This is a genomic window from Moritella yayanosii (assembly GCF_900465055.1).
GTDB classification, from domain to species: domain Bacteria; phylum Pseudomonadota; class Gammaproteobacteria; order Enterobacterales; family Moritellaceae; genus Moritella; species Moritella yayanosii.
The window spans coordinates 288,357-346,027 of record NZ_LS483250.1 but is presented as its reverse complement, the minus strand read 5'-3'; the positions used below and the strand labels follow the sequence as shown (position 1 = coordinate 346,027).

At 40.2% G+C, this 57,671-nt stretch carries 45 protein-coding genes and 2 pseudogenes (2 of these 47 cut by a window edge); 16 read left to right on the top strand and 31 right to left on the bottom strand.

The annotated features are described in order from the left end of the window. Positions 1 to 607: the 5' portion of a metallophosphoesterase gene (locus MORIYA_RS01575; protein ID WP_112712122.1), read on the bottom strand. The gene continues 71 nt to the left of window position 1, outside the view; the window shows 607 of its 678 coding nt (coding positions 1-607); its start codon is at positions 605 to 607; the stop codon falls past the left edge of the window. A 314-nt stretch (positions 608 to 921) separates the two neighbouring features. Here MORIYA_RS01575 and MORIYA_RS01570 point away from each other — a divergent pair, with 314 nt between their 5' ends. After that, complete coding sequence (locus tag MORIYA_RS01570; RefSeq protein ID WP_112712120.1) at positions 922 to 2,709, top strand: GMC family oxidoreductase; 1,788 nt, start codon at positions 922 to 924, stop codon at positions 2,707 to 2,709. Here MORIYA_RS01570 and MORIYA_RS01565 read toward each other — a convergent pair. After that, complete coding sequence (locus MORIYA_RS01565; protein ID WP_112712118.1) at positions 2,690 to 2,980, bottom strand: GIY-YIG nuclease family protein; 291 nt, start codon at positions 2,978 to 2,980, stop codon at positions 2,690 to 2,692. The two genes, MORIYA_RS01570 and MORIYA_RS01565, sit on opposite strands and share 20 nt — an antisense overlap. Positions 2,981 to 3,145: 165 nt before the next feature. On the opposite strand from MORIYA_RS01565, the gene dacB reads away from it, so the two are divergent. Then, a complete protein-coding gene (dacB, locus tag MORIYA_RS01560) occupies positions 3,146 to 4,600 on the top strand; it encodes a D-alanyl-D-alanine carboxypeptidase/D-alanyl-D-alanine endopeptidase (protein WP_232011462.1) in 1,455 nt (484 codons plus the stop codon). 125 nt (positions 4,601 to 4,725) lie between these two features. On the opposite strand, the gene MORIYA_RS01555 is transcribed toward dacB, so the two are convergent. The 4 genes from MORIYA_RS01555 to MORIYA_RS01540 all read right to left on the bottom strand — a co-directional run bounded on the left by MORIYA_RS01555 (position 4,726) and on the right by MORIYA_RS01540 (position 10,050). After that, positions 4,726 to 6,027, bottom strand: coding sequence for an inosine/guanosine kinase (locus MORIYA_RS01555; RefSeq protein WP_112712114.1), 1,302 nt, complete (start codon positions 6,025 to 6,027; stop codon positions 4,726 to 4,728). Between the two features lie 345 nt (positions 6,028 to 6,372). After that, positions 6,373 to 7,515, bottom strand: coding sequence for an acyl-CoA desaturase (locus MORIYA_RS01550; protein ID WP_112712112.1), 1,143 nt, complete (start codon positions 7,513 to 7,515; stop codon positions 6,373 to 6,375). Between the two features lie 223 nt (positions 7,516 to 7,738). After that, positions 7,739 to 8,764 carry an L-threonine 3-dehydrogenase gene (gene tdh, locus MORIYA_RS01545; protein WP_112712110.1) on the bottom strand — a complete coding sequence of 342 codons (1,026 nt, stop codon included), beginning with the start codon at positions 8,762 to 8,764 and terminating at the stop codon, positions 7,739 to 7,741. Positions 8,765 to 8,859: 95 nt separating this feature from the next. Then, a complete protein-coding gene (locus tag MORIYA_RS01540) occupies positions 8,860 to 10,050 on the bottom strand; it encodes a glycine C-acetyltransferase (RefSeq protein WP_112712108.1) in 1,191 nt (396 codons plus the stop codon). Between the two features lie 160 nt (positions 10,051 to 10,210). On the opposite strand from MORIYA_RS01540, the gene MORIYA_RS01535 reads away from it, so the two are divergent. Continuing rightward, on the top strand, positions 10,211 to 11,122 hold the full coding sequence (locus tag MORIYA_RS01535) for a LysR family transcriptional regulator (protein WP_112712106.1): 912 nt from the start codon (positions 10,211 to 10,213) through the stop codon (positions 11,120 to 11,122). A 233-nt stretch (positions 11,123 to 11,355) separates the two neighbouring features. Here the strand turns inward: MORIYA_RS01535 and MORIYA_RS01530 are convergent, their stop codons facing one another. The 13 genes from MORIYA_RS01530 to MORIYA_RS21160 form a co-directional block, all read right to left on the bottom strand. Next, positions 11,356 to 11,982, bottom strand: coding sequence for a hypothetical protein (locus MORIYA_RS01530; RefSeq protein ID WP_112712104.1), 627 nt, complete (start codon positions 11,980 to 11,982; stop codon positions 11,356 to 11,358). A 258-nt stretch (positions 11,983 to 12,240) separates the two neighbouring features. Beyond that, a complete protein-coding gene (locus MORIYA_RS01525) occupies positions 12,241 to 15,501 on the bottom strand; it encodes an AAA domain-containing protein (protein ID WP_112712102.1) in 3,261 nt (1,086 codons plus the stop codon). 66 nt (positions 15,502 to 15,567) lie between these two features. Next, the gene (gene istB / locus MORIYA_RS01520) at positions 15,568 to 16,320 is read right to left on the bottom strand and encodes an IS21-like element helper ATPase IstB (protein WP_112712100.1); all 753 of its coding nucleotides are present in this window, start codon (positions 16,318 to 16,320) and stop codon (positions 15,568 to 15,570) included. A gap of 10 nt (positions 16,321 to 16,330) precedes the next feature. After that, entirely contained in the window at positions 16,331 to 17,878 is a 1,548-nt protein-coding gene (gene istA, locus MORIYA_RS01515) for an IS21 family transposase (RefSeq protein WP_112712098.1), read from the bottom strand. A gap of 204 nt (positions 17,879 to 18,082) precedes the next feature. Continuing rightward, complete coding sequence (locus tag MORIYA_RS01510; RefSeq protein WP_112712095.1) at positions 18,083 to 18,388, bottom strand: hypothetical protein; 306 nt, start codon at positions 18,386 to 18,388, stop codon at positions 18,083 to 18,085. Positions 18,389 to 18,952: 564 nt separating this feature from the next. After that, positions 18,953 to 19,462, bottom strand: a complete 510-nt coding sequence (locus tag MORIYA_RS01505; protein ID WP_112712093.1) for a T6SS immunity protein Tdi1 domain-containing protein — start codon at positions 19,460 to 19,462, stop codon at positions 18,953 to 18,955. Then, a complete protein-coding gene (locus MORIYA_RS01500; protein WP_112712091.1) occupies positions 19,452 to 19,721 on the bottom strand; it encodes a hypothetical protein in 270 nt (89 codons plus the stop codon). The genes MORIYA_RS01505 and MORIYA_RS01500 overlap by 11 nt, the downstream gene beginning before the upstream one ends. 48 nt (positions 19,722 to 19,769) lie before the next feature. Then, on the bottom strand, positions 19,770 to 20,792 hold the full coding sequence (locus MORIYA_RS01495) for a hypothetical protein (protein WP_112712089.1): 1,023 nt from the start codon (positions 20,790 to 20,792) through the stop codon (positions 19,770 to 19,772). Positions 20,793 to 21,499: 707 nt separating this feature from the next. Continuing rightward, complete coding sequence (locus MORIYA_RS01485) at positions 21,500 to 21,865, bottom strand: hypothetical protein (RefSeq protein WP_112712085.1); 366 nt, start codon at positions 21,863 to 21,865, stop codon at positions 21,500 to 21,502. Positions 21,866 to 22,074: 209 nt separating this feature from the next. Next, positions 22,075 to 22,326 (bottom strand): DUF7683 domain-containing protein, encoded by a 252-nt coding sequence (locus MORIYA_RS01480; protein ID WP_112712083.1) that lies wholly within the window; start codon positions 22,324 to 22,326, stop codon positions 22,075 to 22,077. Between the two features lie 5 nt (positions 22,327 to 22,331). Beyond that, a complete protein-coding gene (locus MORIYA_RS01475; RefSeq protein ID WP_112712081.1) occupies positions 22,332 to 30,449 on the bottom strand; it encodes a two-partner secretion domain-containing protein in 8,118 nt (2,705 codons plus the stop codon). A gap of 23 nt (positions 30,450 to 30,472) precedes the next feature. Further along, the gene (locus MORIYA_RS01470) at positions 30,473 to 32,143 is read right to left on the bottom strand and encodes a ShlB/FhaC/HecB family hemolysin secretion/activation protein (protein ID WP_232011461.1); all 1,671 of its coding nucleotides are present in this window, start codon (positions 32,141 to 32,143) and stop codon (positions 30,473 to 30,475) included. Between the two features lie 284 nt (positions 32,144 to 32,427). Then, positions 32,428 to 32,592 (bottom strand): hypothetical protein, encoded by a 165-nt coding sequence (locus MORIYA_RS21160; RefSeq protein WP_232011460.1) that lies wholly within the window; start codon positions 32,590 to 32,592, stop codon positions 32,428 to 32,430. 66 nt (positions 32,593 to 32,658) lie between these two features. Between MORIYA_RS21160 and MORIYA_RS01465 the strand changes: the two are divergent. The 5 genes and pseudogenes from MORIYA_RS01465 (at position 32,659) to ylqF (ending at position 36,546) form a co-directional block, all read left to right on the top strand. After that, positions 32,659 to 32,928, top strand: a pseudogene (locus MORIYA_RS01465) (hypothetical protein). A gap of 96 nt (positions 32,929 to 33,024) precedes the next feature. Next, positions 33,025 to 33,324, top strand: a complete 300-nt coding sequence (gene tnpA, locus MORIYA_RS01460; protein WP_112712077.1) for an IS66 family insertion sequence element accessory protein TnpA — start codon at positions 33,025 to 33,027, stop codon at positions 33,322 to 33,324. Next, the gene (gene tnpB / locus MORIYA_RS01455) at positions 33,324 to 33,671 is read left to right on the top strand and encodes an IS66 family insertion sequence element accessory protein TnpB (RefSeq protein WP_112712075.1); all 348 of its coding nucleotides are present in this window, start codon (positions 33,324 to 33,326) and stop codon (positions 33,669 to 33,671) included. Before tnpA ends, tnpB begins: the two co-directional genes overlap by 1 nt. Positions 33,672 to 33,781: 110 nt before the next feature. Beyond that, positions 33,782 to 35,231 (top strand): annotated as a pseudogene (tnpC, locus tag MORIYA_RS01450) (IS66 family transposase). 388 nt (positions 35,232 to 35,619) lie between these two features. Continuing rightward, positions 35,620 to 36,546 (top strand): ribosome biogenesis GTPase YlqF, encoded by a 927-nt coding sequence (ylqF, locus tag MORIYA_RS01445; RefSeq protein WP_112712073.1) that lies wholly within the window; start codon positions 35,620 to 35,622, stop codon positions 36,544 to 36,546. Between the two features lie 158 nt (positions 36,547 to 36,704). On the opposite strand, the gene MORIYA_RS01440 is transcribed toward ylqF, so the two are convergent. Beyond that, positions 36,705 to 37,199: a DUF3085 domain-containing protein gene (locus MORIYA_RS01440; protein ID WP_112712071.1), complete on the bottom strand. Its 495-nt coding sequence runs from the start codon at positions 37,197 to 37,199 to the stop codon at positions 36,705 to 36,707. Between the two features lie 131 nt (positions 37,200 to 37,330). After that, the gene (gene aroG, locus MORIYA_RS01435) at positions 37,331 to 38,392 is read right to left on the bottom strand and encodes a 3-deoxy-7-phosphoheptulonate synthase AroG (RefSeq protein WP_112712069.1); all 1,062 of its coding nucleotides are present in this window, start codon (positions 38,390 to 38,392) and stop codon (positions 37,331 to 37,333) included. A 193-nt stretch (positions 38,393 to 38,585) separates the two neighbouring features. Between aroG and MORIYA_RS01430 the strand changes: the two genes are divergently transcribed. Together MORIYA_RS01430 and argA are read left to right on the top strand one after the other, a co-directional pair. Beyond that, positions 38,586 to 38,900, top strand: a complete 315-nt coding sequence (locus MORIYA_RS01430; protein ID WP_112712067.1) for an HI1450 family dsDNA-mimic protein — start codon at positions 38,586 to 38,588, stop codon at positions 38,898 to 38,900. A gap of 76 nt (positions 38,901 to 38,976) precedes the next feature. Next, positions 38,977 to 40,305 carry an amino-acid N-acetyltransferase gene (gene argA, locus MORIYA_RS01425; protein WP_112712065.1) on the top strand — a complete coding sequence of 443 codons (1,329 nt, stop codon included), beginning with the start codon at positions 38,977 to 38,979 and terminating at the stop codon, positions 40,303 to 40,305. Positions 40,306 to 40,375: 70 nt separating this feature from the next. On the opposite strand, the gene hemH is transcribed toward argA, so the two are convergent. The 3 genes from hemH to htpG all read right to left on the bottom strand — a co-directional run bounded on the left by hemH (position 40,376) and on the right by htpG (position 44,249). Continuing rightward, positions 40,376 to 41,356 (bottom strand): ferrochelatase, encoded by a 981-nt coding sequence (gene hemH / locus MORIYA_RS01420; protein WP_112712063.1) that lies wholly within the window; start codon positions 41,354 to 41,356, stop codon positions 40,376 to 40,378. A 142-nt stretch (positions 41,357 to 41,498) separates the two neighbouring features. Continuing rightward, the gene (gene adk / locus MORIYA_RS01415) at positions 41,499 to 42,143 is read right to left on the bottom strand and encodes an adenylate kinase (protein ID WP_112712061.1); all 645 of its coding nucleotides are present in this window, start codon (positions 42,141 to 42,143) and stop codon (positions 41,499 to 41,501) included. Between the two features lie 186 nt (positions 42,144 to 42,329). Next, positions 42,330 to 44,249 carry a molecular chaperone HtpG gene (htpG, locus tag MORIYA_RS01410; RefSeq protein ID WP_112712059.1) on the bottom strand — a complete coding sequence of 640 codons (1,920 nt, stop codon included), beginning with the start codon at positions 44,247 to 44,249 and terminating at the stop codon, positions 42,330 to 42,332. A gap of 282 nt (positions 44,250 to 44,531) precedes the next feature. Here htpG and MORIYA_RS01405 point away from each other — a divergent pair, with 282 nt between their 5' ends. Continuing rightward, positions 44,532 to 45,011 (top strand): glutathione peroxidase, encoded by a 480-nt coding sequence (locus tag MORIYA_RS01405; RefSeq protein ID WP_112712057.1) that lies wholly within the window; start codon positions 44,532 to 44,534, stop codon positions 45,009 to 45,011. A 72-nt stretch (positions 45,012 to 45,083) separates the two neighbouring features. Beyond that, positions 45,084 to 47,027: an exoribonuclease II gene (locus tag MORIYA_RS01400; RefSeq protein WP_112712055.1), complete on the top strand. Its 1,944-nt coding sequence runs from the start codon at positions 45,084 to 45,086 to the stop codon at positions 47,025 to 47,027. Positions 47,028 to 47,069: 42 nt separating this feature from the next. Here the strand turns inward: MORIYA_RS01400 and MORIYA_RS01395 are convergent, their stop codons facing one another. Next, the gene (locus MORIYA_RS01395) at positions 47,070 to 47,627 is read right to left on the bottom strand and encodes a GTP cyclohydrolase (protein ID WP_112712053.1); all 558 of its coding nucleotides are present in this window, start codon (positions 47,625 to 47,627) and stop codon (positions 47,070 to 47,072) included. Between the two features lie 275 nt (positions 47,628 to 47,902). After that, positions 47,903 to 48,553 carry a GTP cyclohydrolase I FolE gene (folE, locus tag MORIYA_RS01390; protein WP_112712051.1) on the bottom strand — a complete coding sequence of 217 codons (651 nt, stop codon included), beginning with the start codon at positions 48,551 to 48,553 and terminating at the stop codon, positions 47,903 to 47,905. Between the two features lie 186 nt (positions 48,554 to 48,739). Between folE and moeA the strand changes: the two genes are divergently transcribed. After that, positions 48,740 to 49,972, top strand: coding sequence for a molybdopterin molybdotransferase MoeA (gene moeA / locus MORIYA_RS01385; protein ID WP_112712049.1), 1,233 nt, complete (start codon positions 48,740 to 48,742; stop codon positions 49,970 to 49,972). Continuing rightward, positions 49,972 to 50,769, top strand: coding sequence for a molybdopterin-synthase adenylyltransferase MoeB (moeB, locus tag MORIYA_RS01380; protein ID WP_112712047.1), 798 nt, complete (start codon positions 49,972 to 49,974; stop codon positions 50,767 to 50,769). Before moeA ends, moeB begins: the two co-directional genes overlap by 1 nt. Positions 50,770 to 50,844: 75 nt before the next feature. Here moeB and MORIYA_RS01375 read toward each other — a convergent pair whose 3' ends face one another. Then, complete coding sequence (locus tag MORIYA_RS01375; RefSeq protein ID WP_112712045.1) at positions 50,845 to 51,657, bottom strand: hypothetical protein; 813 nt, start codon at positions 51,655 to 51,657, stop codon at positions 50,845 to 50,847. Positions 51,658 to 52,101: 444 nt separating this feature from the next. Here MORIYA_RS01375 and MORIYA_RS01370 point away from each other — a divergent pair, with 444 nt between their 5' ends. Continuing rightward, the gene (locus MORIYA_RS01370) at positions 52,102 to 52,368 is read left to right on the top strand and encodes an acyl-CoA-binding protein (RefSeq protein WP_112712043.1); all 267 of its coding nucleotides are present in this window, start codon (positions 52,102 to 52,104) and stop codon (positions 52,366 to 52,368) included. A gap of 698 nt (positions 52,369 to 53,066) precedes the next feature. Next, positions 53,067 to 53,276 (top strand): cold-shock protein, encoded by a 210-nt coding sequence (locus tag MORIYA_RS01365; RefSeq protein WP_006030497.1) that lies wholly within the window; start codon positions 53,067 to 53,069, stop codon positions 53,274 to 53,276. A 178-nt stretch (positions 53,277 to 53,454) separates the two neighbouring features. On the opposite strand, the gene can is transcribed toward MORIYA_RS01365, so the two are convergent. From can to zwf, 4 genes are all read right to left on the bottom strand, one after another. After that, positions 53,455 to 54,078: a carbonate dehydratase gene (gene can / locus MORIYA_RS01360; RefSeq protein ID WP_112712041.1), complete on the bottom strand. Its 624-nt coding sequence runs from the start codon at positions 54,076 to 54,078 to the stop codon at positions 53,455 to 53,457. A gap of 159 nt (positions 54,079 to 54,237) precedes the next feature. Then, entirely contained in the window at positions 54,238 to 55,431 is a 1,194-nt protein-coding gene (gene nhaA / locus MORIYA_RS01355; protein ID WP_112712039.1) for a Na+/H+ antiporter NhaA, read from the bottom strand. A 551-nt stretch (positions 55,432 to 55,982) separates the two neighbouring features. Further along, complete coding sequence (gene pgl, locus MORIYA_RS01350) at positions 55,983 to 56,702, bottom strand: 6-phosphogluconolactonase (protein ID WP_174216886.1); 720 nt, start codon at positions 56,700 to 56,702, stop codon at positions 55,983 to 55,985. A gap of 20 nt (positions 56,703 to 56,722) precedes the next feature. Beyond that, on the bottom strand, positions 56,723 to 57,671 hold the 3' portion of the coding sequence (zwf, locus tag MORIYA_RS01345; RefSeq protein WP_112712037.1) for a glucose-6-phosphate dehydrogenase. The gene runs 533 nt beyond the window's last position; 949 of the gene's 1,482 nt are visible here — the last part of the coding sequence; its start codon lies beyond the right edge, outside the window; its stop codon occupies positions 56,723 to 56,725.

Genomic DNA, 57,671 nt, shown 5'->3' with positions numbered 1-57,671 from the left:
TCCACAATTGGTTTAAATTCGTTGTGACTCTTGCGCAGTTTACATGCCCATGAATCACAAATGTGATCTCGTTAATATGAAATACTTCCCCTTTTTTCACCTGTTGATATTGTTTTGTCGACCAAGCACAATCTTTTAATAGCTCAATATTATCTACATGCGCATTTTGTAGCGCAGACCAATATAGCGGCGAACTTGCATGACAAACACCAATATCCCCAAACTTAGATTCAATCGTAAAAGCAAAGGGACAATACTGTTCAACCAAGGCCTTTAATCGAGATTGTTCTTGTGATGAACACTGAAAAAACCATTCACCACCCGCATTACGATGTATACGAGCCAATTCACTGCCTTCATCCGCTAACAACATCTCTTCATGATTACCACGAACGGCGTAAAACCAAGGTTTATGCAATAATTCAAGGCAGGCAATGGAGTCAACGCCACGATCAACAATATCACCAACAGAAAACAAGCGATCACATTCAAAATTAAACTGACACTGAGCTAATGTTGTTAATAACAAATCATATTCACCATGGATATCCCCCACAAAAAAATCCTGCCCTTTATGATTAGCTGGTATATTTTTATGTATTTGCATTTGCTACCTCATTAGACATATCCAACAATATTTTATTTTTGAGATAACCCTCACATTAATACCCTGATTAGTTAGCGCTAACACGATTTAATAAAGGAAAGCGTCTCCAAACATCACCGCCTCGTAATTTTACTAGTATTATTTAACTACGTACCTACAGTATGGTACATACCATGATAACTACATCTTGATAACATATTTCAGTCATTAGTCTTAATTAATCTAATGAGCGCACCAAAGATATTCTAAAATAAATATAGTGCTTGAGGCACAGTCTTGGTGTGAAACTAACTGATTAGCAGTAGGGGTAATACATGTCGAGTACTAACTTTGATTTTGACCAGATAATTATCGGTTCTGGTTTTGGTGGTTCAGCCAGCGCATTGCGTTTAACCGAAAAAGGATTTAGAGTATTAATATTAGAGCGCGGTAAGCGTATTAGAACCAAAGAGTTTTCACGCTCAAGTTGGAACCTAAAACGTTTTATGTGGCTACCACAATTAGGATTAACAGGCCCATTTACATTCACGGTTACTCGTAAAATCAACCTCGTTCACGGTAGTGCTGTGGGCGGTGGTTCACTCGTTTACGGCAATACCCATCTTATTCCAGATGCAGAGATATTTGCAGACCCATCTTGGACAGGGATGCATGACGACTGGCACTCACGCCTATCCCCTTATTACGCATTAGCACAACGCATGATTGGCGTACAAAAAAACCGCTACTTTGGTCCTGCCGATCTTATCTTAAAAGACGTTGCAACCGATATGGGACGTGAAGATACCTTTAAAACAGTATATAGCGGCCTGCTCTATCCAAAAGGTGAAGATAAAGTTTCACAAAATATCGATGTAGAACGCTTAGGTGAAGATCGTGGCGACCCCTATTTTAATGGTGATGGGCCACAACGTAATAGTTGCACTTATTGTGGTAACTGTATGTCAGGCTGCCGTCATAATGCTAAAAATACTCTTGATAAAAACTACCTTTACTTTGCTGAACGTAATGGCGCAGAGATCCGCCCAGAATCAAATGTAACTAAGATTGAACCTATTGCTGATGAGAACGGCATCAAAGATGGTAGCGCCGGTTATACCATCCACATTACTGAAGGTCTGGGACTGTTTAATAAGAAAAAGTACACCCTAACGACACGAGGAGTGGTTGTGTCAGGTGGTGTATTCGGCACCATGCCGTTATTGCTTAAAATGCGAGATGTAGACAAAACATTACCCAACTTAAGCCCGAACCTTGGTCAAAATGTACTGACAAACTCAGAAACATTATTAACCGTCTCACATAATCGCTTAACCTTGCAAGAGCAAAAAGAAGAAGTTTGGAATGGTACAGCTATTACTTCAATCTTTTCACCTGATGATGAAACTAAAGTTGAAATAGTGCGTTATGCCAAAGGCAGCGATGCAGCATTCACTGGGGGTATGTCTGTCCCCCTCACATCAAAACAATCAGGCATTCCACGCTCTGTGAGTATGCTGCTTAACATTGTCAAGCAACCAATAAAAACCCTAAAAATGATGAACCCAGTTGGTAAAGCCAAAGACACCATCATTTTATTAGTCATGCAAACTGCAAAAAACAATATCCACCTCGAGAGTAAACGTGCTTGGTACTCACCGTTCAAACCGACTTGGATACCAGTGCAACATAAAGGTGATGAAAAACTCAGAAACTACTTCCCGATTGCGCATAAAGTGGCTGAACATTACATTAAATACTCTGGTGGTGATGCAGGTAATCTCGCCTTAGAGGTTATCGCTGGCACCCCTATCACAGCGCATATGATGGGCGGTGCCAGAATGGGCAAAGATCCTGAGACTGCTGTGATTGATGATACTGGTCAGACTTATGGTTATAAAAACCTACGTATACTTGACGGTTCCATTATTGCCGGTAACTTAGGGGTCAATCCGTCACTGACGATCCTAGCCTTAACTGAACATGCGATGGCACAGATCCCAGTATTTGATGCCGAGAGAGCGGCTAAGATTAAACCGATCCATTTCTCAGCAGCACTCAATGGTAATCCTTCAGCACTGAAAACGGCTGGTGTGCCAGACATTATAACAAAAGCCGTTTAATAGGTTGTGAATAAATACTCGCTGAATTAACCAACGCGAGTTTTTGTTTACGCGGTAGTTGTTTAATAGCGTACTCTCGTTTACTGGCTCGACTTCGGTCGGGGTGAATTTCAGTGTAAGCAATACGTATCGGTTTCGCACGACGGAAAAATTTTGCGCCGGTTCCTTTACAATGTTGCTGATAACGCCTCTCCATGTCAGTCGTAATGCCACAATACAAACCCGCATCCGTTTCAATAAGATAAACAATCCATAAACTCGCTTTCACCACAACTTAACCTTGAACTTATAGCTAAAAATGATAACTAATCTAATATCTGCTTATCATAGCAGTTCATATTAAAAATTTTTAGTGTCAATTAATTATACTCATTCTATTACTTTACAATCTCAGATAGAATAATCATCCATATAACGATAAATATGCAAAAATAATATGTTACGAACTTACCTATATTGTATCACTCTCTACTTCATCAGCATGAGCGCCAGTGCGAATAGCGATAAAATAGCGTCTTTAGAAAAGCTGCTTCCTTCAGGTACAAATGTGGCCTATATTGTTGGGCAACCTTTCAGTTCGACAGCAACAGTCAGTAATAATACTGCTAGCCAGCATAATGCCAAGCTGTTATTTACACCCGCCTCAATACAAAAGCTACTAACAGCATTAACCGCAAAACTTTATCTTACCGACGAGTATATCTTTAATACCAGTTTGCACGGCAAAATAAGTAAACAAAGTGTAAGTGAGATGGAGTTCAACTTTACCGGCGATCCAACCTTTAGCAGAGACGATCTACGAAACATGCTTAAGCGCTTGAAAGCAAGAGGCATCACAAAGATTAGTGGCGATATCACGCTCAATCAAAGTCGCTTTAATGGTTATAATTGGGGCAACGGTCAAGTTTGGAATGATCAAGCCATCTGTTATGCCACCCAAGCATCCGCTTTAGTCATAAACAATAATTGTGTATTAGGCAATTTAAAACGCTCAGCCGATCTTAAACAAGCCACCATCTATATTCCAGAATATGAACCCATCATTTTAACTAGCCAAGTCGATATCATTAGCAAAGCGCAGCAACAAGCGCAGTTTTGTGATTTAGAGGTCATACGTCACCCAAACAATAATTACACCTTATTTGGTTGTATTACGCCCTCTAAACGCAACCTACCCTTATCATTTGCGATATCCGATCCAGTCACTTATTTTACCGCATTACTTAATGCTGAATTAGCACAGGCCAACATTGAATTTACCGGTAACGTGGTTGAAAGTTTTCAAACGGTGAATACCGCTGTCATTGTTAACCACCAATCACCACCGCTGGCAGACATTATCACCAAGATGATGAAAGAATCAGATAACTTAATTGCAGACATATTATTTAAAACCATAGGAGCAGAATACTTTCAGCAACCAGGTAACTACCGCAATGGTGCTAAAGCCATGCGTGAAATCTTGGCGGGTGAAGGCTTATCATTAGCATCGAATGTGATTGCCGATGGTTCAGGACTATCACGTCACAATTTGGTCTCAACACAAACGATGTTCAACGTGCTTGTGTATGTTATTCGCCATGATGATGAACTGCAATTATTAGATACAATGCCAATATCTGGTCTGGATGGCACATTACAATATCGTCGCGGCTTACTGACTAAAAAGCTGATCGGTAAGATTGTTGCAAAAACAGGCTCATTAAAAGGCTTATCCAATTTAGTTGGTTTTGTAAAAACTGAAAAAAACCACAGGGTACCTTTTGTACTGATGGTAAGTGGTTACAACCCTAACGCTATCGAACAAGACAACAGTAATCAACCTAAGAAAAAATCACCGCTAACACAGTATTTAGCGGCGTTCTTTAACACTATCTTCTCTAACTATTAATGGTTAATTACTAATGATTTACGACTACTCCAAACGCACATAATGCAGTTACAAAAATGGCGAACAGCTTAACTTATTATTCGTTTAGCGGTTCGCCATTTTTCGAATTAATGATTGCTTAGTAATTAGCTAGACCAGTAGCCTTCATCTAATGAATCTTCACGTTCAGGCAAGCCTTTTAATAAACGCGGAGAGTGTTGTGCTAATACTTCATAACTGACACGGTTTGCATATTTACATAACTGTGAAAGCGATGAATAAGCCAGAAAGTTCGCCGTGTGCTTATCAGAATTAGGCACAATGTCTCGGTGATAAGAGTTAGCTAACATATCATGTAAGATTGCCGATAATGCACCATCGCCCGCGCCATTGGTATTTTTGATTTCGACAGGACCGCCTAGGTACGGCGCAATATGTGAATACATCTTAACGGGTTCAGTCGTATCAATTAAGCGCATTGGACGGCTATATTCATAGCGGTTAAATTCAGCAATGGCACCAGGCAATAATTGACCACTGGTTTCGCGTTTAAATTTCTCATCCGTGTAACCAGCCATATACAGACCTTCTGCACCTGCAGTACAAAGCACAAGATCACACCATTCCAGTGCCGCATCAGCCGCTAATAAAGGATCACTAAAGCCTGTTAACGCTTCACCTTCATCTTCGTTCATTGCAATAACGGTCACATATTCGTTAATGAAATTCTGCCACCACTTTTCATTACCTTCAATAATGAAACGCGTACCCAGTGTAAGGATGATTGGAATATTAAGGTATTTGGCTTGCTCAACCATATACATTGCAGCGTCTTTGATTGGATCGTCATCTGCACAACGTAATAAATAAGCAGAAATAAGTAAACCAGAGCTTTTTTGCAGTTGATCTACAGGCAAATGCTCTTTGGTTAATTTATTCATTAAGCCAGCATTGATACCGAAACTACGATTACCGTCTGAAGAAATAAATGTAAAGCAACGACCGATTGGGCCATTTACAGGTTGCAGGTAATTAAGATTTACCTTGCTACTGGTATTGCATAAATATTGGTACGCATAACTGCCGATTTTAATTTGGTCACACATAGTACCAAACAGTAGCGACTGCGATTCAGATAGAATTGCGTAGTTATGCAGTGTATTGGCTACAGTACCACCTGCAAATTCGCTTACGATAAGATCACTCTGCTTTAGCTCAGTATAAATTTGCTCGGCGATTTCATCACTGATCATCAGTGACTCACCTTTTCGTAAACCAAAACGAGTTAAAAAAGCATCTTCGACATGTGCTTCAATATCAACGAGTGTCTGATCAATACCACATAATACAGGTTGATCTACATTTGCAATGTTTGCTGGTTTGACAAATCGATTACCTGCATTAACAGGAAAGTAATGCTTAGACTTACGTTGACCGGGAAATTTCATATTTGAACCAGCATGAGAGAATAAAAGGGGCTGATTTTACCAGTCTAATTCTGAAATACCAGAAAAACCAATTTAATAATCCAATTATTAACCACATTCTGGTCGATCGCGTAGATTTAATCGAAATAAATGGTAAAAGACACTTACGTAATGGGCTAACATATTAAACAAAGGCGAAAAACGAGGCGTTACCGAAGTCATTGGTTGGTAAATCATGTGCAAGTAAATACTTACGCATATCTTTATGCTTGATAAAAATATCTTCCTTGACAAATATGCCATCCTTGGCAATCCGTCAGGTTGTATTAAGATTACAACCTAACTGTTATTACATACATCTGTTATCTAGTGAGAAAAACTAAACTGCATGTTATTCCAAACTTCACGCTGTTCATAGAAGGCGTTTTTAAGTTGAATTAGTTGCAATTTAGTATCACGAATTTGTTGCTCAAATTGAATTTTATCAAATTTCTCATTCAGTGATTTTTTCTTAGATTCAAATAATACGATTTTTGCTTTATAAAAAGCGTTAAGTCTCTCACATAATACATCGTATTCTTGATTAAGACGTACCATAACTTCGTCAGCATTCGGCAGGTGACGCACTTTATCGTGACGGCGTTTAAGTTCCATCTTCAATTTAGCCTGCTCGATACGCGCTTCGGGTACAGTACGTAAATCACTGGCTAAATTACACCAGGCTAATATGTTGATTAACCATTTGGTTGGATCATATTGGTACCACTTAATACCATTACGGTAATCAGTTTCAAAGATATGGTGGTAATTATGATAACCCTCACCATGAGTGAAGATAGCCAATAAGGCATTATCACGGGCCGTGTTACGGTCTGTATAAGGCTGAGAGCCCCAAATGTGCGCCCATGAATTGATGAAGAAAGTAAAATGATGACTCAATACTAAACGCGCTACACCTAATAATAATATGCTCGCCCAAACATCGCCGTACAATAGACCTACTAAAATAGGCACGCCAACATTCATCACCAGTGCAAGTACGTTATAATATTTATGCTGCCATACTGCGATAGCATCTTTTTGTAAGTCGCGCACATTTGTATAATCACTATACAACATGGCATCATACTCACGTAACATCCAACCAATATGAGAATACCAGAAGCCATGACTTGCTGAATACGGGTCTTTCTCATCGTGATCAACATGTTTGTGGTGACGACGGTGATCAGAGCTCCAATGGATTGCACTGTTTTGTAATGCAAACGCACCACCTAATGCAAAAATCAATCGTACTGACCAATGCGCCTTGTAAGTACGATGAGACCAAAGCCTGTGGTAGCCACCTGTAATAGACAAGCCACACACGAAAATACCCACGATCATAGCAACAACTTCGAATGTCTCAAAGCCATACGTATAACCATACCAAGGCACTGCAGTGATAGCGACAAGGAAGGTTGAAGCAAAAACGAATACGTTTAACCAAATTAACGGTGGTTTTTTCATAATACTATCTCTAAAGTCTGATGAAGTAGTTTCATTAATAACAGCGTACAAGTGTAAGCTGAGTTGTTAATTAAAGCAATCCAATGTTACGTAAATAGCTATATAATCGACTATTTACTTTTCTTAAATTAAATATACTACACAAATCACGTTTTTAGCTAATACCGTCGAGGGCTTGAGTAGACATTAAGCCAAGTACCTCTGGGTAGATCTTATGTTTTTATCATTCCCAATCAAGGATCACTTTACCTGACATGCCTGAACGCATAATATCAAAACCTTCTTGGAATTGATCAATTGGGAAGTGGTGTGTAATGATTGGTGTTAGGTCTAAACCTGACTGAATTAATGCTGCCATTTTATACCAAGTTTCAAACATTTCACGACCGTAAATACCTTTAATCACTAAACCTTTAAAGATAACATTGCCCCATTCGATGCTCATATCATTTGGTGGAATGCCCAACATAGCAATTTTACCGCCATGGTTCATCTTGTCTAGCATATCGCGAAATGCAGATGGCACACCTGACATTTCAAGGCCAACATCGAAGCCTTCAGTCATTTTAAGCTCGTCCATCACGTCTTTCAGTGACTCTTTGGTGACGTTCACCGCACGAGTAACTCCCATTTTACGCGCAAGATCAAGACGGTATTCATTCACATCAGTGATCACAACATTACGTGCACCAACGTGCTTACATACTGCCGCAGCCATGATGCCGATTGGACCAGCACCGGTGATTAATACATCTTCACCAACCACATCAAATGATAACGCAGTGTGTACTGCGTTACCAAACGGATCAAAAATAGCCGCCATGTCATCAGAAATATCATCGGGTAGTTTGAATGCATTAAATGCCGGAATAACTAAGTATTCAGCAAATGCGCCTTCACGGTTAACACCAACACCAATCGTATTACGACATAAATGGGTACGGCCGGCACGACAGTTACGACAGTGACCACAGGTAATGTGACCTTCACCAGAAACGCGATCACCTAATGTGAAACCACGAACTTCCTGGCCAATACCAACAACTTCACCCACATACTCGTGACCAACAACCATAGGTACTGGAATGGTTTTTTGTGACCATTCATCCCAGTTATAAATATGGATATCGGTACCACAGATCGCGGTTTTACGGATCTTAATTAACAGGTCATTGTGGCCAAGCGTTGGCTTTTCCACGTCTGTCATCCAAATACCTGGTTCAGGTTTTAATTTTGCTAGTGCTTTCATTTTCTTAAATCCACTTGTCTCGATGATATTAAGCTTCAATACTTAGACTCTCGATAGTAGGTACTAGGTACTTCGAAGCTTAATTAATTGTCTATTTAGATGATGCCAAGATCTTTACCGATACGGGTAAATGCGGCAATGGCAATATCAATTTGTTCTACGCTGTGCGCTGCTGACATTTGCGTACGGATACGTGCTTTACCATGTGGAACCACTGGAAAAGAGAAACCGATAACATAAATTCCTTCCGCTAATAAACGCTCTGACATTTCAGCAGCCAGTGCCGCATCACCAATCATTACCGGTACAATTGCATGGTCAGCACCTGCCAGTGTAAAACCAGCTGCGCTCATGCCACGGCGGAAATGTTCAGCGTTAGATTTAACTTTGGCACGTAATTCATGGCTTTCTGCCATCATGTCGATAACACGAATTGATGCAGCCACAATCGCAGGGGCAACCGAGTTGGAGAATAAGTATGGACGTGAACGCTGACGTAACCAATCAACTACTTCTTTTTTAGCTGATGTGTAACCGCCTGACGCGCCGCCTAATGCTTTACCTAATGTACCGGTGATAATATCCACACGATCCATAACGCCGCAATGTTCAGGGGTACCACGACCGCCTTCACCAACAAAACCAACCGCATGTGAATCATCAACCATCACCAGTGCGTTATATTTGTCTGCAAGATCACAAACGCCTTTTAGGTTAGCGATCACGCCGTCCATTGAAAATACACCATCCGTTGCGATCAACTTGTGGCGAACACCTGCAGCATCGGCCGCAATCAGCTGTTCTTCTAGTGATGCCATGTTGTTATTTTTGTAACGGAAGCGTTTTGCTTTACATAGACGTACACCATCAATGATTGACGCATGGTTTAGTTCGTCTGAGATAATGGCATCTTCTGCACTTAATAACGTCTCAAATAAACCCGTATTTGCATCAAAGCAAGACGTATACAAGATAGTATCTTCCATACCGAGGAAAGTACTGATCTTACTTTCTAATTCTTTATGTTTGTCCTGGGTACCACAGATAAAGCGTACTGACGCCATACCAAAACCGTGGCTTTCTAAACCTGATTGTGCCGCCGCAATTAAATCAGCATGATTAGCCAAACCTAAATAGTTGTTCGCACAGAAGTTAACAACTTCATTACCTGCCACTTGAATGTTGGCATTTTGGGCTGAAGTGATCACTCGTTCGTGTTTATAAAGGCCATCAGCTTTAGTTTGTTCTAACTGCTTACGGATCTGATTGTAGAATGTAGAAGTCATGTAAATATTCCTTTTTAACTTTATTTGAAACAACTTGTTATTAAGAACAGCCGAACAAGCCATGAAATAATTTATACTGTGACGCTATTCTAATTGATCCCATATAAGACTATTATCCCTGTAGATGGAACAACATTAGTGAAACACAGGCACAAATAGAATGATGATATTTCACAAACTGATCGCCTTATTACCCGACTTGGCTAGTTTTACTCTCGTTGTTCAGGAGGGCAGTTTTACTGCAGCAGCAAAGAAAATAAATGTCACCCCTTCTGCACTGAGTAAAACCATTACCCGGCTTGAGCAAGCCTTATCCGTTAAACTGTTTGAACGCACGACCAGAAAACTGATCATTACCGAAGCGGGAAAGAAGATTTACGATCAATGTGTCCCTATGGTTAATGCTGCAAAGCAAGTTGTTGAAATATCAAGTATCGAACATACTAAACCCGCAGGTTCAATCACCGTTGCGGCACCTGAGGCATTTTTAAATGTGGTGCTACAGCCTTTTGTCGTTCCATTTTTACAGCTGTATCCGCAGATTCAACTGAAGCTGCGTGCTATTGATGGGCCAATCGATATCTTTGAACACGGTATCGATATCGCCTTTATGCTTACGGATAAGCCGGATGAAAATTTGGTGCTAAAAGAGATTGCTAAAACCTACTTAGTGTTATGTGCAAGCCCTGATTACCTAAAAGATAAGGGTATTCCTTTCCACCCTGAACAATTAAAACAACACGATTGCTTATATTTAGCAGAAAATGAAACCGACCACATCTGGAATTTTGTGAAAGGCGACGAATCCCATACCGTTACAGTCTCTGGCCGTTACGCAGTCAACCATTCTCAGATGCGCCTAAACGGTGTCATTAACGGCTTGGGTATCGGCATTTTCCCCGACTTCGTCGTGCAGGAAGCAATAAGCAAAGGAGATGTAACAGAGGTTCTCTGTGACTGGACGATTAAGGGTAATTATCAGGGGATCATTGCACTGCAATATGCTCAAACCAAATATATGCCAACAAAACTCAGAGTCTTTATCGATTACGCGATTCAACACTTGTGTTAATGCTATAGACACTTGTTTTCAGTCTCTGAAGTACTTGTTGGGCAACCTGTCAGCACTTCACTGGCCAAGTGACAAACTTAGCAGGGGCTGATATTGGGGCGCTGTTAACACTATTTTTGGCTAAGGGGTAATAGAGTCAGATACACCTATTCTATTTGAATAAACTATTAAGATTATGATTATAAAATAAATTGTAACTTACCCGATTGTTCAACCACTACAATAGGTGCCGATTAGTATACTTCGTCGGTTATATCCATACGCTTTAGAATACTTTTAGCAACAGCTATCTCATCCCTAGCCCCTGTAGCTACGCAAGACTTGACCACGCCCTCTATGCGATGCAACCTTAGCCCTGAATGGCTTAACGGCTCGCCCAAGTAACCTAATGGCTTCCCTTGCTTGTTTACGACTAAATATAGGTCACCTCTTACGTGGGTAAACCGATGCGGTAACATAACCCGATTAAAGCAAAGATCATGATAATCTCTATGTATCCCTCGCCTAACCTCCCATAGGCATTTAGACGCTATAGACTTACCATCCATCAAGCTATAAACACTATCTAGCCGCGCCTTAATCTCTCCATGTTGCTCCTCATCGTACTTTTCAAGATTTAGCTGCTTATCCTCGATGATGACCTGTATAGCTTCCCACGGTTCCGCCGTTTTCATCATTAAGAATATTTCTATTAGAAACTGCCTTAAGTCGCTGCCAATATAAAGCCAGTGCCTTTGAACTTCACCTGCCCGTAATTTATTGAAACGATCTTTCGGTGTCCCTAGTGAGTTAATATATTGCTGCTTGGTTGCGAATGCTGTTACAAATTCGCCGCCGTGCTCATAGCTATAGGTTTTCATTGCTTAGTGTCCTTTTAGGCTCTATGTTAGTCAGCCGCTTTATTACACTCTACGGCAGCAAAGGTGGGATTACGTACGTTATCAAAGTGATGTGGTATAGCTAATTTTTCCTCAAATCAAAAGACTGAATCATTGCGCATATTATGCGTAATTGGGTGGGGTGCGAGATGGATCCCTTCACTACCCCTACAAAATATAATGATATCACTATCGACTAGAGTAATAACACCAAGCCATTTTCGTCCAACTTTTACGTATCTAAACTGTAAGACTATCTCTTTCTATCGCGGTTATTTCTTTATTCGGATATTCCTTATAAACGCGCGATTTTAAAAATTCCATTTGAGTCTTTATTTCACTTTTTAGCTCACCAGTGTAGACAAAAGACGTTTCCATGTTGGCATATACACCACTTCTCACGGCACTAAACCAATTGAATGAACCTACACTTATATGGCAGCCATCGGCCATTATAAGCTTGCTATGAACACCTTTGATTATCGATACACAAACTCCAAGTGACGCTAAATACTCACAACAACTAACAAATACTCTTTCTTTCTCACCATCAAATTTGTTATTAGTAGTTGTATTAAAATGACGGTCAGTATAAAAATTAATAACTACGTTTCGGCCTAATGTTGCTTTAATGGAATTTAGAATACCAGTAGATTCGAGCTTTGCTAACTGCACCCAAGGAGACACAATAGTAATCTGTGTATTTACTTCACTTAACAACTCAATGATATATTCATCATGTTCTTTAGCATTGTTAATTAATCTTGGCTCACGACATAAATTCAATAAATCACTTCTTTTTTTAGCGACAAAAAATAATTCATTTTCATCTTTATCAAACAAGTATTTAGCTAATACACCACGGGGTTCTGAGGACGCGCAGCTGGCCATAACATCCATATCGCCAAACACTAAAAAGCTATCTTTTGCCCTAGAAACAGCGACATTTAGCATACTTTGAGAGCTATCAATAAAGCCACCATTATTGTGCCTTGTATACACAGGCGAAAATATGATTACTTTTCGTTCGGCGCCTTGGAGTGCATGCACCGTACCCACCGTTAATTCATCAGAGTTCTTACCGACCTTGATACCAAGTTTTGTACATTGATTTTCAATCTCATTAACCTGAGCTTTAAATGGCGTAACTATCCCTACTATGTTTTCAACTTTATCGTTATATTCAGCTTCAAGTTTTTCTCGGTTTTGCTCTAACCAACTTGCAATTGTCTCAGCCTCAAGCGAATTAAAACGGCTACCTCCTGTTCGTTGTTCAGCTTTACCATCAATATGTAAATAACCAAAGGCAGGATAAGCAACATCTTTACTCACGCCACCGCGCATCGGAAGCAGTACGCCTTTATAACAAAGATCATTACAAAACATGATTATCTCATCAAAACAGCGTCGATGTTCACGCAAATACATACCAGATTCCATCTTGTCCTGATATTGAAAACGACTTGCTGATTGGGCAATATGCATCACACTACCACTCACCACACTTCTGCCATTATTTAAGACAGTGTCATAATCATCTCGTGTTGTTAGTATGTTCTGAGCAAACAAATTACCGACATCAATAGCACCAGTAATAGAACGTACTGGCTCTATCTGGTGTATATCTCCAATCACCAATGATTTTTTAGCTAAAGCAAAGGCTGCCCCAGCGACTTCAGGTGATACCTGTCCAGCCTCATCAACGATTAATAAATCGATAAAGTTAAATATATGTTCCTGTTCGAAATTACCTTCATTAAATGCAGTGCCGGTGATAAGAGACGGTAAAGAGTGGAAAGTCGAAACAATGCAAGGTGTTAACATCATACGCCTTTGCCAGCGAGGTATAACCGTGGACATTCCTGTTTTTTTCTTTAATCCGTTAAAACCATTACCAAGTTTTTTACTTTCAATTAACCAACTCGCTTCCCAATAATGAACAGCTAATCTGAACATGACGAAGCGTATTTGAGTATCAGCTTGCTTATCTACTACATCAAAACTAGGTACCGTAGTTACTGGTACATCTAACGACTGAGCGAGAGTAACCCAATTATGTTCAATTTCTATTTGATTAACTAATAGTGATTGTTTGTTATTATAATCATTAGCCAAATTTTTAGAGTGCGCGTCTATTATACTTTGTTGATTAATTAAAAATTGCTCAACGTCATCTGTATCTAGTTTAATAACCAAATCTAAAATATCTTTGCTCAAATGTTCTGAAAGATATAATTCACGCTTTAAATTTCTCTTTTTTCTAATTGATTTCATCCAGCTAAACGTCGTTAACCAAAATGACTCAGAAGCTAAGAATTGTTTCCATTTTATGCCATCGCGACTCATGTTCTGAGATAGCTGTTCGCTGTCTAATAATGATTGCTTTAAATCCCCAAGCGTCAATTCAGGGTTTTCACCTATCTCAGCTAATACTTGCTCACGCACTTGGCACAGTTCTGACCAGAAGGTTCCCATTTCTTTCAATTGAGATTGCTTGAATGTTAATTGTGAGTGCAAGAAGTGGCGAATGTCTTCAACAGAACCAGCATCAGAAACTTGCTTGGCTTTTTCCAAAAAGAAGTGCTCTGCTTGTTCGAGATAATCTGAATCTTCGACGCTCTCAAAAAATGTCTTGGTTTGAAACTTTTTCTGAGCTTCATCCTGACGAGATCGAGAAGGAAAATATGCACCGTAGCTGTTAATATCAGGCAACCAACGACCACTTAAAGGCCCTTCCCCTTCAGAGAAATCTTTACCGAAAGCATCGATAATATTAGTCACGGCTTGATTATTCGTCGATGCGGCAAAAATAACCGGAGCATTCGTCTGTTTAAGCGCAGCGTCGACCCACATGGACGCGACAACCGATAATACATACGTTGTTTTTCCCGTTCCAGGGGGGCCATTAACCGCTAGAATATCCCCATCTTGCATGCAAAGAGCATGAGTTAATGCATCGCGTTGGGCATCAGCCAATGCGTATAAGTTACTTGAATGGCCGTTACGAAGATATGTAGATTTTTCAGGTTTAATGCAATCGTCAAAATCGCATATTTGACGGCTAGCATAGCTTTTGAATAAAGCTAACTCAGGTTTTTTCGCGATAATTGAATCATAAAGTTCCAATATTTTAGTAGACATACCTGTTGATTGTTCTGATTTAACGACAAAAGAATATTCTGGTTGGATGTAACATGAAGCTAACGCTGAATCACTATTCGTTTTATTACAAACGTATTGATATAAATCGCCACAATGCTTCACATATAACTGCCAATTGCTTTCCTGTTGCAATAATTTCTCGTCATCAATCTTGTCTGCCACCTCTTCGTCAGTCAATGTGGTTAATTTTGACTTAGTTAAAAATTCATCTAGAGAATCAACCGTACCAAGTGTAAATTGCGAAACTTCCAGTGGCGTAAGTAGATCTCTTGGGACTGTCACAGGACCAGCAGGAAATAACAGTCCTTCTCGATTAACCCATAAAGTGCGTATTAACATGAAGGAGATCGCTCAATAACATTCATGGAGATCACTTTTTTCTCCGTCTGTAGAGCTAGGTTTAATTTATACTGAGTGATCTCCATCAGTCAAGTTATTGGTCATTTTTCGCATTGATTCGCCCTCTAATTCTATCTTTATCGAGCCATGTACCAGTCGGTCCAGAATTGCATCAGCATGCGTCGATTCTCCGATCATTTTGTACCAATGTTCTTGCGGTAATTGACTGGCAATTAAAGTCGATTTACTGTCATATCGGGCATCAATCAGTTCAAGTAAATCGCTTCGTTGCTGTGCATTTAATGGCTCCAGTCCCCAATCATCCAAGATCAGTAAATCTGCATTGGTTAACTTTCCTATCAGTTTTCGATAGGTTCCGTCAGCCTGTGCAAAAAACATTTTTTCGAGTAGTTCTTTCAGCCTAAAATAAAATACGCTTTGCCCTTGTTGGCAATGCTGATGCCCGAAGGCACAGGCAAGGTATGTTTTGCCACACCCTGTTGCCCCGGTGATCAATATATTTTGATGTAATCGCAACCACTCGCCCTGCGCCAAGGTTCGGATCTGTGACTTATTCAGGTTGCGCTTGGCACGATAATCTAACTGCTCTATGCCAGCATGAACTCTGAATTTAGCTTGCCGTGTTAAGCGCGCTATTTTACGTTGTGAACGTGCGTTAAGCTCATTATCAAGCAGTAAGCTTAGCCTTTCTTCGAACGCGAGTTCTCGGTAATGCGTCGGCTGTTCCGTCTGTAATGTGAGGGCGTCTTTGATGCCGGACAAACCAAGCGTAGTCAGTTGATTATAAATTGTTTTCATTCCATTTCCCTTAATGATAATACGTATTGCCACGCACATTGTTGTGCTCTATTTCTGCTAATAGATCTAACTGTTGTTCAGGTAGTGGTTGGTTATCTAGGCCTTTTTTAAGAATAGATTTGATACCCGCTAATCTTCTTATTCCTGTATGTAAAGCGCGTCCACATGCAGCCTCTAAGCGCGGTGTTGTGTATTGTTTACCTAGCGCAAGCAATCCTAAGCAAACGCGGTAAGCTTGCTCAGGATGTGGCCTTTCTTGCATTAACAGAGTGACGAGCTCTTCTGTTTTTGGGCCAATATCTTGCGCCCATTTCTCAAATCGTTGCGGTGACCATTCCCCTTGTTTTCGATGTGAAACAGGCATATGAGCATCAAGCGTGCTGTGTCCACCAATCTTGTGAGAACGAGGATGCACCGCTACACACTCTCCCTGATGGTATACTGTGACGAGTTCACCGGTAATATGCGCTTCGAGTTTTTTCTTTATCAGTGAATGCGGTACAGAGTAATAATGCTTTTCTATATCAATGTGATAGTCGATATGTACAGTCACCATTTTCACTTGGGTATAGATATACGGTTCAAGGGGTAAGGGTTTCAATTCTGGCTTATCAATGGCAATAAATTGTGAATGACGCGTACCAGGATGCACTTTCATGGCCCGTTGATTGAGTTCAAGTAGCAATTCTTCGATCCGGATATTTAATTGTCGCAAAGAAAAAAAGTCTTCATGCCTCAATGCGGCCATGATCCAGCGCTCTACGATCTGTACAGCCACTTCAGCTTTGGCTTTATCCTTGGGTTTATAAGGGCGAGCCGGCACGATGACCGTATTATAATGCGCAGCCATCTGTGAATACGTCGGGTTAATATCGGGATCATAGCGACACGATCTGGTTGTACCGCTTTTTAAGTTGTCTGGGATCAAGAGCTCAGGAACACCGCCTAAAAAGGTGAAACAGCGAGCGTGGCTCATCACCCAATTTTCTAGACCTTGGGTCCACGTGGCTTCTGCATAGGTGTAATTAGAGGCACCCATCACGGCAACAAAAATTTGTGCCGTTTTAATTTCACCGGTTGTAGGATCAATAATGTTCATCGTCGGCCCACAGTAATCAATAAATAGTTTTTCACCCGCCTTATGCTGTTGTCGCATCGATGGTTTTTGACAACCAAGCCATTTCTTATATAGCCGGCAGAAGTGATTGTAACTATAGAATTTATTGTTATTTCGTTCTCTGTATTCTTCCCATAGTAATTGCAGAGTCATTGTTTTTGGCTTGAGTTCTTGATGGATCACCGACCAATCTGGGGTGGTGATTTGGGGATTGGTTTTGACGGTAGTGTGCAGAAATTTTTGATGAAGAGTCACATCATCCCATTCCTCAGATAACGGCCATGAGGTGATCCCCATTTGGGCTGCTCGATTGGCATAACGAGATACCACTGAGGGGGAGATAGATAAACTTTTAGCGACTTGACGATGGCTCAGTGAACAACCGTATTTGAGTCTAAGGATCTCTTTTAATTTACGCATAGATATAGGTGCCGTTGGCATAGTCATTCCCTTCATCAAAATGAACAGAATAACGGTTAAATACACCTACAGGGCAGTGAAAAAAGCAAGTTTGTCCAATAACATTCATGGAGATCACTCAATAACATTTCAGGGTAAAAGTGATCTTCATGAATGTTATTAGCTGATCTTGATTGAGGTTATTGGGTGATCTCCATCGATGTTATTAGGTGATCTCCATGGTGGTTAATATGCACATAAAGGACAGATCAATGCGGTATAAATTTCTGGTAAGTTACCTCTCAATACCTTACCGTGACTAAGTTTCAGTTCTTTTATGTTAGGACGGTAAACCACTTTTACGACATGGACGCTACTCTTTTCGTCACGAAAAAGTTGTTCGACTTTATCAAGATCTAGCTTGCCAGTTCTTCTAATATCACGGCTAACTCTAATAAAAGAAGCTGTATCTTTTTTAGTGAAAGTACCCTTGCTTGAATCTGAATCGGCAAGTGAATTGCGCCAATATGTGGCCCATTTAAACTCTATCATTAGTACTCCATGCTTCTTTTCAACGCTACAAATAATGTAGTCAGCTTTTAAACTGTATTTTGATTTCCAATAGGCAACTTAATTTTCATTTTCTAGCCAACAGACTTTTTAACCTTTTAATTTCATAGGTTTATTATTACCACAAATCACATATCTAGGCGAGTTATGTCGGTGAACTTTGGGATGGTATAAAAGAAGTAATGTCTCATTAGAGCGTAGGATTAAATTTTTCATTTTATTCATTTGAAAATACAGTCTTAATTCAACACTGTTTTCTATCCAGACAACCGCTATCTATGTTACGAGAAATCGAAGTTCTGATAGTCACATGAGAATGTAATTAAACGAAGCTACTGGTTAGAAGGAGTGATTTTAGGCTACATTGGTGTAACCTATGCTGATATTGGTAAAGATTCTGTGAATCTTAGAAACTTAATTACGCTGTTTATTACTATCCACCAGCATAAATAAACCAACTACCCATAATGGTAATTTGGGTAGTTGTATATTAACAGCTAATATGGCTTTAAAACGCATGAGCTTAGCGGTGCACCAAAGCCAATATTACTCGCGAGTGATAAGGCGAATACTAGAGCCCACCTTTATCTCATTGATCTGAAATGCGATTTTGGCTAATGAATGAAAGTGTTTTGTAGAGTCCATGATCGTCAAATTATCTACGGACAAACTTCCACCTAATGCTAGCTCTACCTTAAATGCAAAATGCTCATGAAAACTGGGTTTTCCAAGATGCTCAACCGCAGATATATATAAGTCATAATTAATAGTAGTGTAAGGGTCTTCTAAAATCATGCCTAGAAATTCTTCTAAATTGGCATCTATAGGTTCCAACTCGCCTGTCTCACTCCAGAAAATAGCAACATTTTCATCAGAGAGGAGTCCATAAGCTGTTCCAAATGCGTCTATAGCAAACAATTTAAATGTCGGTTTCATTGACCCATATAATTTCCCCCACTCATACTCCCAATCTGAGCATGAATCGTCATAAAATCGAAGAGCCCCAGAATACGCAGACTCACCATCGAACTCAGGTAAAATAGATTTATCCACCATTATTTTCCTCCAACTTTACTTTATCGTAAACAGTCCCTAGGGGATCTTCTTTTACTTTGTTATAAATTTTTGGCCCAGAAGATCGATTTGGACCACTTTCCAACCACTGACCATTTGACGAGGTACAATCAGCACCACCTACACAAAGCTCAACTTTATGGTCAGCATCAAATCCATCACTTGGTGGCGGACCTTGCTCTTTCGTCAGTTTTTTTCTAAAACCAGAACCTCTCACAGTTTTAGGGTCTGTTCTTATCAAAGTTCCATCTTCAGCTGCTTTTTTCCAGTCATCAAATACATCTGCTTTTTATTTAGGTACAATGATAACTCTATCACTAACCTCCGAGCCTTTAATCCCAATATTATCACTACCATTTCCATTCTGACTAGCGCTTCCACTATCAGTTTGCTGTTTTGATTGTCCTTTCTTCCAAGTATTCTTACCATAGTCCCTCGTCGACTTAGTTGCTGGCTTTCCAGATTTAGAACCCGCAACCGCAGGTAACACAATAACAGCCAACTGAGTTACATCTTTTACTATCTTAACCGCACCTTCCGGTAGTCCAGATTTATCAATTATCTCACTGACAATTTTCTTGAGGTTTTCCTCTCTATATCCATATCCTCGAGTTAAGATATCCTTTCCTTTGTCACTATCACTGTAAGTAAATTTATTTTCAGTCACTACTTTTTTTGCTACCGGATATGTTGTACCTTGTACCAACCCACTATCACTATAATTCACGAGTACTTGCTGCGCGTCTTTCTCTACCGCGCCTTCAACTTCTAACGCTTTGTAATAGTTGTAATTATCAGACCCTTCGGTGTATTGGTTACTACAGCGAGTTAAAGCACAACCAGCAGCGGTTAATTGCCTTTCTTTGGTCGCATCGCCATCGGCCAATGTTGCAATCACTGAACGTTCAGTATCTGTTAGCGTACGGTAATCAACAGTATCCGGATTTTCCTGCCTTAACGTCACAAACTCTTGCGTGTTTTTAGCAATGTTAGCATTGCCTTTGGAGCCCACTTGCAGGTTGAAACCACCAAAGCTGCCTTTGTCATTATTGCTGTAGTTAAACTGCAAATAATCCACGGCATCGTCCGCTATCATGTCCGCGTATTCATCACGGTTACCGTCGTAATTCACTCCTTCTACGACAGGGGCATTAGCCGCATCGACATGATGCTGATTTTCATGCAGTACCGTATTAGCTGACGACTCAAGTGTAGAATTGGTTTTATCATTGATAAACCCTTTACCTTCAACGTAAGCGCCTTGCCTTCCTTTGCTCTCCAAATCTGTTACTACCGCCAGTTTAGCTTCCATTGGCGGATACCCAACGCTTTAGTCACCTGCAGAGACAGTGCATTGTAAGCCACAGCATCAACACTAAGTTCAGTACATTGGACGCAAAGATGTTTTTGGGATTAGATAAAAATGGATAAAATTTAGAGGAGGTACCAGTTTGATGGAATACCAAACTAGTTTGTTTTAGCTACACATCGGATTCGAGGGCAATTACACAGATTTCGGGACAGGGCCTATAGCAATTAATTTAATTTGGAAATAACAATTACACAGCATTATTTAGAGGTCAGATAAGAGGGGTGGGCGAAAACCACCGCTAACTCTCTATTTACATTGATATATACTTTTCCTTCGATTTCATACTTTTCTGTATAAACAAAATAGCCGTTGATTGATGAATAACTTACTTTTACATATTTTCTTTTCAAATTATATTTATCAATAGTGCTACACAACTGCTTTTTGGAGGTAAGATAAATGAGTTGAGTTAACTTTATTTTCATCATTTTTCACCTCGATTCGAAGACCAGTATTAGATTTTCCAAATTATTCACAAAAAGCATCAACGATAACCCCCTTAAATACGCCGTCTTTACTTATTATTTCTCTTAAAAAGCAGATTGATATGAGTAATAACACGAAAAACAAGTAACAACTCATTTTACTCACTATCATTTTCCTCTTGATCTAAAATACGATCCTATATTCGAGAAATTCAGAACGTTTTACACCTGAATCGGCTTCATGATAGTAATCATTTCAATACAAGAATTCGATGTATCAAATGTATAATGAATAGTATAATCCGAATAGTCATATCGAAGCCAAGTATTATCTATTTTACCCATCAACCCTTTTTCACCACCGCCTCTTCGGCTTGGTTCCCCCATTAATGTTTCAAGGCCGAGTGGATCAATTTTACTAGTTAGTAAATGGTCTCCAAGCCAGCCAGTATAAGGCTCATACACATCATTATCATCATTCATAAATAGATGAATCGCAGTCATAACTTCATCTTCAAACAACAAAGAGAAACCATCATCATAAGCGTAAAAATATCGTTCATCACTAAATGGAGCGTCTTCTTCCACCAAAAATCCTGAAAGAGTAGCTTCAAAGGGTTTAATAGCACTTGAATTAATTCTAGCGCCTAAGATTGAACATAAACTATCTTTGTTGATTATGTTTTACCTTCTTTAGCAGCATTTAATTGCTCTTGTGTATTTTTTCCTGCATAAGTTAGCCCTTTTATATGACTTTTTTTGTCCTTATCAGGCTATAACATTACTTGAGCTATGAATCAGTTAGATCTATAACAATCTAAAAAATAATCAAATTTATCAAATTCAAAATTAATATCCACATACTTACTGAAAAAAACTTCATGAGTTTTATCAATAGCATACACGTAATACATCAGAGGGTCGTCAGCATCACGGCCACCAAACATGTCCTGTAAAGCATTCAAAGGCACATCAGCAAGAATAACCTTATCAACATACTCGTCATTTTCTTTATTAAAATATTCTACTACTCTTGTCACTTTTATCATTGTATCTAAGGCCTCACTGTTCTCTTTTTATCGGCGCGTTTCGTTTGCTTTCCTGTTATAGGGTTGAATTCACCTTGATGCTTACCAAGCTTATTATATTTCTCAAGCATGCCGTGCTGATAATCCCATTCATAAATGTTTCCCTTTTTATCTTTCCAACGCTTTCTTAATTTACCCCCACCTTGCACAGGTGTTTTAGCTTTGGCTTTATTGAGTCCCGCTATTCCATCTATTTCAGTAGGGGGTGGTATGTAATCATTAACAACCAATAGTGGAGTAACACCACTATCAGCCGGAAACTCGGTCGATGCATTTTGTTGTTCAACCACTTCTGTTGTGGTGATTGAATCTATCTGCTCAACGCCTTCCGTCGTGGTTGATGACGGCAGGGCACCTGCCACAACGGTGCGAGTAGACGCGTCTATTGTATCAACTTGTTGCATATTAGATGCTATGCTAGCTGCCAATATTACCGCCGGACTTAATTCAACGCCACTGGGAATTTCAGCGAGGTCTTCTGAGTCGGTTGCTGTATATAGACCTGTTGCAGCACCAAGGAATGCTAACCCTTCAAGAGCATACGGCACACCGAATACCGCAGGCCATAAGTCATCCCCTTTACTTTTATCGACCTTGTCATAAGTGGCATTATTTTCGGTCACCGTACTACCTGCATTACCTGCATGGTTATTACCATCTGCCATGTTGCCATGGCCATTAACGCCTAAGGCAACATCGGTATAATCGGAGAAGTCACTACCTATATTATTGTTATAGTTTTCGTTATCAGCCTTAGAATAATTCTTAGCAATGTCATCTTTTCTGTCCATGGCATGACCCATTTCATGCCCTGCGGTCTCAACTAACTCACTGGTATTGTTATTCTGCGTGTCATTAATAAAAGTCTCACCTGTGGAGCCTTCTTCGCCCGTGTTGTGGCCTCGACGTTTATCATCTTCTTTTGCTACAATTTTATTTTCATAGCCCTCCGTGTCATAACCCAATTTAACCATCGCCGCATAAGTCAGCTGGTCAAGCATCTGCTCCTTGGCTTTAGGCGCTAAGTCAGAGTCTTGTAGCTTTTCGGCCAACTCAGGATCGCTAGCTATCGCCTTTTTAACACTTTCATAAGTATCGAACTGCTTGCCCGTTTCAGTAAAGAAGTCGGTCATTTCAACTCGGTCAGTGGTGACAACACGCTCTAAAGTTTCACGCACCATGTCTGCAACCAACACATCTTCAACTATCTCATTACGGCCATCTTCACTCAACAAGCGGTGGTCGAGTGTCACATCCACCTTGCCTTTACTGGTGTCTACATTAAACAGGTCTTTGACGATAGCCTGGCTGTCGCGATTGATACCGGCTAAATCACTGATTTCACCGCCCACAGTTACACTACCTAACCCTATGGTAGCCAATGTTTTACCACTGCTCATGCCACTTTCATTACTGGCATTGAGTTGACTGCTGTTTAGATTAAGCTGCGTTGTCGTGTCACTGCTCGGTATTGACTCGCTAATATCACTTTTACCCTCACCAACACCCACGTTCGCGCTCAATGAGACATTGGTTTGGCTATTCATGTGCGTTTCTTTTAAATTACCGACACTTAAGCTGCCCGTATTCAACGCGAGCTGGTTATTACCTGCAAATGCACCTGTTACTGCGTTTTTATCCCCCGCACTGACGAGCGCACCCAGTACATCCGTATTACCGCTTACATTGATGTTAACCTTGCTACCCGTTACCGAGGTTAATACGGTTTCTTTTATATAAGCATTACCACTACCAGTACTCACACCGCCATTAGCGCCACTGACACTGCCGCTATTGCTACCACTCAAGCCTGCGCTCATGCCTAAACTTTTGTTACTGCTACGGGTTTTATTCTGCACCGAGGCAATACTTAAATCGCCACCCACATTCAGGTTGGTTTCACTTACCCCGTGAATAACAGCGCCTTTAATCGTCGTGTCCCTACGGCTGTGGATGTTCACCGTATTGCCACCTAGCGTACTGTTATTCTGGGTCGTGCTATTGCGGCTGTTACTGCTCATGTCACCGCTAAGGTTAACACTCGCGCCGCCACCCGAACTCAGTGATACACTGCCCGATACGGATTTCATTTCCTCTGTTGTGCGAGTTTGGTCTTGCGTCGCCGTGATATTGACGTCATGCGCATTAATGGAAAGGTCATTATTGGCCACGACGATCGAGCCTTTAATGTTCACGTTACTTTTTTCGCCTCGGCCATGAATATTAAGGCTGTTACCCGCTTGCAATACCGAGCCAGTATTAACCGTACTGTTACTGACGTTACTGGTTCTACTGCCGTCAATATTGGCGTTAACCGACGCTTGGAAGCCATACGTGCTAGTCGTAGCCGCTATCGCTGCGGCAGCTTGCACGGCATTGGTGGTTTTAGACGTCAAGTTAACCGCTTGCAAGGCAATCGCGGCGATGTAATAACCTTCATCTGATTTAACGTCATCTAATAACCCGCGTAATTCCTCAATATCAGCGCGAGTAACACCAAATTCGCCATTCTCAAATTCTTGCTCTAATCCCGCCAGCATATCTTCGACTTTATCCGCATTCTTCGTATAAGCACGGTAGTCTTTTTCTGATTGCTTAAGCTTGTCTTTCGCTTCGTCGACCGCTTTAAGGGCCAGTGCGGCGTCGGTAACACTGTTACTGACTGCGACGGTTAATTCTGCCGATGCTTTAGTTTCTTCACTTTGTGTTTTAACAGCATCAACCGCAGACACGATATTAATGTCGCCATCGGCGCTAAGGTTGATGTCTGTTCCTGCCGTAGCATCAGAGCCCTGCACTCTGATGTCTTCAACAGAATCAAGCGTGATACTGCCGCCAGCGGTGAGGCGAGTTCCCTGGCTTTGAGTGCCACTTTCACTGCGCTTGGTTTGTTCATATTTGGCACTGCCAATCGTCGCTTCGAGCTTGCCACCATTGAGAGATACACCCGCCTTTCCAAAGCCAATATCAATTTGTTCATGCACACTGTCACTGCGGTGCGCCGTTTTAGCTTCCGCGATCAAGATACTACCCACATCACTGGTAATATGAATATTGTTTGCCGCATCAATATTCGAACCAATAACGGCGACATCACCCGCGTCTAGCGTGATATTACCGCTGTTTCCATTGGATGCGCGATTGGCTGTGCCCGCCTTAATATTGGCTGACCTGGCTGTTTCATCATAATTGTTGGTCGTGGTACTTTCCATGCCGTAAAGGTTGCCACCTTGGCCAATACCACCTTCTTGGTTCACATGACGCGTTGTTTTAGATTCAATGCCAGCCACAATATTAAGCGACTCTTGAGCCACTAAATCAATGCCACCCAGTTTCGTTTCTAAATCAGATCCAATAATATTAACGTTATTACCCGACACGCGAATGTTGTTCTGCGCTGTGGTTGATGAGCCAGACAGTAACGCCGCCGTTACACTGCTCTGACGGCTTGAGGATATAAGGCCACCAAACGACGACTTAGTTGATTCACTCATCGTCGCATTGGTGTATTCCTTGGCGGTGTAGTTCACATCGCCATCTATTGAACTGATGTTCACGGAATCTGTTGCATTGACCTGGACTGATTCAAGCGTGACATCGCGCCCCCCTTGGATCACCACAGATCCCACATCCATGTTAGTGCTCACCACCTGTTGCTCAAGACTGGCTTCAAGTTGAGTGCTGTTACTAAAGGTACTTGAGGATTGACTGAAATCTTCGTTGTATTCACTGTCGACAACCGCGGTGATATCGACTTTACCACCGGCTTCAATCAAGGCTTGTTCAGCTTTTACGTTCACCCCTTCAAGGCTGACATCGCCTTTGCCGTTAACAACGAGTTTATCGCCAGCACTGATATTACTTTGCTTATGGATTAGTTTGTTTTGCTTTGTGTAACCATTATTAAAGCTAACATTGTGACTGCTGCTGTCGGCAACGGTGGCAATGTGAATATCACCACCCGCTTCTAACGCCAAACTGCCCGCTGCACTTAAATCCGCCCCTTTGTTAATCACATCCTTCTGGGCTGTTAATACTAGATTGCCGGTGTTACTACTGATGCTGGCTGTATTACTTAAATTGGTGTAGTTAAATTCAGCGCCATCTTGCGTGTTATTCCTCATTCTAGCCAGGGTTGCATTAATGATACTGCCCTTATGACTCGTGATATTCACCAAGCCGCCTTTTATCTGGCCAGAAAGGTTCTTAATATCATGTTCTGCCGTTAGCAATACCTCGTTACCAGCAGTAAGGCTGCCTTTATTATTGGTGATACTGTCAGCTTTTAAACGCATGTCTTTACGCGCCGTGATAGCACCCTGATTACCAAGGTCTCCTTCCACGTTTAAATCGACCACATCAGCGTAGATTTGGCCACCATCTTTACTATAATCATGAGCCAAATAAATAGTCGGGACGAGCACCAACTGACCTTCAACTAAGCGCTCTTCCATCCACACGATATCGCTATCTAATTTAGCGAGCTGTTCAGCGGTGGGCTTCTCTCCGAGCTTTAACCTCACCATTTGTGAAAATGTAACCCCGCCATCCATCAGTTCGATGTACTGATCCCTGTCATTAGAGGCAGATCCAATGTAACGCTGTCCGGTCATTGCAATAATCGCGTTACGCACGAGCTCAGTTTCATACATTGCGTCGCCTAAACGACGTACCCTAGAGGTGCTACCATAACCTAAGCGGTCGAGCATATACTGCGAACTGATGAACGTTTGCTTACTGGTGTACGCAGGGTTTGATTCAATGAGCGGTTTATTGGGGTCGAGATTAACCACATAAATACCATACTCGCCATTTGGCAGCGGTGATATCGGCGGCTGAACCGGTTTACTCGGTATCGCAGGCGTGGTCGGGTCTGCGATCGTAACCTGGCCGGAGATATTCTTCACCGCGGTATTTATGGTTGGGCGAACGGTATCGGCGTCGTTGGCTGTGTTTTCTAACATACCATTTTGCAACGCACCAAAATTACCGCTAATATGACCACCCGCCGTGATCGTCGAGTCAGCAGAGACTGCTACCCGGCTTTTTTTGATAATATACGAAGCCCTTGCCGTGTATTTATCTTTTTTCTTCCCAATACCATAACGCGAGCTTTTGTGACCTGGTGAGATAAGGTAATCCGCGTTGTTTACCTCGATATTTTTTGTGTCTCCGCGATTATTTAACGTGCCGACTTCTAACGTCATATCATGACTCGCCGAAACAGATGAATTTTTATTCGTTAACGAACCAATATTCAAATGCATGTCGCCATTACTATTTAAGCTAGCAACATTAGTCGTTGACTTATTGACTACTTGAGCTTTAATTGCCGCAAATTTCATACTGGTGTTATAAGAAATATTATTTTTGTTAGCTGCATATAAAGCGGGAGCCTGCTCCTTCAATTTTTTATTAATTAGCTCAATATACTTTCTTCTGGCAGTACCCAAACTTTTCTCGTAACTGATACCTTGACCATTGAGAGTCAAATTCTGCGCGGCCGCTAAGCTATTATACGACTTCCCATTAGCGAGACTTTGATATTTAAGTTCATAATCAAGCACCGCAGTACCTAGGTTATGCAACGTATCGGCGTTTATTTCAAGGTGACTTTCAGCACTGATATCGGCGAGGTAATTCTCTATATTCTTGGTTTTGTTTTTATCTTTATCCGCGGCTATCAACAGGTTATTTCCCGCATAAACAGCACTGTCTTCGTTGTTGCGAAACAGACTGTGAATAAATAACCTCATATCTAGCCCCGCAAACAAAGTCACATAGTTTTGCAGGTTATTAGCGTTAAGCGTCAACGTATTTCCTGCGGCGACCCCCCCATGATTGTTAATGTTTTGTGCCGTTATATCCAGATCACCATCTGAGGTTAAAAAACCGTGATTATTCAAGGTACCGCTCAAGTTAATATTTCCGAGTGTGCCCGCTTTAATCACCGCGTTATTATCGCTTTGATTATTCGTTAAATTATGGGCGTTTAGCGTTAATGTTTGACCCGCTTCTATTTCACCCTGATTATCTAGATCGCCGTTGCCGCCTTTGCCATTACTAATATCAATATAAGCGTCTGTCGCCGCGATTATTTCACCTTCATTTTTAAATAACGCAGAAATAAAATTAAGGGTTATTTGACCTATCGATAAGAAAGAAGTGCCTTTATCAATAGCATCTAATTTGGCGCTGACATTAAGTCCACTAGAAGCAAAAAAACGAGAATCGTCAATCGCTAACGTATCCTTGTTAATACTAAGTGTACCGCCCGATTCAATATTGCCATTACGGTTATCAACGTGCGTGGCCGTAATGGTCAAGTCACCTTGTGCCGCAAGTGTATCGACGTTAGTTAAGGTTTCGGCTGTGATTGACTGAGTGCCTGCGCTGCTAATCGAACCTTGGTTGTTAATCGATTCAGATACGCTAATGTTTTGTGCATTCGCGCTGCTGATAATCCCTACATTATTGAGACTCAGGCTGCGAATATCACTGCTGTTACTCAATATCGCCCCCTCGTTATCAATTAACTCTTCGATATTCAGGCTCAATTCACCGCTACTGAGTTTGCCGTCCAAGCGGTTATTCAATTGCAGCGCATTAACCTCACCTTTTTGAGTTGCCGTAATATGGCCTTGATTTTCAAGCGACTGAGTCAGTGTTAGGGTGAGATTATTGGCATCGATGTGGCCAGTGAGATTATTGCTTACGCTTTGGGCGTTAATCTCAGCATCACCAACACTACTAACAGTGCCGTCGTTACTAAACGCATTATTAAGGGTTACGTTAAGAGTATCACTTTGAATTTCGGCCCCTTGTTGGTTTGTTAAATTATGGGCGGTTATCTTGGTATTTTGATCTGCATAAATAGTTCCACTGTTGTTAACATCCGTCCCACTAGTAAGTTCAATATCCGATTGAGCCAGCAACAACCCGCTGTTATCAATTTTATGGCTTGATGTAACCCTGATTTTTCCGGCTAATGTTGTATCAATGCCAGTAATAACGTCGAAATTATTGTCCACGCCTGCTGCCACAACCCCTTGGTTGTTCAGGTTTTCACTTTTAATGCTGATGTTATTGCCTGCGCCAACATGTCCTTTCACGTCTACATTTCGCTTGGCTCTTAGCGTGATATCACCGGCATAAATGCCTTTTTCAACGTCAATACCGTCACTGTAACTGTTGATATCAGCGCCGTTTTTAACGAAGATTTTACCCAGTACAATTTTTCCATCGGCACTGATAGTTAATCTATCTTGAGCTAAAATATCGATAGGTAGATTGACTCCGACCCCTTTAGTGGTGCTCTGAAATGAGATCGCGCCAGCGTAAATACCTCCGAGAGCTGTGGAGTCGATACTAATCAACAGAGGTTGCCCCCCTGCTTGAGCCGTGACATGACCATTGACATCAATTTTATTGCTGCCCGTCACGACATCAAGGTTTTTGGCGTGCAACTTAGCATTTAGTTTCAATGCATTGGTGTATATTTCCAATTTTTCACTGTCGGTAGTATTGAGACCTTTACCTTCAATGCGCACATCCCCTTTTCTGATATCGTAGGTCGCTTGACCATTTTTTAACGTCACTTTACCCGTCGTTAGAGTCGCGGTTGGAGTATTAAGAAATCCGCCGCCATTCACTGTGATGCCGTTGGGATTGGCGATGATAACGTCAGCTTTCTTTCCCGCGACTTCAACATACCCATTGAGTGTGGTTCGATTACCCCCTGACACTTCATTGAGAATAAGTTTAGCGCCACCATTTTTGACATTTTTATTCCCATAAATCTGACCGGCTAACTGGGTATTAATTTGTTGTTTTGCGTTATTCAAAATGGTGCCTTGAGTTGGCACATTAAAATCGGTAAAGGTATTGTGCGATACCCCGTTTTTATTCGGAGTACTGATATTAATAATGGGAACGCCACTGGGAGAGGTATCTAATGAAGTGTTTTGTGACTTTGGCGCCTTGTTATCTATGTTAATGTTTGCCATCGCGGGCTGAGCAACAAAAATACTAATAAGTAAATAGGTAAGACATCGCGTTTTTATCGTGACGTTTTCATCATTCATTGGTGATATCCATCCATGATTTATTAAAAGTTGTAATTAAGTGTCGCACCGAAAAAACCGTTATTATTCATATCTTGTTCGTTTGAATCTAAAACGGGCAGTGATTTATAGAGGTCAAGCGCCGCATCGGCGTAATGGAGCCTGATGCCAATTGCAGCTCCGAGCATATAGCCACCATAACTCCGTTCATTTTCACTCACTCGGCCGTAATCAAGAGCTAAATACGGACTCATAACAGCTTGCTTAATTTGTTGGAATAAAGACAGTTCGTTACGAATATACCCCCCTTTGTTGCCAGAAAGGGCATATTCGCCTTTAAAGCCTCTCACACTGTAAGGACCACCGACCCCAATTTGTTCTGAGCCGATAATATCTTTGTTAGCGTACTGCCCATGGAGAGATAAGTCGTATAATAAAGTACGCTGCGGTGACAACTTAAACCGTTTGCTGTAACTTAAATCGAGCGTGTATTTATTAAATTCTGGAGAGGTATGCTCAGCACTATCGGCGTTAAACCAGGGTAAACCGTGATGGTATTTAAAAATGAAATGCCCGTTTGAATCATCCGAGGAATAATTGTGAGTGTAACCTAGCTGTATAATACTCAGGCTACTGCTTGACGTTTTTAAAAGCAGGTCTTGCAAATAGTTTTCATTTTTTTTCCGTTGCAGTGATAGACCGAGTTTGCCGTTAGTCGATTTTCGGTGAAATAGTTTATAATCAAGGGACAAATCGAACGTCTTTGTATCACCTTTCGAATCATATATGTCATTTAAACCAGCGATTGTCTGATCATAACTGAATTCAGAATAACCTACTTTAAGGTAGCTTCGGCTAATAGGAAAAGCATAAGATATACCACTGCCAATGGAGTTGTTTTTACTGCTTTGTTGATCTGTCGTGTTGGCATTAATGGAAATAACATCGTTAATATCGAATATGTTTTCATAACTTAGACTTCCGCTTATTTGGTATTTACCTGACTTACTGGTGCCAAAGTTATTGACGCTGACACTGCCATACCAACTCGGAGATATTCTCTGACCGGTGATAATAATATTGGAATAAGTTTCTTCTTTACCCGGTTTTATCGCCATAGTAGCTTGCATGGACCGCAGCCGGTTGAGTTGCTCAATGCCGACTTCTAAATCGCGTAAATTCAGGTATTGACCTTGTATAAAAGGAAACACTAAATCTGTATTAATGCCCTCGCTAATCAGGTCATCAATTTTACTTTCCATACTCGAAATAACTAATACGCCGTCAGCCATGTTCTGGGGTTTCATGAAAGCTCTTGAAGTAACATAAGAGTTGGCTATATATAAATTACTTATACTATTAATAAGGTTATTTATAGAAACCATGCTATTACATCGGTTCAAAAATGGTTTAATCACCTTTTCAACATCGGATGAGTCTAATATTGTGATGCTGCTGACATCAATGACTTTCGTTTCAATACAACCAGCCCCTGTTTTATCCGATTGCAACATTGGGATAGATATGACCTCAGAGTAAGGTGTTAAAGGTTCTTTTTTTTGAGATTGTAGTTCATTAAATCTTTTTTTCTGCTCTTCATAACGCGTCTGGCTGTGGAGCTTTTGTTTGATTTTATTTATTTGATCACCTGTTTTCGCCTCAGCGCTTAGGTTGACCATGACACTACAAAATATAAAAAGGTTTATTAATCGCACTTTAAGCCCTATTGATACATACTCATTACCTCTCGGTAAGATGAACACCATTTTTACGCTGCCATTATTTAACAACTCATCAAACGACTTACAACAACCATTCACAATCAATTACTTAAAAAGACAAATCAACTAACTGATACTTAAAATCACCACATATAACTTACCGTAAATTGGATTATTAAAAACAATTTAAGACTGTTAAAATGATCTTTGTCACGATAAATCACCAAGTTAATAATTTATTGAGTTGTTTAGCGCTGTAATAATTGTGACTCTAGTTTTTAACATGGAAGATCGGTATCAACATGCGACCGTTTTTTGATACCAATTTTGTAGGGCATAAATTTACTGATTAAGCATTTTATCGTGCTTTTCTGAATCAACGCTTCCATTTCGAGCGTAACTTCAGGTCGAGGTTTATCCAAGATATTTAATGACTCTGGCATCTACATGATTCCAAATATTTTCAAACATATATTACCACTATGAATCCAATCACAGAGGTAAAAACTATGGCTGAAGTACATGCAGTAAAAGACCTAGATAAGGTCAAATTGATTAGTCACTTATTAGAACGACGTTATAGCAAACAGATGGCGGATGTGTGGAATATTGGTTTAAATCCTATCGTAATCAGCAAGCTACCAACAAAGCCCCTAAACCACTTACTCGACGCGCCGTATCTGAAGCCTTTGCGATGATAGGTAAAGAAGTTAATATTGCGTTATATCGGTATCAGCCAAGATGATATTGATAAAGATTTTGTGGACTTAGAAATTTAGTCGCGCTGTTTATTAGTAAGCGTCTGGCTAACCACACCTTCATCTAATTTCTGATCTCAGTTATGTTATTTCCAAGTCAAACAAAAGGAAATAACAATGAAAATAGCGCGTAACGAAACACAATGGCAGACCCTAATACAAAATCAACAAACCAGTGGTTTAACAATATCCGATTACTGCCAACAACATCAATTGCCAAGCTCCAGCTTCTACGCTTTCAAGAAAAAACTAGGCTTAACATCCAACAGCTTTGTTCGCGCTAAAGTGACCCAGCAGATAGAATTTATTGAAGAGCAGCAGCCATCAATCACACTCACGGTTGGTAAGGCAAACGTCAGTTTTCCTGCAGCAACACCCGCGACATACTTGGCTCAAATACTGCGTGAGTTAAGCTAATGAAACTCTTTATTAAACCATCCGCCGTTTTTTTACATCGTGATTTCGTCGATTTTCGTAAATCAATAAATGGGTTAGCAGCCATTGTTGAAGATGAGCTTAATCGTAACGCTTACACGGGAGAACTGTTTGTATTTTGCAATAAAGCCAAAGACAAACTAAAAATATTGTATTGGGATAAGACTGGTTTTGCGCTTTGGTATAAACGCCTCGAAAAGCAAAAGTTCAAATGGCCGAGTAACATCGATTGCAATGAATTTGAATTAACGGATGAACAATTTAAGTGGCTGCTATCAGGATTTGATGTGCTTGGTCATCAAGAATTACAGTATCAATCGATGATCTAACGCGATCGAAATTTGTCATATCTGAGTAGTCAACGATCGTTGACGCTCTCCCCTTCTACTCATTACAATCAAATGCGGTATCATTTTGATAAATTTGCTAAAATGAGCAGATGAAACTTGATGCGAACTTATTACCAGACGACCCTGAACAACTCAAGAAAATGCTGCTTGAGTTGCAGGCTGTCATCATCAAAAAAGATGCCTGGTGCCGATGAAATTTTCAATGAAGCCGAAGTAACGCTTGATGAACAAGACAACCAAATATTAACAAGCGCCATACCCGAGAACGAAACAGAAAAAAAAGTAAAACCAAAGCGTAAACCACTACCGCCAGAACTCCCACGAAAAGACGTGATCATTGATATTGATGACACGGATAAAATATGTGATTGTTGCAGAAATCCTTTACATAAAATGGGCGAAAGTAGCAGCGAAAGCCTTGAATTTGTCCCCGCTCATATTAAAGTCATCAAAACCATCCGCCCGAAGTATACCTGCCGACATTGTGAAAAAAATGGGATTGAAAGTGATGTAAAAACGGCCCCGATGCCAGCGACACCAATCCCTAAAAGTATTGCTACCGCGAGCTTGTTGAGCCAAATCATCACCTGTAAATATCAATTTGGTTTACCGCTTTATCGACAAGAAACAATGTTGAGTGACATCGGCATCACGTTGAGTCGGCAAACAATGTCGAGCTGGATATTACGTTCCGCAACATTACTTGAACCTTTATACATGCGCTTGAAAAAAACATTGCTCGCAGAGCCAAGTATACATGCGGACGAGACGCCACTAAAAGTAATCAAAGCAGAAAAATCGACAAGCTATATGTGGGTATATTGCTGTGGAACAGATGCATTAGGCAGTAACACCAATATAGTGTTATTCGATTATCACAATAGTCGTAGAGCCCAATGTACGATCGATTTTCTTGATGGTTACCAAGGTTACATGCACGTTGATGGATATAAAGCTTATGAATCAACGCAAGCAACATTGGTTGCCTGTCTTGCGCATATCCGCCGTAAATTCATCGATGTTAAAAAGGTACAAAGCAAAAAGAAAACAGGGAAAGTGGATGTCGCATTAAATTTAATTGGTAAGTTATATGGAATAGAAAAACGCATTAAAGGAAAATCAGTCGAAGACAAATTTACCATTCGGCAATCACAAGCCAAGCCGATTGTAAAAATATTATATGACTGGCTCATCGAGCACAAAGAAAAAATCCCACCCAAAAGCAAACTTGGCGAAGCGATTAGCTACAGCTTAAACCAATTTGAAAAATTCCAGCGCTATCTTGAAGATGGTCGATTGAGCATTGACAATAATCGCGCAGAACGTGCAGTGAAGCCCTTTGTGATAGGGCGTAAGGCCTGGTTATTCTCGTACACCAATACAGGTGCTAACGCGAGTGCCATTTTATATAGTTTGGTTGAAACAGCGAAAGCGAATAATCTCATCGTGCATGATTATATCGCAAGCTGCTTACAGCAGATTGCTGAAAACCCGAATGATATTGACGCGTTACTGCCATGGAATATTAAGCGTAGCTAGGTGGTGTTGCCCAGACGCTTACGTTTATTACTATCCACCAGCATAAATAAACCAACTACCCAATTTATGATAATGGGTAGTTACAAATCCTTATGCCGCCTAGCATTCTCTAGCTAATAGCCTCTGAAGTACTCAAATCCTCGTTTACATCAAAAAGGGAAGTTGGCTATGCCTGATAGTTTTAGGGATTAAAATAGATAATTACTTGGGTAGAAGCATTAACCACTGGTGATAAAGATCACTATTTGAGTTAAACTAGCGCCAGTTTATAAGACTATGGCAAGATAAATTATTATCTGCGGTAGCGACCAGCTTTCAGACCTACACATTGAGTACCCCACAATGTACCCCATGTGACAGAAATAAAAATAAAAGGCTTATATTTCAAATGAGTAAACAAACGATTCAGTGGTACCCAGGGCATATGCACAAAGCCCGTAAAGAGATCGCGGAAGTTATGCCGCAGATGGACCTGATTATCGAAGTACTCGATGCACGGATCCCTTATAGCAGCTCGAATCCAATGATCTCCGATTTACGTGGTGATACCCCTTGTATTAAAATTCTCAATAAAAGCGACCTTGCAGATCCCATCGTTACTGCGCAATGGTTAGAATATTTAGAATTAGAAGAAGGTGTAAAAGCATATGCCTTAACGACACAAGATCCGGCTGAGATCAGAAAGATCCCACAACTAATACGTGCGCTAGTGCCAAATAAAGAAGGCGCTCATAAAGTCATTAAAGCGATGATCATGGGTATTCCAAACGTGGGTAAATCAACCACGATTAATATCCTCGCCAATCGTATTATTGCTAAAACGGGTAACGAGCCAGCGGTGACTAAACAACAGCAACGTATCAAGTTAGACGACGGTATCGTGTTGTCTGATACTCCTGGGATGTTATGGCCAAAAGTACAAAATCCCCTTTCTGGCTACCGTTTAGCATCAACAGGCGCAATTAAAGATACTGCGATTGAATATGATGACATTGGTATGTATGCCGCAGAATACTTATGTAAAACTTACCCAGACGCAATGCGTAAACGTTATAAACTAGATAACCTAGACAAGACTGACATAGAATTGTTAGAAGACATTGGCCGTGGTCGTGGCTGTTTAGGCCCTGGTGGTTTGGTTGATTTAAACAAAGCAGCAGCTATTTTAATCAATGAATTACGCACCGCTAAAATCTGCCGCATCAGTTTAGAAACACCGGCAATGGCTGAAGCAGAGAAAAAAGCTGTGATTGAACGTTTAGCCCTGGAAGGTGTGAAGATTAAAAAACGTAAGCCAAAGAAAAAACGTCGTTAATCGAAACAGATTAAATAACAGTTGTCGCATTGAGCCTATTTTAGGGCCAAACAACACACAAAAAGCCCCTGGTTACAGTAACCAGAGGCTCTTTACTATCGATTCAACATAAGTATTCATCTAACTTTAGCTTGATGAAAAACCAATTTTTTCGCTTTCTATTTAATAATTAGACGTACATCGTCATCATCACCAAGTTCAATAATGAACTGTTTCTTACCTGCTTTCACAGAACGACTAATCCAGTCCAGTGGGATCGTGATTGAGCCCATTTCACCATCAAACACTTCATCTTGATTGAGTTGAAAATCAGCATCATTCTCAGGGTGGCAACCATGAGCATACGCTAACGTACCGCGCTCGATTGGCGAGATATCACTTGAAACATTGTTCATAATAAAAACACCATGCTCAGCCATCAAGGTTAATTGTGCTGTTAGCTTTTTAGGGTTCAGTTGCTTAACATCTGGCCAGAAGTTAAGACCTTTGCTTAATGCTTCAACTTCATTGTTACCATGTTCATCAATCACTTTAGAACCTTTAAACTTAGTCGGATCCCAAAGATCATCATAAGTAGGGGTAAAAGTCTTTGCTGCTAACGCTTCAGCTTCAATCGGCAAAACTTCATCAAGAGAAAATATAATTCGTTTCATTTTGGTCCGCTCTTTAATGACAAAAGCACAAACAAATGTTTGTGCTTTATACCCAAACTGCAGCTCGGGTAATAATATGCTAGGACTATATACCTAAACCGCATTGTAATGCAAGTCAGGTTATCGCGGGCTTATTTCACTGCGCGGCGTGTAGCAACTGCAGCAGATAGCTGTGCCATCATCGTTTCGGTGTCAGCCCAGCCAATGCAAGCATCTGTGATACTTTGACCGTACGTTTCTACTTTACCATTAATAAGATCTTGACGACCTTCGATTAAGTGACTTTCAACCATCACCCCAAAGATACCTTTATTACCAGCACTAATTTGACCTGCAACATCAGTTGAAACATCCATTTGTTTTTGGAATTTCTTTTCGCTATTGGCATGGCTAAAATCAATCATAATATTAACGTCTTGTTTCGCTGCTTCTAATTGAGCTGTAATTGACGCTACATCATCAGCAGAATAATTTGTCGACTTATTACCACCACGTAGGATGATATGGCAATCAGGGTTACCTGCTGTTGAGATAATCGCAGAGTGACCAAATTTAGTTACTGATAAGAAATGGTGTGGTGCGTTTGCACTGCCAATCGCATCAATCGCAACTTTAATGGTACCGTCAGTACCATTTTTGAAACCAACTGGGCAAGACATACCAGAAGCCAGTTCACGGTGAACTTGAGACTCTGTAGTACGTGCGCCAATTGCGCCCCAACTCATTAGATCACCAACATATTGTGGCGTGATCATATCCAGGAATTCGCCAGCGGTTGGCAAACCCATTGCATTCACATCAAGTAACAGTTTACGTGCGATACGTACACCATCATTTAATTGAAAGCTGTCATCCAGATACGGGTCGTTGATTAGACCTTTCCAACCAACAGTTGTACGTGGTTTTTCAAAATAAACACGCATCACAATTTCGAGTGTATCTTTATACTTTGCACGCAATGCCACTAGTCGCTCTGCATATTCTAATGCAGCGTCAGTGTCATGAATTGAACAAGGACCAACGATCACTAAAAGGCGATCATCTGCTTGTTTTAGAATTTGGCTAATGCTATTACGTGATTCAAATACTGTTTTAGTCACATCATCAGAAGCAGGATATTTTTCTAACACTGCAATTGGCGGTAATAATTCTTTTACTTCACGTATTCTAACGTCATCTGTTTGATAATGCATACTACTAATATTCCTTTATTCGCCCTTGGGCATTCACACTCTAATGTTATATTGTCCGCATTCAATGTAACGTCTATTTCACTCGGAAGCAATTACAAATCACATAAAAATGCAGTGGATATTGTAAGAAATATTCGTATCTTAGCGAGATTAAGGTAAAATCCACCACAAATAAGTTAAATTTGGAAACCCTATGCGATTAAAAACTGAAGACGAGCTAATTGACTTTGCCTATGACGCCTTCCTAGAGGATGCACAAAAGCAATTATCACCTGCAGATCAAATTTTATTTGCCATGCAATTCGAAGATCGCGGTGCCGTTGATATCGTCGACCTTGGCAGCGATTGGCCTGCAAACGTGGCAATGGGTATTAATGAAAATGAATATTGCGAATTACACATTGGCTTAGTTGATGACAACGACTTACTAAATGATGTATTCGGACGGGTACTGGTCAAGAAAAAAACCAACGATAAGTTTATCCATATTCTTTGGAAAACTGAATAATCAATCTATGATGACTTGATTTCATCTTCAATTTAGGGAATATTAGCTGCTAAACTAAGAAGTTAAATCCAAGGAGATGGAATTGAGTCAACAAGATAATCAGTTAGTACGTTGGTTTCGGCAATCCGCGCCTTACCTTAATGCGCATCGTGATAAAACAATTGTGCTGACATTGAGTGGTGAAGCCATTGCACATGCAAATTTCATCAATATCGTCAATGACATTGCCTTATTAAATATTCTCGGTATTCGCATTGTATTAGTCTTTGGCGCACGTCCCCAAATCAACCGCATACTCGCGAATAATAACTGCGAGAGTCAGTTTCATAAACGTCGACGCGTCACTGATGAGCAAGCCTTCCCGTTAATTAAACAAGTTATTGGTCAACTCCAATATGAAATCACCGCTGCTTTCTCTATGGGACTGGTCAATACCCAAATGCACGGTGTCAAAATCAATGTCGTCAGTGGTAACTTCATTACCGCACAACCAATTGGGGTTGATGAAGGTGTTGATTATTGCCATACCGGTCGAGTCCGCCGGGTTGATACTGATGCTCTAGAATATCAACTTGCGCAAAATGCAATCACCGTGATCCCCCCACTCGGCTATTCTGTCACCGGTGAAAGTTTTAATCTGAGCGCAGAAGAAGTGGCGACAACAATAGCCATCAAACTCAATGCCCATAAGTTAATCAACTTTTGCTCTGCACAGGGCGTACTCGATTATAACGGCAATTTAATTTCAGAAATGTTCCCAGAACAAGCGCAAGAGCGTTTAGCCGAACTTGAAACGGAAGGTGGCATAAACACAGGCACAGCCTCTTACTTACGTGCGGCAATCAATGCTTCTGTAGCAGGGGTCCCCCGTTGTCATTTGGTGAGTTACAAAACCGATGGTTCGTTATTACAAGAGCTGTTTTCGCGCGATGGTGTCGGTACTCAAATCGTACGCCAAAGCGCAGAGCAAACACGACCAGCACAGATTGAAGATGTGCCCGGGATCATGCTACTCACTCAGCCCTTAGTTGACCAGGGGATGCTAGTACAACGCAGCAGAGAGCAGTTATTACGTGATATCGAGCACTTCACCGTGGTCGAACGTGATGGCACCATTATTGGCTGCGCTTCACTTTATTGTTTCTCTGGTAATATTGCTGAAATGGCCAGTGTCGCAACCCACCCTGAATATCGACGCTTGAGTCGTGGTGACTTATTGGTCAAAGAAATCGAGAAACAAGCCAAACAACAAGGCATAGATCGTCTGTTTGTGTTGACCACACACAGCATCCATTGGTTTAGAGAACGCGGTTTTGAACCTGTCGAACTGGAACAATTACCCGTTGAAAAGCAAGCGTTGTATAATTTACAACGTCGTTCGAAAATATTAATGAAAAAACTGTAAACATTAAGCGTAGGTTAACGTCCTACGCTACCTTTAATCTAAATACTGCATGTCTAGTAAATCTGTATGTCTAACGTAAATACTCGCTCGCAACGGCGTGCAATGCACGAATATGTGCTTCATCGTCATTTAAACAAGCAATAAAACGATAATCGTCACCACCGGCATTCACAAATACTGCTTTGTTCTCAACCGCCATTTCTTCTAATGTTTCTAAGCAATCAACGGCAAATGCAGGGGCAATGACATCTAACGATTTAGTGCCACTTGCAGCCAGTTTCACTAACGTCTCATTGGTATACGGCTGTAACCATTCAGCTTTACCAAAACGTGATTGATAACTATGTACCACCTCATCTTCGGTAATACCTAAACGCGCACACAGCAGCGTGGTTGTTTCAACGCAATGGTCAGCATAGATATCGCCTTTTTCTACCAGGAACTTAGGGATGCCATGATAAGACAATAACAACTTCTCTGCTCTGCCATTCTCTTGCCAATGACGTTCGATACTTAAGGCTAATGCGTCAATATAAGTATCATTATTATGATAATGCTTCACTAAGCTCACACTCGGTGCATCGATAGTTGCTTGCAGATAATGAGCTACCTGATCAAATACCGGCGCAGTTGTCGTTGATGAATACTGCGGAAATAATGGAAGCACCACAATATGTTCAGAACCCGATTGCTGTAACTTAGCTATCGCCGCTTTAATACTGCGTTCACCATAGGTCATGGCCAGTTCAACATTGACGTTCTGACCCGCTTCTTCGAATAAGGAAGACAAGGCTTTTTGCTGTAATAGACTGTAATGTAATAAAGGTGAACCATCGTCAAACCAAATAGACTGATAGGCTTTAGCAACACGTTTACAACGCAAAGGCAAAATGACACCGTTTAATAGTGGTAACCAAAATAATCGTGGAATGCTAACAACGCGAGGATCAGAAAGAAACGGTTTTAAAAATGCTTTAACGCCCGCAGGTGTTGCCGATTCAGGCGTACCAAGGTTAACCAATAAAATACTTTGCTTAATCATATTACACATAATCACTATTCGTTAAACGAGTATGCACATTCTATGTGATTAAGCGTATTGGATCCAATAACTCACTGAGATTTAGTTATAAAAAAACCCCGAGCAGGCTCGAGGTTTCATAACCTTATACAGATTAGTCTACGGTTATCGACTAGCCAAGTAATTCAGCTAATTGCTTGCTTACCGCATCAACAGTTTGTGTACCGTCGAATGTAACATATTTGCTGTTACCTGCTTCCGCTTCTTTGCCATAATAAGCAATAAGTGGTGCAGTTTGGTCATGGTAGATAGCTAAACGTTTACGCACAGTTTCTTCAACATCATCCACACGGATTGTTAATTCATCACCAGTTTCGTTATCTTTACCTGCCACTTTTGGCGGATTATAAACAGTGTGGTAAACACGGCCAGAAGGCGCGTGAACACGACGACCACTCATACGTTTAACGATTTCTTCATCAGGCACGTCAAATTCAAGTACGAAATCAACGTCAATGCCGTTTTCTTTCATAGCGTCAGCTTGTGGGATAGTACGTGGGAAACCGTCTAGTAGGAAACCTTTTGCACAATCTTCTTTCTTAACGCGATCTTTAACTAATTCAATAATTAGTTCGTCAGATACTAGTTGGCCACTATCCATAACAGCTTTAACTTTTTGACCTAACTCAGAACCTTCTTTAATAGCAGCTCGTAGCATATCACCAGTAGAGATTTGCGGAACACCATAATTTTCCATGATGAACTGTGCTTGAGTTCCCTTTCCTGCACCTGGTGCACCTAATAAAATAATACGCATAAATTGCCCTTAAATTGATTTTAACTTGTTTAAATTACTTAAACTGCTTAAATTTTAGAAACGCTAGACTACACGTGAAATTCGATGTGTTCAAGTCCAACCCAACTTTGTTGTTTTTTTGTATACAACTTTGTGAGTAATACGCTAAAAAAACATATCCGCACTGTTAAACCCTATAAAGTGTACTTAACCGATAAGGCGATTCATACGTGCAATAAATGCGGCAGGATCATCTAAGCTACCACGCTCAGTCAATTGTGCTTGCTCTAACAATAGCTGAACCCTGTCTGCAAATACGGTTTCATCTGCTTCATCAGCAACACGTTTAATCATTTCGTGCTCTGGATTTAGCTCAAAAATGTACTTCTGTGGTGGTACTGCTTGACCCGCAGATTCCATTAACTTGATCATTTGACTGCTCATGCCATCTTCATTTGTAACAACACAAGACGGTGTTTCTGTTAGACGATGAGTTAAACGAACATCGGCTACTTTTTCACCTAGCGTTGTTTTAATACGCTCAATGAGGCTGGAAAATTCTTCCGTTGCTTCTTCTTTCGCTTTTTTAGCATCGTCATCATCTAGTGCACCAAGGTCAAGATCACCCTTAGTAACCGATACCAGTTGCTTGCCATCAAAATCTGTTAGATGTGATAATAACCACTCATCAATGCGATCTGTTAATAGTAATACTTCAATGCCCTTTTTCTTGAAGATCTCAAGATAAGCACTCTTCACAGCACTTGTGTAGTTATCTGCAGTGATGTAATAAATCTTTTCTTGGCCTTCTTGCATGTTTTCGATATATTTACCAAAACCAACTTCTTGTGCAGCACCATCAACAGACGTTGAAGAAAAACGTAATAAAGAAGCAATTTTCTCTTTATTCGCCATATCTTCAGCGGGACCTTCTTTAAGCACTTGACCGAATTCATTCCAGAATTTCAAGTATTTCTCGTCATCATTTTTCGCCATGCGTTCTAGCATAGTTAATACACGCTTAGTACAAGCAGTACGTAATGAAGTCGTGATTTTATTATCTTGTAAGATTTCACGAGATACGTTTAGTGGTAAATCGTTTGAATCTAACACACCCTTCACGAAACGCAGGTAAGTTGGCATGAACTGCTCAGCGTCATCCATGATGAACACACGTTGCACATAGAGTTTTAGACCGTGTTCTTTTTCACGGTTCCACATATCAAATGGTGCACGCGCTGGGATATAAAGTAGGCTAGTGTATTCTTGCTTACCTTCTACGCGATTATGGCTCCATATCAGAGGATCTTCAAAGTCGTGTGCGATATGCTTGTAGAATTCTTGATATTCTTCATCTTTCAGCTCACTTTTCGATAAAGTCCACAATGCACTTGCACGTGTCACTGAATCCCACTCACCTGGTACAGCGGGTGTTTTTTCACCGTCTGGACCGTCTGGACCTTCTGATTCAGGTTGTCCTTCTTTCCACATTTCAACTGGGATGCTGATGTGATCAGAGTATTTATTGACGATTTGACGCAGTTTCCATGCTTCTAATAAATCATCTTCGCCTTCACGCAAGTGTAAGATAATTTCAGTACCGCGGCTTTCTTTGGTGATATTAGTTAGACGGTAGTCGCCTTCACCTTCTGATTCCCACTGTATCGCTTGGTCCGCTGCTGCGCCCGCTGCACGTGTATTCACGGTTATCATTTCTGAAACAATGAAACCTGAATAGAAACCAACACCGAATTGACCGATTAATTGTGAATCTTTCGCTTGATCGCCAGATAGGTTGTCAAAGAATTCAGAGGTACCAGAACGTGCTATTGTGCCTAGGTGTGAGATAACGTCTTCACGTGACATGCCGATACCATTATCATCAATCGTGATTGTACGGGCAGTTTTGTCTATCGAAATGCGTACGCGTAATTCACCATCATCGCCATATAAGCTATTATCAGATAATGCTTTAAAACGCAGTTTATCGGCTGCATCGGCCGCATTAGAGACGAGTTCACGTAAAAATATTTCTTTATTTGAGTATAAAGAATGGATCATTAATTTAAGCAGTTGCTTAACTTCAGCCTGAAAACCGTGAGTTTCAGTATTAACTGTATCAGTCATTACTTGTTCCTTTGTTCTAATGGGGTGATTCATATTCAGATAACAAATTATCTGAATATATTAGTTAATAGATAGATGGGTTTGTTATCAGTGTTTTCAAGGGCAATGTAGAATTTTTATCTGTGATCTCTAACGCAACAACTATAAAATACCCTAAAAAATAACATTAAATATATTAAAACCCTTGCACATTAGTATACTAACCACCAACATATTGCGCGCAACTTAAATTAAGTATCACATATTAGCACTCGTGCTCATTCTATTATTAAGGAACTTAAAATGACTAAGCTTTATGATTTCGAAGTAACTACGATCACAGGTAAACAAAAAAAACTCAGTGATTATAAAGGTCAAGCAGTGTTGATTGTAAATACAGCGAGTAAATGTGGATTTACTAATCAATATGCAGAATTAGAAGAGTTACAGCAAACCTATGCCAGTAAAGGATTGGCTATTTTAGGCTTCCCTTGCAATCAGTTTAAGCAACAAGAAAAAGGTTCAGATGCTGATATCAACGCATTCTGTCAGCTTAATTTTGGTGTCACTTTTGATATGTTTAGCAAAATAGATGTGAATGGCGATAATGCAGCCCCACTTTATAAGTGGCTTAAGTCAGAAGCCACAGGCCTATTAGGTAGTAAAGGCATCAAGTGGAATTTCACTAAATTTTTGGTTAACCGTGACGGTGATGTTGTCGATCGTTTTGCTCCAACACTCTCGCCAAAAGGCATGGTAAAAGATATTGAGAAACTGCTGTAAGCCCTCCGCAGGGCTAGCACTTAGCCCTGCGCTGTCGTATAGTATGCGCAATTCATTATAGGAAGGCTTTACATGTTTCGCGACAATCCACTACTATCTCAACTAAAACAAAATATGCGCCAAAACACGCCGAGTGTAGAAGGCACAGTTAAAGGCACTGAACGTGGTTTTGGCTTCCTTGAAGCGGATGATGGCGAAAGCTATTTCATTGCCCCGCCTCACATGAAAAAAATCATGCATGGCGATAGAATTAAAGCATATATCGAAACTAACGGCGATAAAACATCTGCAGAACCAGATACCTTAGTTGAAGCTAAGCTAACGCGTTTTATTGCCCGTATTAGTATGACTAAAAACAAGCTCACTGTGCTTGCAGACAGTCCTGTAATCAACATGCCAATTAGAGCTAAGTTAGTTGGTTTGGGCAAGCAAAAAGTTAACGACGGTGACTGGGTTGTAGCACAACTAAAATCTCACGCATTAAAAGATGGTAGCTTTGCCGCTGAAGTAACGGGGTTCGTTGCAACAGCAACAGATCCAAATGCACCATGGTGGGTAACACTAGCACGCCAAAATCTAGCTAAAGATGTTCCAGCAATGCCTGATTCTGTTGAATTTAAAGATGATACAACCCGTATTGATCTAACAGATAAGCCATTCTTTACTATCGATTCAGCGTCAACACAAGATATGGACGATGCACTGTTTGTTGAGAAAACAGCAGAAGGCAATCTTAAAGTAACGGTAGCGATCGCCGATCCAACATCATATATCCCTGCCGATTCAGAATTAAATAAAATTGCAGCAGAGCGCGCATTTACCGTATATCTACCGGGTCGTAACATCCCGATGATGCCACGTGAATTAAGTGATAGCGTTTGTTCATTAGTTGCTGGCGAAAAACGCCCGACGTTATGCTGTACTTATACCATCAATGAAGATGGTGCATTAGCAGAAGAATTTAAATTCTTCACCGCATGGATCACGTCACAGCACAAACTGTCTTACACCCAAGTATCTAATTGGATTGAAGAAGAATCAACTGAATGGCAACCTGAAGCACAACTGGCAGAACAGCTACAGTCATTGGCTACGTTTGCTCGTCATCGTCAACAATGGCGTAAAAACAATGCCATCGTGTTCCCTGACCAACCAGATTACAGCTTTGAGCTAGACGACAGCGGTAATGTACTGGCTATTCACGTAGAGCACCGTCGTATTGCCAATCAAATGATCGAAGAAACGATGGTTGCAGCGAACATTACAGCGGCACGTTTATTCCGTCAAAATGGTGATGTTGGTGTATTTAATACCCACGCAGGTTTCGATCCAGAGAAAATTGATTTGGTTGTCGAATTATTGACTGAGCATGGCATTGAATGTACCAAAGAGCACATCCAATCATTACCAGGTTATGTTGAATTACAACGTACGTTAGCTGAAAAAGCCAATCCAGCTTTAGACAGTCGTTTACGTCGCATGCAAAGCTATAGCATCATCAGTGCCAGTGCAGAACGCCACTTCGCGATGGGCTTAGACGGTTATGCAACATGGACGTCACCTATTCGTAAATATGGTGACATCATTAACCACCGTCTAATCAAAGCAACATTGACCAATGGTTCTGCACCTTCTGCAACTGAAGATGAAGTGATCTTAATGTCAGAACGTCGTCGTCAACACAGAATGGCTGAACGTGATATCTCATCGTGGTTATACGTTGACTACCTAACACCTGCAGTAGAGAGCAAACAAGTATTCGAAGCAAGTATTATGGATGTGAACCGTGGTGGTTTACGTGTGCGTTTACTTGAAAATGGCGCGGTTGCATTTATCCCTGCTAGCTTATTACATGATAATAAGAAAGAAGTTAAATGCTTAGTTGAAACTGGCCAAATCAGTATTAAAGATCAAGTTGAATACAGCCTAGGTGACGTGATTTACGTTAACATTGCTGAAATCAACAAAGAAAAACGTAACATTGTTGCTAAACCAGTTGAAAAAATAGCGAGTTAATCGCTACAACGCAGTTAACGAGGGCAAGGTCATTTGCCCTCGTTAAATAATAAACCCTATCTCACCCCAATGTCGTTGTCGTTCGGTGTTCAATTGCACAATTAATTTAAGCGCATTATTTGGATCTATCTGCCAGTTGGCACTAATATCCGGATTTAACGCCGTAAACTCCGCCAACATGTTTGTTAAATGCGTCAGCATTACCGTCGTGACTTGCTCACGCTTCGGCAGTTCAATCACAAACTTAAAGGCTTGTAACTCCATCATTTGGTATTGCTGTAACACAAAGCCTAAATCAGCTAACGTTTGTTCGTACTTTACCTGTTCCTTCACCAGCGTGAGATCTACACCCGCTTGCTGGTCAAACCTTATCGCATCCGCATAAATACTATCAACATTCACCAAGCCTTGCGTTGCGCTATCATCATACATTGTCAGAATAGCCATTTCTTTCGCATAAGAACTATTGGCATTAGTACAGATCAAACTGATTGTGGCCGTCAAACAAACAACAAAGCATAAAAATAATAGCTGCTGGGCGAATATCGGTTGGTCGTAACGACATTTCCATAACGTGTTTAGTTTTAATATCGAGTTCATTTCCGCTGCTCATTAATCATCAATGAGGCTATTAAAACAAACAAGTGTGGCGATTACATTTCACTAAAATGACAAAGTAAGATGAAGTATGACGAAATATGGCAATAACATTATCAAGCGGTTTAGGAAGTAATCTAACGATTAAAACAAAGAGTGGCACATCAAATAAGGCGTGGTAATTTAGTATTATGAAAAGTACCCAAACTACAGAGTGGTCGCACTCGACAATTGTAGTTCAGGTTAACTTAATAGGTGACTCAACAGCGAATCGTCAATTAGCGACAATGCAAGAATTCAGCTCTTGTTTCAGGACGTGATTTAAAAATACCACCCAGAGATGTGGTTGTTGTTTCGCTTGTTGCATCCATTACACCCCGTGCTTTCACACAATAATGCGTCGCGGTAATGCTTACGGCAACATCTTGCGAATCAAGCAAGGTTTGCAACGCAACTAAGATTTGTTGCGTTAAACGTTCTTGCACTTGTGGACGGCGTGAGAAAAACTGCACGATACGGTTAATCTTGGATAAGCCAATTATTTTACTGCGAGGAATATACGCAATAGTAGCTTTACCATCGATAGTAATAAAGTGATGTTCACAAGTACTTGTTAAAGTAATATTACTTACTTTAACCATTTCATCTACTTGCATTTTATTATCGATCAAAGTGATTTTAGGAAATGTCGCATAATCCAAACCTGAGAATATTTCATTCACGTACATTTTTGCAATACGATGCGGCGTTTCAGCCAAACTATCATCACTTAAATCGAGCTCTAATAGTGTCAGGATCTCGGTAAAATGCGATTCAATGCGTTCTTTCTTTTCGGTGCTTGATAGCCCAGTTCCGATCATCGGAGTTTCTAACCCTCGCTCTTCCAAAACTGAACGAACTAATAAAGCTTCTTTACTTAGGCAGGTCATTAATTACTCCACAAACGGATCGACTTAAGAAATATGGCCGAATAATAACACCTAACAATTAATAAGATAAACAAATTAGCTGAAATAGCGTTAATTAAGCTTTTTATTGTTATAGGTCCTATCGTCAACCTGCCGAGTTTGTCATAATTAACGACATAACTAAAAAATAACCAACAAGGGTATGTAATGGGATGTTGTGATGTACAAGGGCTAAAACCACTGGATTTAGCGATGCAAGAGATGTTAGCCAGTATTGATGCAGTAACAGAAACACTGACATTAGATTTAGCGGATGCGCTCGATTATATTCTCGCTGAAGACATTTCCTCTCCAATGAATGTCCCGCCTTTTGATAATTCAGCAATGGATGGTTATGCAGTTCGGATCTCAGACCTTACTCAATCAATGACCCTACCACTTGCAGGTAAAGCATTTGCTGGTCAACCCTTTAATGGCGATTGGCCACTCGGTACTTGTATCCGCATTATGACTGGCGCGCCAGTACCGAAAGGTTGCGAAGCCGTTATCATGCAAGAAAGAACACAAGTGAACGGTGAGCAAATCACCTTCGAAAACATACCACCCATGCATGACAATATTCGTAATGCCGCTGAAGATATTGCTATCGGCCAAGCCGTACTAACCAAAGGTCGTCGCCTTACCCCACGTGATATTCCCATGCTAGCAACTATCGGTATTGATAAAGTGACTGTGTATCGTCGTTTAAAAGTCGCTATATTCTCAACCGGTGATGAGCTAAAAAACTTAGGCCAACCGCTTGCAGATGGGGAAATTTATGACAGTAACCGTTATAGCATCAACGCCATGTTATCGCGTTTAAATTTAGACATCATCGATTTTGGTATTATCCCTGATAACGAAGTCCTACTACGCGAAACCTTTATCAAAGCCGATGCGGTAGCAGACGCCGTGATCACCTCCGGTGGTGTATCCGTTGGTGAAGCTGACTACACTAAAGTTTTACTCGAAGAATTAGGTGAAATTGGCTTTTGGAAACTGGCCATTAAACCAGGTAAACCGTTCGCATTCGGGTCGCTGCCAAACAGTAAATTCTTTGGTTTACCCGGCAACCCAGTATCTGCGACGGTGACGTTTCACCAACTTGTGGTACCCGCATTAGCTAAGATGACCAACCAAGTTTATACACCAACACCGCGTTTCAATGCGATTGCGGCAACGAAAATGAAAAAAACACCTGGTCGTATGGATTTCCAGCGCGCGATTTATAGTGTCAATGCACAAGGTCAACTTGAAGTCGTATCAACAGGTAGCCAAGGGTCTGGCGTTTTCAGTAGTTTGAGTCATTCAAACTGCTATGCAATTATCGAGCAAGATCGCGGTAATGTTGAAATTGGTGAAACGGTCACTATCGAACCCTTTAACGAGATCCTAAATTAATGACCAACCCAGCTATTGGTGGCGACTTGCCTTCCGAAGACATTTTATCTTCGGAAGAAGAGTTACGCTATAACCGTCAAATTGTCTTACGCCACTTTGATTTTGACGGTCAAGAAGCCTTAAAACAAGCAAAAGTCTTGATTATTGGCGCTGGCGGGCTTGGTTGTGCGAGTAGTCAATACTTAGCATCTGCCGGTATGGGGCAGATGACATTAGTCGATTTTGATCATATTGAATTATCCAATTTACAGCGTCAATTACTGCATCGTGACAGTCGGATCGGTGAATTTAAAGCAATTTCAGCGAAATATGAACTTGAGCAAATAAACCCGCATTGTAAAGTCCAGGCTATCACCAATAAACCGTCTGAAGATGAATTAGCTCATTTAATCAGACAGCATGATATCGTGCTTGATTGTACTGATAATGTTGAAACACGCGAACAAATTAACCGCGCTTGTTTTGCATTAAAAACACCCTTGGTGTCCGGTGCTGCGATCCGTATGGAAGGACAAATAAGCGTCTTTACCTATGCGGATGATGAACCTTGCTATCAATGTTTAAGTCAATTATTTGGAAATGGTACGCTTAGTTGTGTTGAATCTGGCATCATGGCACCTATGGTAGGTATTATTGGTGCCATGCAAGCGCTGGAAGCCATTAAGGTCGTCGCTAATTTTGGGTCGCCAATGATAGGAAAAATCTTACTTGTCGATGGTCTTACACTATCATTTCAACAGATGAAATTACCAAAACTACCAACTTGTTCTGTATGTCATGCCCCGCGCACAAAATAAGTGTGATCAATTAGCGCGATTATTTAGCTTAATCGCGCTACACACAGATTAAAAGTTGCCAACTAAAAAGTTCATTTATAAGAAAATATGGGCGAGATAAGAAACCAATAAGCAATACACAAGGTTGGCAACTAAGCTCGCTTCCAATCCCACAAACCAATATAACAAGCCTAACGTTGAGGACGTTATGATGGTGACGATAACGATAAAGATGATCAGATTTATCGATAAAGTAGCCGTGATGACTGCCACCAATAAAGCCATAAACAATGCCAGGATTATTGATGAAATAACAATGCTACCTGTGGTTAATTTAAACTGTGACGGTGTTGTTTCAAAGACCATTAACCTTGAGAGTACAATTGATAGCGGTAACATTAATACTGACAAATACAAGGTACTCGAAAATATAGCCGTCAGTACAATTAACACAAAGTCTAACGAGCCAAATATTTGATGATACTTAAGGAACCCCAGCGGTAAATGGGGCTCTGCGATCACAAAAATCAAACTACATAAAATAGCGGTCAACAAGCCAAAACAAGCACCAAATACAAGGGCTACTCGCAATTCAGATAAGAACCCATTATCGTTTGTCTGTTGCGATAACAGAGAAACCTTAGGCACGCACATAATGCCAAAATAGGCAGAACAAGAGAACGCTAAAAAACCTACAACCACTAACGGCGCAATAAAATTACTTGTTAACCCAATGCCTATTGGTAAACCAGAAAACAAAAATGATGCTATGTTCGCTCTTTCAGCAAACACAAACCCACTTATCACTAAAAAAGCGCAAGTAAACATCAAGCAGCGTTGTAATGTCGAGTAGTTATTCAATACGGCCTCGAATAATGTTATCTGTCTCTTCAATTGTTGTTCAATCATATCTTACTTACAAAAAATTAATTCAGTATTACCTATTTCAGGCGTTAATTTTACTAACCGACCCAAAGGGCGTAACCATAAATAGGTAATGATATATACAAATCCATATATTACAAGTCCAATGACTAATTTTATCTGGTTAACCTCGGCATTTATGTGTTACATCAATACAACACAGTGTAATGTTTGGCTAAGATGAAATCTATATACTGGATGTAGGCATTCGAAATATCAACCTTATTTTCCCGTTATTATATTGAATAATAAGGATTTTTATTAAAAATAATATAATAACTAAAATCAAAATAAATGATGTATTAATTCAAAAATAATGTAATATTCGAGTTGTAACTTAACTATTCATTAGTAGGTGCATTACAAGGTTTCAAATTGTAATGATATTTAAGTACTTATTGATTCAATCATTAGATAAAGGAATATAACATGACAGACCTACGCGCTAAATTTGACGCTACAGTAGACCAAGTTCAAAATGGCTCTGCAAGGAACAAGCCTTCACAAGAATTAAAGCTAGAGTTTTACTCATTATTTAAGCAAGCAACAAAAGGGGATGTCGCGGCTAAGAAGCCATCTATCTTTGATATGGTTGCTTTTGCTAAATGGACTGCATGGAATAAATTACGGGGTTTATCTTCTGATCAAGCAATGGAAAAATATATTGCACGAGTAGAAGAAGAAAACGCGGCTTAATGATTCGCGGGAAATAACTTTTTGTTTGTTACTTGTTGTCAGTAAATAGTACCATTTACTGACAACAAGTAGAGCAGTATATCTACTCATTATTCAATACACTTGAAACCTCACTCACACTATTTTTTAATAGAAGAGCTTACTACTTTCTGTTGGTGAAAAAACCACTGTCTTCGAACACGCTTACTCATCATCACTCCTTAATTTTATCGCTAACATACACATCATCACTGTCATCCAGTGCTAGCCTACATTTATAATAATTACCACTTATATATTTATATCAGATACTTAAATATATTATACAGTGATCTACACACAACTAAAGTAGCAATAACTAATAACTTATCAACTATTTCACTCGACCTTAATTCGAAAATTAGATCGTGATATAGATTGGATGTTATATGAACTGATATTGAATGAAATAACAGTTTCAGCGGCTGGAAATACATCAAACCCGCCCTGTAAATAATAATTTTTCTAATAAAAACAACAATTTCATAAAAATAACGAACGAGTGTATTGCTATGAGACTTTAACCATGTATAATTCGTCTTAAGAAATTAGGCTAGTTTATATCGGTAGAATGAGCTTTAGTTGATACTTGTATCTATTATTGTTTTGTATTGTTTATATAAGTTACACCCTGGTTTTTTATCAAATTTTTTAATAACGTATATACAGGGTTTTTTAATATGTCTAATACAGTAATCGGTAAAGTAAAATTCTTCAACGAAGCTAAAGGTTTCGGTTTCATCGAGCAAGAAAATGGCCCAGATGTATTCGTACATTTCAGCTCTATCTTAGTTGATGGCTTTAAAGTCCTTACTGACGGTCAAAAAGTTGAGTTCACTGTAGGCCAAGGCCAAAAAGGTCCTCAAGCTGAGAACGTTAAACCTCTTTAATAGTTTACTATTAATCGGTTAAACAGATATCAAAAAAGGTGAACTTAGTTCACCTTTTTTATTACCTAAAATTCATAACATGTAATGTGGCATTAGGTTTAGGTATAAAAAAGCCAATGAGACATCTCATTGGCTTTTTTATACGTATGACTTCGCGCTTAAATACTTGAACTAGTTGTTAGTTAGCAATGACTTCCAGTTGTTTCTCTCTCGAATTAATACTCTCAGTTAAGCTTTTCAATACACCATTACTGATATTAAAAATCCAACCATGAATCGTTAATTCTTCACCCTTGCGCCAAGCTCGCTTCACAATAGTGGTATTACAGACATTTCTAACCTGCTCGACAACATTCAATTCACACATACGATCAATTTTATCTTCTCCACTAACATCTTTTAACTCGTCCATGTGGAAGCGCTCTACATCTTTAATATGACGTAACCAATTATCAATCAAGCCATGTTGCTCATCGCCCATGGCCGCTTTAATACCCCCACAACCATAATGACCACACACAATAATATGTTTTACTTTAAGCACCTCTACGGCGTACTGGATCACTGATAAACAATTTAAGTCAGTGTGCACAACAACATTGGCAATATTACGGTGAACAAAAACTTCCCCCGGAGGCAGAGCCATAATCTGGTTTGCAGGTACGCGACTATCGGAACAACCGATCCATAAATAATCAGGTGATTGTTGTTTAGAAAGTTGCTCAAAAAAGTCAGGGAACTGTTCATTAATCTGCTCTGACCATGCGCGATTGCGTTCAAATATCGATTTAATAGTACTCAAGACTACGCTCTCTGATTATGATAACTACATTTTGAATCCTTAAACTAGCTTGTTTAATCAATATATTCAACTGATAAATAAGTAATCTTCGGATATAGGCTGATATAAGAAAGCACCCAATCAAGGGTGCTTTAAGTTAAATAATAAGGTAGCGCTAAGTTATTTAGCGACGTCCGCTTGCTTGGATAAACATGATTTCAGCATGAAGAAACCTATGATACCCGACAGTAACGAACCTAAGATAATACCAAGACGCTCATCAAATAATAAGTTGGTACCCGTTTCTTCGAAGGCTAATGAACCAATAAATAAACTCATGGTGAAACCAACACCACATAAGATGGCGGTACCATATAAAGAACACCAATCCATACCTTTTGGCATTTTTGCAATCTTACATTTAATCGCTAACCAACATAAACCAAAGATACCAACTTGCTTACCAATAAATAAGCCTAACGCAATACCCATAGGCACAGGGTGTAAGATTTGTTCTAGACCAACACCCGATAAATTAATCCCGGCATTTGCAAATGCAAAGACAGGTAAGATAACAAAGGCAACAACGAAGTGTAAGCCATGTTCCATCGACTTCAATGGTGAATGTGATTTATCTTTTGACTGCATAGGAATAAACAGTGCAAGGGTAACACCAGCTAATGTAGCATGAACGCCAGATTTCAACATTGCCACCCACATTACAATACCAACGAAAATATACAATGCTTTCGAATCAACATTACGTTTATTGAAATAGGCCAACACTAGGATACAGCAGGCTGCCACAATAAGTGCTGGAATAGACAGGTTCGCTGTATAGAAGAAGGCAATAATCAGGATCGCGCCAATATCATCAAAAATAGCTAACGATGTTAAGAATATTTTCAAGCTAACAGGCACACGAGAACCTAATAGGCTCAAGATACCTAACGCAAATGCAATATCTGTTGCAGCAGGGATAGCCCAACCACTTAATGCTGCGGGATCATCCATATTAAAGTAAACATAAATAAGCGCTGGGATTAACATACCACCAATAGCACCAACACCCGGTAGAATAATATTACGAGGATCAGATAACTCCCCTTCGACTAATTCTCTTTTTAGCTCAAGTCCAACTAAAAAGAAGAACACTGCCATTAAACCATCATTAATCCAAAGCAATAATGGTTTCGCGATCTCTAAACCGCCAAGTTTGATCTCTACTGGAATTTCCAGAAATAATGCATATAAACCTTGTGCAGGGCTATTCGCTATAATCATAGCTAATACAGCTGAGAACATTAAAATAATGCCACCCGCTGATTCTAGTTTAAAAAAACTAGTTAAAAATGAATCTTGTGTGTTGTTCATGCTTGTCCTTATACCTACATATTCATCTATAAATGGTCGCTCAATACAATACAGCGCTAGTTCATTACACCAGTATAGAATGACGATATTTCAGTATTATCAAATACTATTTATTAAAGAGTAATTATACTTAATGCTATTTAAGGTGCTTTGCTACCATTTTCATTAACTCGACATAATATGACACATAAAATGTCGTAATTACACATAAAAATATCAGATAGCCGACTTAAAAATAACCATGCGTGGCTAACCAACAGGGCTAAAATCATGATAAACCCCACCAAAACCAAAAATAAACACAGAATAGGAATTAAAACACAACAACAAGGTGTCTAATCTCTATCCTAAGTAACGATCTTAGCTCAATCCAAATAATATCAGCTGTATTTTTAATACTGCTTTAAAAAGGATTACAGGGTAATTTAATGGCTAATTAAATATTAGAGCTAAGTATGAAAAACAAACAAACGCACAAAAAAAGGCCGGTTAGCATAACTAACAGGCCTTTAACGCTAAGCTCATTAAGCTATCGTCATTACTTATGTGGATTAACCGTTGATTAACTTAGCTGCGTCCGCATCTAAAAACCACTCAGTTTTACCCTGACTTGCTTTTACTTGTGCTGCAGGGTAAGCAAGTGCGGCATCATCATTATCATGAATTTGCTTGATCACTTGTGCTTTACCTTCACCCATCACTAAATAACTAATACGTTTTGCATTTGCTAACAGACGTGCCGTTTTAGAAATACGATACTGTCCTGATTCTGGGTGCTGTACAATAATGGCCATATTTTGATCATTATAATCAGTTTGACCTGGGAATAATGATGCAGTATGCCCATCGCCGCCCATGCCAAGCAAGATCCAATCAAAGCACGGCAGACCATTATCAGCCGGAATACAATCTTGCATCTCTTGTGCAAAACGAATAACTTCTTGCTCTGGCGCATCTTCACCTAAAATGCGGTGAATATTTTCGGTAGGTAATGCTACTTGTGAAAATAATAACGCTTGAGCTTCACCAAAATTACTTTCAGCATCATCAGGGGCTACACAACGTTCGTCACCCCACCAGAAGTGCAAGTTGCCCCATTCAATGCTTGTCGAAAATGGTGCCTTTGCTAATACTTTAAATAAAAGCTTTGGGGTACTGCCGCCTGATAACGATATATGCACAGGCTTATCTTGCTTACTGTATTCTACAAGCGAGTTAGCTAATGATTCAACAACTTGTTGAGGTGTTTCAAAAGTACGATAATCCATCATGTTCCACGCCTACTATTTAATTAGGTAATTACTTCTTCGCTAGAAAAGCGCCATTCACGGCCATCTTTCTCTAACATCTCATCGGCTCGGTTCGGCCCCCAAGTACCACACTTATAACCAAATAAAGATTTCACTTCTTGTTTATAGTCTAAGATTGGTTGCACGTATTCCCAGCACGCTTTGACTGCATCGGAACGCGCAAATAAAGTCGCATCGCCTTTCATACAATCCAGTAGTAAGCGCTCATAAGCCGTTAATAAATTATTTTCTTCCAAGCTGTTATAATTAAAGCTCATCGATACCTGTTGCGCAGTAAAACCTGCACCTGGTTTTTTCAAACCAAAATCCATCTGAATCGATTCATTTGGTTGAATACGTAAGATCAATTTATTTTCTGGGGCATTTTGACCAAACACTGGATGTGGTGTTTTCTTAAAATGAACCACAATTTCTGTTAAACGTTCTGGCATACGTTTACCGGTACGTATATAGAAAGGTACGCCATTCCAACGCCAGTTATCAATCATCATTTTCATGCCAACATAGGTTGGTGTACGAGAATCATCCGCAACGTCTTTTTCTTCGCGATAACCCGGCAATACCTTGCCATTAACAATATTCTTCGTATATTGACCAAGCACTAGGTTATCTTTTAAATCTTGTTCTTCAAGTGGCCGTAAACTTTGAATAACTTTAACCACTTCGTTACGCATAGCATCCGCGTTAATAATCGCAGGCGGTTCCATCGCGACTAAGGCAAGTACCTGTAACAAATGATTTTGCAACATGTCTCGAACCGCGCCAGAATGATCATAATAACCGCCTCGCTCTTCAATACCTAAACTCTCTGCAGCAGTAATTTCCACGTAGTCAATAAAACTGCGGTTCCAAAGAGGCTCGAATATACCATTTGAAAAACGAAATACTAATAGATTCTGTACTGTTTCTTTACCTAGGTAATGATCAATA

Bases quoted from the DNA above. Each gene is read 5' to 3' on its own strand.
- MORIYA_RS01570 (WP_112712120.1), top strand. From the start codon at position 922: ATGTCGAGTACTAACTTTGATTTTGACCAGATAATTATCGGTTCTGGT.
- dacB (WP_232011462.1), top strand. From the start codon at position 3,146: ATGTTACGAACTTACCTATATTGTATCACTCTCTACTTCATCAGCATG.
- MORIYA_RS01555 (WP_112712114.1), bottom strand. From the start codon at position 6,027: ATGAAATTTCCCGGTCAACGTAAGTCTAAGCATTACTTTCCTGTTAAT.
- MORIYA_RS01550 (WP_112712112.1), bottom strand. From the start codon at position 7,515: ATGAAAAAACCACCGTTAATTTGGTTAAACGTATTCGTTTTTGCTTCA.
- tdh (WP_112712110.1), bottom strand. From the start codon at position 8,764: ATGAAAGCACTAGCAAAATTAAAACCTGAACCAGGTATTTGGATGACA.
- MORIYA_RS01540 (WP_112712108.1), bottom strand. From the start codon at position 10,050: ATGACTTCTACATTCTACAATCAGATCCGTAAGCAGTTAGAACAAACT.
- MORIYA_RS01535 (WP_112712106.1), top strand. From the start codon at position 10,211: ATGATGATATTTCACAAACTGATCGCCTTATTACCCGACTTGGCTAGT.
- MORIYA_RS01530 (WP_112712104.1), bottom strand. From the start codon at position 11,982: ATGAAAACCTATAGCTATGAGCACGGCGGCGAATTTGTAACAGCATTC.
- MORIYA_RS01525 (WP_112712102.1), bottom strand. From the start codon at position 15,501: ATGTTAATACGCACTTTATGGGTTAATCGAGAAGGACTGTTATTTCCT.
- istB (WP_112712100.1), bottom strand. From the start codon at position 16,320: ATGAAAACAATTTATAATCAACTGACTACGCTTGGTTTGTCCGGCATC.
- istA (WP_112712098.1), bottom strand. From the start codon at position 17,878: ATGCCAACGGCACCTATATCTATGCGTAAATTAAAAGAGATCCTTAGA.
- MORIYA_RS01510 (WP_112712095.1), bottom strand. From the start codon at position 18,388: ATGATAGAGTTTAAATGGGCCACATATTGGCGCAATTCACTTGCCGAT.
- MORIYA_RS01505 (WP_112712093.1), bottom strand. From the start codon at position 19,462: ATGGTGGATAAATCTATTTTACCTGAGTTCGATGGTGAGTCTGCGTAT.
- MORIYA_RS01495 (WP_112712089.1), bottom strand. From the start codon at position 20,792: ATGGAAGCTAAACTGGCGGTAGTAACAGATTTGGAGAGCAAAGGAAGG.
- MORIYA_RS01480 (WP_112712083.1), bottom strand. From the start codon at position 22,326: ATGATAAAAGTGACAAGAGTAGTAGAATATTTTAATAAAGAAAATGAC.
- MORIYA_RS01475 (WP_112712081.1), bottom strand. From the start codon at position 30,449: ATGAATGATGAAAACGTCACGATAAAAACGCGATGTCTTACCTATTTA.
- MORIYA_RS21160 (WP_232011460.1), bottom strand. From the start codon at position 32,592: ATGCCAGAGTCATTAAATATCTTGGATAAACCTCGACCTGAAGTTACG.
- tnpA (WP_112712077.1), top strand. From the start codon at position 33,025: ATGAAAATAGCGCGTAACGAAACACAATGGCAGACCCTAATACAAAAT.
- tnpB (WP_112712075.1), top strand. From the start codon at position 33,324: ATGAAACTCTTTATTAAACCATCCGCCGTTTTTTTACATCGTGATTTC.
- ylqF (WP_112712073.1), top strand. From the start codon at position 35,620: ATGAGTAAACAAACGATTCAGTGGTACCCAGGGCATATGCACAAAGCC.
- MORIYA_RS01440 (WP_112712071.1), bottom strand. From the start codon at position 37,199: ATGAAACGAATTATATTTTCTCTTGATGAAGTTTTGCCGATTGAAGCT.
- aroG (WP_112712069.1), bottom strand. From the start codon at position 38,392: ATGCATTATCAAACAGATGACGTTAGAATACGTGAAGTAAAAGAATTA.
- MORIYA_RS01430 (WP_112712067.1), top strand. From the start codon at position 38,586: ATGCGATTAAAAACTGAAGACGAGCTAATTGACTTTGCCTATGACGCC.
- argA (WP_112712065.1), top strand. From the start codon at position 38,977: ATGGAATTGAGTCAACAAGATAATCAGTTAGTACGTTGGTTTCGGCAA.
- hemH (WP_112712063.1), bottom strand. From the start codon at position 41,356: ATGTGTAATATGATTAAGCAAAGTATTTTATTGGTTAACCTTGGTACG.
- adk (WP_112712061.1), bottom strand. From the start codon at position 42,143: ATGCGTATTATTTTATTAGGTGCACCAGGTGCAGGAAAGGGAACTCAA.
- htpG (WP_112712059.1), bottom strand. From the start codon at position 44,249: ATGACTGATACAGTTAATACTGAAACTCACGGTTTTCAGGCTGAAGTT.
- MORIYA_RS01405 (WP_112712057.1), top strand. From the start codon at position 44,532: ATGACTAAGCTTTATGATTTCGAAGTAACTACGATCACAGGTAAACAA.
- MORIYA_RS01400 (WP_112712055.1), top strand. From the start codon at position 45,084: ATGTTTCGCGACAATCCACTACTATCTCAACTAAAACAAAATATGCGC.
- MORIYA_RS01395 (WP_112712053.1), bottom strand. From the start codon at position 47,627: ATGAACTCGATATTAAAACTAAACACGTTATGGAAATGTCGTTACGAC.
- folE (WP_112712051.1), bottom strand. From the start codon at position 48,553: ATGACCTGCCTAAGTAAAGAAGCTTTATTAGTTCGTTCAGTTTTGGAA.
- moeA (WP_112712049.1), top strand. From the start codon at position 48,740: ATGGGATGTTGTGATGTACAAGGGCTAAAACCACTGGATTTAGCGATG.
- moeB (WP_112712047.1), top strand. From the start codon at position 49,972: ATGACCAACCCAGCTATTGGTGGCGACTTGCCTTCCGAAGACATTTTA.
- MORIYA_RS01375 (WP_112712045.1), bottom strand. From the start codon at position 51,657: ATGATTGAACAACAATTGAAGAGACAGATAACATTATTCGAGGCCGTA.
- MORIYA_RS01370 (WP_112712043.1), top strand. From the start codon at position 52,102: ATGACAGACCTACGCGCTAAATTTGACGCTACAGTAGACCAAGTTCAA.
- MORIYA_RS01365 (WP_006030497.1), top strand. From the start codon at position 53,067: ATGTCTAATACAGTAATCGGTAAAGTAAAATTCTTCAACGAAGCTAAA.
- nhaA (WP_112712039.1), bottom strand. From the start codon at position 55,431: ATGAACAACACACAAGATTCATTTTTAACTAGTTTTTTTAAACTAGAA.
- pgl (WP_174216886.1), bottom strand. From the start codon at position 56,702: ATGATGGATTATCGTACTTTTGAAACACCTCAACAAGTTGTTGAATCA.